46 protein-coding genes (1 of these 46 only partly in view) are annotated in these 57,671 nt (G+C 43.0%); 17 read left to right on the top strand and 29 right to left on the bottom strand.

Going from position 1 to position 57,671, the window contains the following annotated elements; all coding sequences use genetic code 11:
- The 5 genes in view from PROVALCAL_RS06380 to ltnD are tightly spaced (at most 10 nt apart) and all read right to left on the bottom strand, a layout consistent with a single transcriptional unit that may run on beyond the window.
- On the bottom strand, positions 1-566 hold the 5' portion of the coding sequence (locus PROVALCAL_RS06380; protein ID WP_006658331.1) for a DeoR/GlpR family DNA-binding transcription regulator. 202 nt of this gene lie to the left of the window's left edge; the window shows 566 of its 768 coding nt (coding positions 1-566); it begins with the start codon at positions 564-566; its stop codon lies beyond the left edge, outside the window.
- Positions 567-575: 9 nt separating this feature from the next.
- Positions 576-1,355 carry a 2-oxo-tetronate isomerase gene (gene otnI, locus PROVALCAL_RS06375; RefSeq protein ID WP_006658330.1) on the bottom strand — a complete coding sequence of 260 codons (780 nt, stop codon included), beginning with the start codon at positions 1,353-1,355 and terminating at the stop codon, positions 576-578.
- Positions 1,356-1,365: 10 nt separating this feature from the next.
- Entirely contained in the window at positions 1,366-2,007 is a 642-nt protein-coding gene (gene otnC, locus PROVALCAL_RS06370; protein WP_006658329.1) for a 3-oxo-tetronate 4-phosphate decarboxylase, read from the bottom strand.
- Complete coding sequence (otnK, locus tag PROVALCAL_RS06365; protein WP_006658328.1) at positions 2,000-3,277, bottom strand: 3-oxo-tetronate kinase; 1,278 nt, start codon at positions 3,275-3,277, stop codon at positions 2,000-2,002. Before otnK ends, otnC begins: the two co-directional genes overlap by 8 nt.
- Positions 3,274-4,182, bottom strand: a complete 909-nt coding sequence (gene ltnD, locus PROVALCAL_RS06360; protein WP_006658327.1) for an L-threonate dehydrogenase — start codon at positions 4,180-4,182, stop codon at positions 3,274-3,276. The genes otnK and ltnD overlap by 4 nt, the downstream gene beginning before the upstream one ends.
- A gap of 386 nt (positions 4,183-4,568) precedes the next feature.
- Between ltnD and PROVALCAL_RS06355 the strand changes: the two genes are divergently transcribed.
- Positions 4,569-4,958, top strand: coding sequence for a YidB family protein (locus PROVALCAL_RS06355; protein WP_006658325.1), 390 nt, complete (start codon positions 4,569-4,571; stop codon positions 4,956-4,958).
- Positions 4,959-5,020: 62 nt separating this feature from the next.
- On the opposite strand, the gene metE is transcribed toward PROVALCAL_RS06355, so the two are convergent.
- Positions 5,021-7,300 carry a 5-methyltetrahydropteroyltriglutamate--homocysteine S-methyltransferase gene (gene metE / locus PROVALCAL_RS06350; protein ID WP_006658324.1) on the bottom strand — a complete coding sequence of 760 codons (2,280 nt, stop codon included), beginning with the start codon at positions 7,298-7,300 and terminating at the stop codon, positions 5,021-5,023.
- 108 nt (positions 7,301-7,408) lie between these two features.
- Between metE and metR the strand changes: the two genes are divergently transcribed.
- Positions 7,409-8,365: an HTH-type transcriptional regulator MetR gene (gene metR / locus PROVALCAL_RS06345; protein WP_006658323.1), complete on the top strand. Its 957-nt coding sequence runs from the start codon at positions 7,409-7,411 to the stop codon at positions 8,363-8,365.
- Here metR and PROVALCAL_RS06340 read toward each other — a convergent pair.
- From PROVALCAL_RS06340 to PROVALCAL_RS06330, 3 genes are all read right to left on the bottom strand, one after another.
- On the bottom strand, positions 8,262-9,149 hold the full coding sequence (locus PROVALCAL_RS06340) for a carboxylate/amino acid/amine transporter (protein ID WP_006663293.1): 888 nt from the start codon (positions 9,147-9,149) through the stop codon (positions 8,262-8,264). The two genes, metR and PROVALCAL_RS06340, sit on opposite strands and share 104 nt — an antisense overlap.
- Positions 9,150-9,216: 67 nt before the next feature.
- Positions 9,217-10,866, bottom strand: a complete 1,650-nt coding sequence (locus PROVALCAL_RS06335; RefSeq protein ID WP_006658322.1) for a Na+/H+ antiporter — start codon at positions 10,864-10,866, stop codon at positions 9,217-9,219.
- Between the two features lie 292 nt (positions 10,867-11,158).
- Positions 11,159-12,505 (bottom strand): NCS2 family permease, encoded by a 1,347-nt coding sequence (locus PROVALCAL_RS06330; protein WP_006658320.1) that lies wholly within the window; start codon positions 12,503-12,505, stop codon positions 11,159-11,161.
- Between the two features lie 563 nt (positions 12,506-13,068).
- On the opposite strand from PROVALCAL_RS06330, the gene PROVALCAL_RS06325 reads away from it, so the two are divergent.
- Positions 13,069-14,748: an ArnT family glycosyltransferase gene (locus PROVALCAL_RS06325; protein WP_006658318.1), complete on the top strand. Its 1,680-nt coding sequence runs from the start codon at positions 13,069-13,071 to the stop codon at positions 14,746-14,748.
- A gap of 57 nt (positions 14,749-14,805) precedes the next feature.
- On the opposite strand, the gene PROVALCAL_RS06320 is transcribed toward PROVALCAL_RS06325, so the two are convergent.
- A complete protein-coding gene (locus PROVALCAL_RS06320; RefSeq protein WP_006658317.1) occupies positions 14,806-16,002 on the bottom strand; it encodes an MFS transporter in 1,197 nt (398 codons plus the stop codon).
- A gap of 326 nt (positions 16,003-16,328) precedes the next feature.
- Here PROVALCAL_RS06320 and PROVALCAL_RS06315 point away from each other — a divergent pair, with 326 nt between their 5' ends.
- Positions 16,329-16,886 carry a helix-turn-helix domain-containing protein gene (locus PROVALCAL_RS06315; protein WP_006658315.1) on the top strand — a complete coding sequence of 186 codons (558 nt, stop codon included), beginning with the start codon at positions 16,329-16,331 and terminating at the stop codon, positions 16,884-16,886.
- Between the two features lie 45 nt (positions 16,887-16,931).
- On the opposite strand, the gene ilvN is transcribed toward PROVALCAL_RS06315, so the two are convergent.
- From ilvN to PROVALCAL_RS06300, 4 genes are all read right to left on the bottom strand, one after another.
- Positions 16,932-17,216: an acetolactate synthase small subunit gene (ilvN, locus tag PROVALCAL_RS06310; protein WP_006658314.1), complete on the bottom strand. Its 285-nt coding sequence runs from the start codon at positions 17,214-17,216 to the stop codon at positions 16,932-16,934.
- Between the two features lie 2 nt (positions 17,217-17,218).
- On the bottom strand, positions 17,219-18,916 hold the full coding sequence (ilvB, locus tag PROVALCAL_RS06305; RefSeq protein WP_006658313.1) for an acetolactate synthase large subunit: 1,698 nt from the start codon (positions 18,914-18,916) through the stop codon (positions 17,219-17,221).
- A 104-nt stretch (positions 18,917-19,020) separates the two neighbouring features.
- A complete protein-coding gene (gene ivbL / locus PROVALCAL_RS19550; protein ID WP_108479355.1) occupies positions 19,021-19,110 on the bottom strand; it encodes an ilvB operon leader peptide IvbL in 90 nt (29 codons plus the stop codon).
- Between the two features lie 262 nt (positions 19,111-19,372).
- On the bottom strand, positions 19,373-19,891 hold the full coding sequence (locus PROVALCAL_RS06300) for a single-stranded DNA-binding protein (RefSeq protein ID WP_006658311.1): 519 nt from the start codon (positions 19,889-19,891) through the stop codon (positions 19,373-19,375).
- Between the two features lie 348 nt (positions 19,892-20,239).
- On the opposite strand from PROVALCAL_RS06300, the gene uvrA reads away from it, so the two are divergent.
- Positions 20,240-23,074 (top strand): excinuclease ABC subunit UvrA, encoded by a 2,835-nt coding sequence (uvrA, locus tag PROVALCAL_RS06295; RefSeq protein ID WP_006658310.1) that lies wholly within the window; start codon positions 20,240-20,242, stop codon positions 23,072-23,074.
- A gap of 67 nt (positions 23,075-23,141) precedes the next feature.
- Here uvrA and PROVALCAL_RS06290 read toward each other — a convergent pair whose 3' ends face one another.
- From PROVALCAL_RS06290 to dnaB, 3 genes are all read right to left on the bottom strand, one after another.
- On the bottom strand, positions 23,142-24,335 hold the full coding sequence (locus PROVALCAL_RS06290) for an amino acid aminotransferase (RefSeq protein ID WP_006663296.1): 1,194 nt from the start codon (positions 24,333-24,335) through the stop codon (positions 23,142-23,144).
- A gap of 64 nt (positions 24,336-24,399) precedes the next feature.
- Positions 24,400-25,482, bottom strand: coding sequence for an alanine racemase (alr, locus tag PROVALCAL_RS06285; RefSeq protein WP_006658308.1), 1,083 nt, complete (start codon positions 25,480-25,482; stop codon positions 24,400-24,402).
- A 191-nt stretch (positions 25,483-25,673) separates the two neighbouring features.
- Entirely contained in the window at positions 25,674-27,083 is a 1,410-nt protein-coding gene (gene dnaB / locus PROVALCAL_RS06280; protein WP_006658307.1) for a replicative DNA helicase, read from the bottom strand.
- Positions 27,084-27,295: 212 nt separating this feature from the next.
- On the opposite strand from dnaB, the gene PROVALCAL_RS06275 reads away from it, so the two are divergent.
- The gene (locus tag PROVALCAL_RS06275) at positions 27,296-28,279 is read left to right on the top strand and encodes a quinone oxidoreductase (protein WP_039861688.1); all 984 of its coding nucleotides are present in this window, start codon (positions 27,296-27,298) and stop codon (positions 28,277-28,279) included.
- A gap of 64 nt (positions 28,280-28,343) precedes the next feature.
- Here the strand turns inward: PROVALCAL_RS06275 and PROVALCAL_RS19735 are convergent, their stop codons facing one another.
- The 7 genes from PROVALCAL_RS19735 to PROVALCAL_RS06245 form a co-directional block, all read right to left on the bottom strand.
- Positions 28,344-28,517: a hypothetical protein gene (locus PROVALCAL_RS19735; RefSeq protein WP_006663299.1), complete on the bottom strand. Its 174-nt coding sequence runs from the start codon at positions 28,515-28,517 to the stop codon at positions 28,344-28,346.
- Between the two features lie 97 nt (positions 28,518-28,614).
- The gene (gene dusA, locus PROVALCAL_RS06270; RefSeq protein ID WP_006658304.1) at positions 28,615-29,640 is read right to left on the bottom strand and encodes a tRNA dihydrouridine(20/20a) synthase DusA; all 1,026 of its coding nucleotides are present in this window, start codon (positions 29,638-29,640) and stop codon (positions 28,615-28,617) included.
- A gap of 214 nt (positions 29,641-29,854) precedes the next feature.
- Positions 29,855-30,466: a hypothetical protein gene (locus PROVALCAL_RS06265; RefSeq protein WP_006658303.1), complete on the bottom strand. Its 612-nt coding sequence runs from the start codon at positions 30,464-30,466 to the stop codon at positions 29,855-29,857.
- 194 nt (positions 30,467-30,660) lie between these two features.
- On the bottom strand, positions 30,661-31,134 hold the full coding sequence (locus tag PROVALCAL_RS06260) for a DUF6882 domain-containing protein (protein WP_039861687.1): 474 nt from the start codon (positions 31,132-31,134) through the stop codon (positions 30,661-30,663).
- Between the two features lie 16 nt (positions 31,135-31,150).
- Positions 31,151-32,086 carry a uridine-preferring nucleoside hydrolase UriH gene (uriH, locus tag PROVALCAL_RS06255; RefSeq protein ID WP_006658301.1) on the bottom strand — a complete coding sequence of 312 codons (936 nt, stop codon included), beginning with the start codon at positions 32,084-32,086 and terminating at the stop codon, positions 31,151-31,153.
- Positions 32,087-32,184: 98 nt separating this feature from the next.
- Positions 32,185-34,344: an ornithine decarboxylase gene (locus PROVALCAL_RS06250; protein ID WP_006658300.1), complete on the bottom strand. Its 2,160-nt coding sequence runs from the start codon at positions 34,342-34,344 to the stop codon at positions 32,185-32,187.
- A 272-nt stretch (positions 34,345-34,616) separates the two neighbouring features.
- Positions 34,617-35,630: a mechanosensitive ion channel family protein gene (locus PROVALCAL_RS06245; RefSeq protein WP_006658299.1), complete on the bottom strand. Its 1,014-nt coding sequence runs from the start codon at positions 35,628-35,630 to the stop codon at positions 34,617-34,619.
- Between the two features lie 143 nt (positions 35,631-35,773).
- On the opposite strand from PROVALCAL_RS06245, the gene PROVALCAL_RS06240 reads away from it, so the two are divergent.
- The gene (locus PROVALCAL_RS06240) at positions 35,774-36,181 is read left to right on the top strand and encodes a DUF2750 domain-containing protein (RefSeq protein ID WP_006658298.1); all 408 of its coding nucleotides are present in this window, start codon (positions 35,774-35,776) and stop codon (positions 36,179-36,181) included.
- Positions 36,182-36,213: 32 nt separating this feature from the next.
- Here PROVALCAL_RS06240 and PROVALCAL_RS06235 read toward each other — a convergent pair whose 3' ends face one another.
- From PROVALCAL_RS06235 to rbsK, 3 genes are all read right to left on the bottom strand, one after another.
- On the bottom strand, positions 36,214-37,230 hold the full coding sequence (locus tag PROVALCAL_RS06235; protein ID WP_006663305.1) for an aldose 1-epimerase family protein: 1,017 nt from the start codon (positions 37,228-37,230) through the stop codon (positions 36,214-36,216).
- A 63-nt stretch (positions 37,231-37,293) separates the two neighbouring features.
- Positions 37,294-38,601 (bottom strand): L-fucose:H+ symporter permease, encoded by a 1,308-nt coding sequence (gene fucP / locus PROVALCAL_RS06230; RefSeq protein ID WP_006658295.1) that lies wholly within the window; start codon positions 38,599-38,601, stop codon positions 37,294-37,296.
- A 160-nt stretch (positions 38,602-38,761) separates the two neighbouring features.
- Complete coding sequence (gene rbsK / locus PROVALCAL_RS06225) at positions 38,762-39,682, bottom strand: ribokinase (protein ID WP_006663306.1); 921 nt, start codon at positions 39,680-39,682, stop codon at positions 38,762-38,764.
- A gap of 182 nt (positions 39,683-39,864) precedes the next feature.
- On the opposite strand from rbsK, the gene deoC reads away from it, so the two are divergent.
- Positions 39,865-40,533 carry a deoxyribose-phosphate aldolase gene (gene deoC, locus PROVALCAL_RS06220; RefSeq protein WP_006658293.1) on the top strand — a complete coding sequence of 223 codons (669 nt, stop codon included), beginning with the start codon at positions 39,865-39,867 and terminating at the stop codon, positions 40,531-40,533.
- Positions 40,534-40,579: 46 nt separating this feature from the next.
- Entirely contained in the window at positions 40,580-41,359 is a 780-nt protein-coding gene (locus PROVALCAL_RS06215) for a DeoR family transcriptional regulator (protein ID WP_006663307.1), read from the top strand.
- 58 nt (positions 41,360-41,417) lie between these two features.
- Here the strand turns inward: PROVALCAL_RS06215 and rnz are convergent, their stop codons facing one another.
- Entirely contained in the window at positions 41,418-42,335 is a 918-nt protein-coding gene (rnz, locus tag PROVALCAL_RS06210; protein WP_006658291.1) for a ribonuclease Z, read from the bottom strand.
- 257 nt (positions 42,336-42,592) lie between these two features.
- Here rnz and PROVALCAL_RS06205 point away from each other — a divergent pair, with 257 nt between their 5' ends.
- Together PROVALCAL_RS06205 and PROVALCAL_RS06200 are read left to right on the top strand one after the other, a co-directional pair.
- Entirely contained in the window at positions 42,593-50,158 is a 7,566-nt protein-coding gene (locus PROVALCAL_RS06205; RefSeq protein ID WP_006658290.1) for an inverse autotransporter beta-barrel domain-containing protein, read from the top strand.
- Between the two features lie 9 nt (positions 50,159-50,167).
- Complete coding sequence (locus PROVALCAL_RS06200; RefSeq protein WP_131657916.1) at positions 50,168-50,797, top strand: hypothetical protein; 630 nt, start codon at positions 50,168-50,170, stop codon at positions 50,795-50,797.
- Positions 50,798-50,891: 94 nt separating this feature from the next.
- Here PROVALCAL_RS06200 and PROVALCAL_RS06195 read toward each other — a convergent pair whose 3' ends face one another.
- The gene (locus tag PROVALCAL_RS06195) at positions 50,892-51,314 is read right to left on the bottom strand and encodes a DoxX family protein (RefSeq protein ID WP_036968544.1); all 423 of its coding nucleotides are present in this window, start codon (positions 51,312-51,314) and stop codon (positions 50,892-50,894) included.
- 647 nt (positions 51,315-51,961) lie between these two features.
- On the opposite strand from PROVALCAL_RS06195, the gene PROVALCAL_RS06190 reads away from it, so the two are divergent.
- From PROVALCAL_RS06190 to PROVALCAL_RS06170, 6 genes are read left to right on the top strand one after another with little or no spacing between them, the layout of a single operon-like run.
- Positions 51,962-52,555: a fimbrial protein gene (locus tag PROVALCAL_RS06190; protein WP_006663314.1), complete on the top strand. Its 594-nt coding sequence runs from the start codon at positions 51,962-51,964 to the stop codon at positions 52,553-52,555.
- A 52-nt stretch (positions 52,556-52,607) separates the two neighbouring features.
- Positions 52,608-52,928: a fimbria/pilus periplasmic chaperone gene (locus tag PROVALCAL_RS19990; protein ID WP_006658286.1), complete on the top strand. Its 321-nt coding sequence runs from the start codon at positions 52,608-52,610 to the stop codon at positions 52,926-52,928.
- Positions 52,916-53,299: a fimbrial biogenesis chaperone gene (locus tag PROVALCAL_RS19985; RefSeq protein ID WP_409371732.1), complete on the top strand. Its 384-nt coding sequence runs from the start codon at positions 52,916-52,918 to the stop codon at positions 53,297-53,299. Before PROVALCAL_RS19990 ends, PROVALCAL_RS19985 begins: the two co-directional genes overlap by 13 nt.
- Before the next feature lie 14 nt (positions 53,300-53,313).
- Entirely contained in the window at positions 53,314-55,821 is a 2,508-nt protein-coding gene (locus tag PROVALCAL_RS06180; RefSeq protein ID WP_006658284.1) for a fimbria/pilus outer membrane usher protein, read from the top strand.
- An 11-nt stretch (positions 55,822-55,832) separates the two neighbouring features.
- The gene (locus tag PROVALCAL_RS06175; RefSeq protein WP_006658283.1) at positions 55,833-56,909 is read left to right on the top strand and encodes a fimbrial protein; all 1,077 of its coding nucleotides are present in this window, start codon (positions 55,833-55,835) and stop codon (positions 56,907-56,909) included.
- Between the two features lie 12 nt (positions 56,910-56,921).
- On the top strand, positions 56,922-57,623 hold the full coding sequence (locus tag PROVALCAL_RS06170; protein WP_006658282.1) for a fimbrial biogenesis chaperone: 702 nt from the start codon (positions 56,922-56,924) through the stop codon (positions 57,621-57,623).
- The last annotated feature ends 48 nt before the right edge of the window (positions 57,624-57,671 follow it).

Raw genomic sequence — 57,671 nt, 5'->3', positions numbered from 1 at the left:
TTTTCCTCATGAGGCGTGGACACGCCATGTTGCAAGTCCCATGAGCTGGTGCTAATAAACGCGATATCCACATTCAGTGTTCGCAACATGGCTGCGGCTGTATTTCCCACACAAGAGTGATTGCGTTTATCAACCTGTCCACCTGTGTGATACAAATTCAGCTGCGATTTATTCATCAAATATTGCATGATAGAAAAATCATTGGTCACAATGGTGAGATTAAAACGCTCACCTAACACACGCGCGATTTCAAACGTGGTTGTTCCCGCATCGAGGTAAACCACCTGACCATCTTCAACCAGTGAGCTGGCAAATTGACCGATTTCGCGTTTGGTTTGATGATGCAGCCTCGCCTTCTCACTCCATGGTAGCTCTTGGCGTAACGCATCATTTAACCGAACTCCACCGCTAATTCCGACAACCTTCCCTTCCTCTTCCAACATGCGAATATCACGTCGAACCGTCATATGAGACACATTCATTAAGCCAACTAAGTCATTGATAGACACAGTTTGGTGCTCATAGACATAGCGATAAATAAAATCACGACGTTCGGAAGGGATCATGCGGTTCTCCTAGGAATTAGCTTGCTTGAGCCAGCCTAAACCGTCTTCGGTGCGTCCTGCTGGGTGGTATTCACATCCCAGCCAGCCTTCATATCCCATTTCATCGAGTTGATTAAAAATCCATGGGTAATTGACTTCACCGCTATCAGGTTCATGGCGAAAAGGTACTGATGCTATCTGAATATGACTAAATTTACCCCAAAGACGCTCAATTGTTTTCAATAAGTCACCTTCCATAATCTGGCAGTGATATAAATCCAATTGAATGAACACATTTTCGCGGTTAATTTCAGGTAAAAGCGCTTCAGCCTGCTTTTGGGTCGTTAAGAAATACCCCGGCATATCGCGGGTATTAATTGGCTCGATAAGCACACGAATGCCATGCTCCGCCATCACATCCGCAGCCTGTTGTATGTTCTTAATAAAACAGTTTTTTTGCTCTTCAAAAGTGAATTTTTCATCCACTTTACCTGCCATTGCATGCACTTGCTTACACCCAAGGGCTTTAGCGTATTTCAGCGCCGTTTGCACGCCTTGAGCAAATTCAGCTTCACGCCCAGGAAGAGATGCCATTCCTCGTTCGCCGGCACCCCAATTTCCTGCGGGCATATTAAATAGCGCTTGAGTAAGTTGATGTTTTTTCAATTCACCCGCAATAGCATCCGCATCTTCTTCGTAAGGAAAAAGATATTCAACCCCTTTAAACCCAGCTTGAGCAGCACGTTCAAAACGTTGAATAAATGGAACTTCGTTAAACATCATGCTGAGATTTGCTGCAAATTTAGCCATGTCTATCACCTCATTTCTGTGGGTAACGGCTTTCGAGCTCATGAACTTGCTCTGGCGTTAACGTTGTGAAGCCATGTGGACGTAATGTAATGTACAAGCGAGCGGTATCTTCTAATTCTTCCGCATTGAAAAATGCTTGTCTTAACGTTTTTCCACCGACAACCGGACCGTGGTTTGACAGTAAAATCGCATTATGATTTGGGGCTAATTTCGCGATTTCTTCACCGATTCGGTCATCACCTGGCGGTAAATATTCAATTAATGGTAATTTGCCCACGCGCATCACATAGTATGGTGTGATTGGGGGTAAGCAGTTCGCCGTATCTAAGTTCGGCAAACAAGATAATGCCGTTAACCAAGGTGAATGTAGATGAACAACCGCTTGGCAATCAGCACGTTGTAAATACATTGCCATATGCATAGAAACTTCTTTTGTGGGTTTATCACCATCAATCCAGTTTCCTTGTGCATCAAGCTTACTCAGACGCTCAGGGTCTAAATCGCCAAAACTTGAGTTAGTCGGGGTGACAATAATGCAGCCATCCGCTAAACGAGCGCTAATGTTGCCAGCGCCGCCGCTACTGTAGCCACGGTTAAACATCGATTTAGCCCAATCCACCAACTCTTGGCGTAGCGCCTTTTCATTACTCATTAAACATCTCCTGTGCTAACTGGAAGAAATTCTCTTGACCGAAATTGCCTGATTTCAGTGCTAACCAGTTACCGCTTGTTAAATCCTGTACCCACGGCACACCCGGTGCGATAGGTGAACCAATACTTAATTGTTCTGTTCCAAGGCTCTGAACCACTTTCCCCGAGGTTTCTCCCCCCGCGATAATGAACGTGTTAAAGCCTTGGTCCTCCAATAAGGTCACCAGTTGCCCAAACACATTTTCCACCGCCGTGCTCGATGATGCGGCGCCGTATTTTTCTTGTGTTTGTTTTAATAACTCCGGTGGCTGAGTGGCGTAAAGCAAAGGTGCCAAACCCGTCGTTTGCTGTGCTTGAACCCACGCAGCTAAGGCATTCGCATAGTCTGGATTATTGATACATTCACCGACATCTAACGCCTTACTTGGTGCCACTCGCTGGTAGTTCTGTACTTGTTTGTTGGTCATCTGTGAGCAACTACCTGATAAAATCACGGTTTTCCTGTCTTTTCCTGCCGGCTTAATCCCGCGACTTTCACTTTGCCCCCATGCCACTTGGCTATCTATATTTGCTAGTGCTGCACCCAACCCTGACCCACCTGTTAATAAAGGCAGTGATTGCGAAGCTTGGGCAATAGGCAACAGGTCATCCATGGTAAAACTATCGACGACGGCATAACTCACGCCTTGTTGACGCAACTGTGCTAACTGTTCAGCGACTGCCAAGCTCCCTTTCTGCACTGTTGCTAGATTAATCAACCCAGCCTTCCCTGTTGATTGTTTTTCCATGACTCGCAGCAAATTCGCATCAGTCATTGGCGTGACTGGATGGTGTTGCATGCCACTTTCATTCAGTAATTGACCGTTTACAAACAAGTGTCCATGAACCACAGTACGTCCATTGACTGGCAGTGCTGGGCAAACTAAGGATAAATCTGTACCCAACTGCTTCATCAACGCATCAGTGACAGGACCAATGTTGCCTTTTTCTGTTGAATCAAACGTTGAGCAATATTTAAAGAAAATTTGCTGGCATTGTGCTGATTCCTTCAACCAACGACATGCATTTAGCGAGGAGCTGACCGCTTCATCAACAGGGCAAGAGCGACTCTTTAAGCTCACCACAATGGCATCTACATCATGTGGAATTGGGGTATTTTCATTCGGCTCATGCAGTAATTGCACCACTTTCCAGCCGTTTTGTACCATAAAGCCTGCGATATCCGTCGCGCCGGTAAAATCATCAGCAATCACGCCTAATTTCACTGTCATACCTTTTTCTCCGGTAAGGTAATTCCTTTGAAGGTTTTAATCACCGCGCTATCATCCTGAGAGCCAAAACCTTCGTTGCTGGCTGAAATAAACATTTGGTGAGCGGTTGCGGCTAGTGGTAGTGGGAAATTCAGCGCTTTTCCGGTTTGCATCACCAAACCAAGATCTTTCACAAAAATATCCACTGACGATTTTGGTGTGTAGTCCCCCTCAAGAACATGCTGCATACGGTTTTCAAACATCCATGAATTTCCTGCGGCATGAGTCACAATGTCATACATCACATCCAAGTTGATTCCTGCTTTTGCCGCCAACGCCATACTTTCCGCAGCAACCGCGATATGAACACCCGCCAACAGCTGATGGATAGTTTTCACGGTAGACCCTAGTCCAACTTCATCTCCCACTCGATATAAGCGTTCAGAAATTGCGTCAAATACAGGAGCAAGTTGAGTAAATAGTTCAGAAGAACCCGATGCCATTACCGTTAGCTTGCCTTCCGCTGCTTTAATCGCACCGCCAGAAATCGGTGCATCCACCAATGGAAGTTGATACTCAACAAGACGCTTTTCAATCTGCTTCGTTTGCTCTGCCGCCAATGTGCTGTGTAACACAATGATGGTATTTGGGCGAAGCTGCTCTACCAGTGGTTTTTCGCCACCGAACAAAATCCCTTCAACTTGCATTCCATTGACGACGACCATCAACACTGCATCCAACTCGTGGGCGTACTGCGCTGCATTTTTCCCTGTTGCTTGCGCGCCATATTTAAGTAGCGCGTCACACGCTTGAGGATTTAAATCAAATCCATAGGTTGGGATCTTTTTTCTTATTAGTGATTGCGCGATCCCCATTCCCATCGAACCCAGACCAATAACGCCAACATGGTTAACGATATTTTTCATCTAGCCCCCTGATGTTGTCAGTTCTAACAATATTGTGAATTCTGGTGAATATTGTGAATTTTCACACAATCAAATTCACAAACACATGACTACCATCACACTAAAGAGAATATAAAATTTAACCAAATTTCATTTATTATGCTGAAATTTAACAAGATAATAATTTCACACCGCCTTCTACTCCTTCACAAGAAAGTGTGATAAAAATTGTGAGCATTCTGATGCATTTCTAGTCAGTGTATTTTGGTGAGTATTTAATTCCCACTATTCCTTCTAATTTTGATTGACCTGTTGAGTAAATTCCCCAAAATAGCCGCCTATTATTTTTTGTAAAATGTTCCATACTTGGTATTGAACACATTAATTACGTTATCGAGGAGTCAAAAATGGGTCTGTTTGATCAAATGTTAAGCATGGTTGCTGGTGATAAACTGCAACAATTTCAATCCGTTATTGATTGGGTTGAAAAGCAAGGCGGGCTCGCTGGTGTCGTCGATAAATTTAACACTGAAGGCTTAGGCGGGATTGTTTCATCTTGGATTTCAGAAGGTGAAAATTTGCCAGTAGATGCTAGCCAGTTAATGCAAGTCTTTGGTGACTCAGGGATCCAAGAACTCGCTCAACGTGTCGGCTTAGATCCACAACAAGCAACAGATATGGTTGCCAAGTACCTACCCACTTTAGTTGATAGTGCGACTCCGAACGGTGAATTACCTGAACATATTGATTTAGCGTCAATTGGTATGAATTTACTGAAACAAAAACTGTTTGGCTAAGTTCCGCTTGTGACAAGAAAGACTAATGAAAAAGCCCACTCATTCGTGGGCTTTTTACTCAGTTAGCGTTGATACTCATTACGCAGTTTTTTCGCGGCTTCCACCATATTAGCTAACGCTTGGCGAGTCTCCTCCCAACCTCGGGTTTTTAAACCACAATCTGGATTGACCCATAAACGCTCGGCAGGCACCCGCTGCGCAGCCTTGCGCAGCAACGCCACAATCCATTCAACATTCGGTACGTTCGGTGAGTGAATATCATAAACACCTGGACCAATCTCATTGGGGTAATCAAAATCTTCAAACGCATCGAGTAAATCCATATCTGAGCGCGATGTTTCAATAGTGATCACATCTGCATCCAATGCGGCAATAGAATCCATGATATCGTTAAACTCGCAGTAACACATATGGGTGTGGATCTGAGTCTCATCTTCCGCGATAGCAGCACTCAGTTTAAAGGCATCCACCGCCCACGTGAGATATGCTTTCCATTCATTACGGCGTAGCGGTAAGCCTTCACGCAATGCTGGCTCATCGATTTGAATGATGCCAATGCCCGCCTTTTGTAAGTCATCCACTTCATCACGCAGCGCTAACGCAATCTGCTTCGCGATAGTTTCACGGCTCACATCTTCACGCGGGAATGACCAACACAGTATTGTCACCGGACCTGTCAGCATTCCTTTCACCGGTTTATCCGTCAACGACTGTGCATACTTCGCCCACTCCACGGTAATAGCTTCTGGGCGGCTAATATCACCAATGATCACAGGTGGCTTCACGCAGCGAGAACCGTAACTCTGTACCCAACCATTTTGCGTAAAGATATAGCCATCAAAGTGTTCACCGAAGTATTCCACCATGTCATTTCGTTCAGCTTCACCATGCACGAGGACGTCAATATCCAGTAGTTCCTGCTCCTTGATAGCTTGTTTGATGTGCTCACTGATACTGGTACGGTAATTCAGTTGATCCACATTGCCTTTTTTGAAATCAAGACGCAAAGAACGAATTTCACTGGTTTGCGGGAAAGAGCCAATTGTCGTAGTTGGCCACAACGGTAGATTAAAACGTTGGCGCTGAAGCTCAGCACGCTCTACATAAGGACGAGTACGCTCGGTATCTTTCGCGTTAATTGCCGCTAAGCGCTGAGCGACCTGCGTATTATTGACTCGAGAAGAGGTCCGGCGAGCACGAATTGGCGAACTATAGGTTTCTAGCGCTGCGATGTTTTCTGCCGTTGGTTGATTGAGTGTTTTCGTCAATAGCGCCAGTTCTTCACATTTTTGCAGTGCAAACGCAAACCAGCTTTTCACTTCGGCATCCAAACGCGTTTCATCATTTAAATCAATTGGGCTATGCAGTAACGAGCAAGATGAACCGACCCAAAGAGTACGCTCCCCTAGCAGCGGTTTCACCCGTTGGAATTTCTCGCCTAAATCCCCTTTCCATACGTTACGCCCGTTAATTAACCCTAACGAAAGCACCCAGTCCTTAGGAAGTGCTTGATGCAGTGCCGCGATATCATCCTTGCCCGCAACGATATCGACATGCAAGCCTTGTACCGGTAGCTGCTTAATTAAATCGAGATGATGGCTGATCCCATCAAAATAGGTAGTTAATAGTAAATTCGTTTTCCCTGTGAGGGCTTGATAAGCCTCTTGGTAGGCTTGCTGCCATTTGATAGGTAAGTCTAATACCAGTGCAGGTTCATCAATTTGCACCCATTCCACGCCTTTTTCAGCGAGTCGAGAAAGTATCTCCTGGTATGCGGGGAGTAAATCCTTCAGTAAAGATAATCGGTCGAATGTCGGTCCTTTCACTTTCCCTAGCCATAGGTAGGTAATCGGTCCAATCACCACTGGCTTCACTTTATGCCCAAGCTTCAACGCTTCATCCACTTCATCAAACAGCTGATTCCACGACAATTTGAACTGTTGCCCTTGCTGGAATTCCGGCACGATATAGTGATAGTTAGTATTAAACCATTTTGTCATTTCCCCTGCGGCAGCAGACTTGCCCGTAGGGGCACGACCGCGAGCCACACGAAATAAAGTATCTAAATCAACAGTGCCATCTTCATTTTGATGACGCGGTGGAACGTTACCGAGTAATAAACTGGTCGTTAATACTTGGTCATACCATGCGAAGTCACCGACTGGCAGCAGGTCTATCCCTGCATTTTTTTGTTGTTCCCAATGGCGAACACGCAGTTGGTAGCCCGTATCAAGAAGTGCAGTTTGGTCAATCTTGCCTGCCCAATAATCTTCTTGTGCACGTTTTAGTTCTCTTTTCAGACCGACACGCGGAAACCCAAGTGTATGATTTATAACAGACATATTGACCCCTTAAAATATTTAGCCGTCTAGATGTTTACACATCTATAATCAACAGGTACTGTATAAAGCACAAGCGCAAATTATTCATCGTCAACTTGAAGGTTTCTCATGATCGAATTAAAACACTTAAAAACGTTGCAGGCGCTCAGCCAATACGGATCATTAGCTGCCACTGCGACGCACCTGCATCAGACTCAGTCTGCGCTATCTCACCAATTCAGTGATTTAGAGCATCGCTTAGGCTACAAACTGTTTGTACGTAAAACCCAACCTGTGCATTTTACGCCTCAGGGCGAAGTGTTGCTTCAACTCGCACAACGCATTTTACCGATGGTCAAAGATGCGATTCGCGTCTGTAATGAGCCAACCGTAAGCACTTTGCGTATTGCTATTGAATGCCACAGCTGTATCCAGTGGCTAACGCCGGCTTTACAACAGTTCAGACAGACATGGCCGCAAGTGACTGTTGATTTTAAATCTGGCGTGACGTTTGATCCGCAACCTGAATTGCTCTCACGAGAACTAGATATCGTCATGACTTCGGATATTCTTGCGGAGCAAAACTTACATTACACCCCTATGTTTGATTATGAGGTGAAGCTGGTGGTGGCAAATGACCATCCGTTAGCACAAAAGCCGTTGATTGAACCCCATGATCTCGCCAAAGAGACGCTGCTGATTTACCCAGTCCAACGCCAACGCTTTGATATCTGGCGTCATTTCTTGCAGCCTGCGGGAGTTTCACCCAACATTAAAACCGTCGACAATACATTAATTTTAATTCAGATGGTGGCGGCCAAAATGGGTATTGCGGCATTGCCTCACTGGGCAGTCGATTCCTTTGAAAAACAAGGTTTGATTAAGACAAAAACATTAGGGAATGGGCTATGGAGCCGACTGTACGCTGCATGTCGTGAAGGAGAACAGCGTCAGCCAGCCATTGAAACATTTACCAATACAGCTACTGATCACGCGGTAGAGAATTTGTCTTATGTGAAGCCGGTTCAAGGATCCAGCGCTTATGCACCCACAGAGAAGCAATTATCAGACTCGATCCCATGGTAAAGCTGATCCAATTAGGGTGTTGCTGCCAAATTGCAAAGTTAACCAACAACCCTGCTGGAACCATCATGTTATTCATAATAGCAAGGGTTCCGGCATCCACCTTCGTTGCCCCATAGTTCCACATAAAGTAACCAATACCCGACGCAACCATGCCTAACCACAATAAAACAATCCATTGGGCTTGGCTTGTCGGCACCATCGCCTTATTACCAAACAGCAGCCATCCCACCAACGAAATCAGGGTTGCACCAATATAAAACCACGAAAAAGCTTGGTGTTGAGGAATAGGATGCACTTCCATTAAACGCTTATAACCAACTTGCCCAAGGGCAAAGAAGATGTTGGCAAGCTGAACAAACATCAATCCAACCCAGAATGACTCACTTAAATGATCATAACGAATAATGGCAGCGCCAATCACAGCGAGAATAGAGCTAAATAAGTAGCCTATACGTAGACGCTGGCGCTCTAAAAAGTCGTAAATCAGTGTGACGTAGAGAGGAGTTAATACCGTAAATAGCAAAAACTCAGCCACGCTCAGGTATTTATAGGCTTGGAAAACAAAGTAATACATGATCCCCAGCTGGCAAGCACCCACCAGCATGTACAACAAGATCACTTTGGCACTGAAATTACGCCAGCGAAGGAAAGGAAGGAATACCAAGGCGGCCAAACTCACACGAATCAGAACAGATAACCAGCTATCCACCTGCCCTGCAAGGTATTCCCCCATTAAACTAAAAGACGCTGCCCACAGCAGCGTCGTAATCACGAGTAACCACATTGCTATCCACTCTTAAGCACGATTGTCTATCAAACAAGAATGCCCGTAGAATACTCGTTTTTTCGTTTTAATGCTCTTTTTCGATCAGCACGGCTTCCAATAAATCCAGATCCACCAGCAAGCTCTGCAAGGTTTCATTGCTAATTTTACGTGTAGCACGTAAATGATATAGCTCACCACGCTCTGCACGTAGTGCTGTCAACCGGAAACGTCGCTCGAGATTTTCAATCTGCAAGTTATGCTCCATTTCGTCTTGATCCGCCGTCCGGCGACGTAAATGACCAATGACCCTTGTCGCAACTTCATTGATATCTTCGGAATCTAATTGCTCCTCAACATCTGCAGACAAACGCTCCTGCATTTTATTCAAGCTAACAATTGCCACTTCAGCCATGGCCGCTTTCGCCATGCGAATCTCGTTAATATCCGCCTCTTTATCCCCGACTTGGAAATTACGCAGTAGAAGCGGTAGAGCCACCACCCCTGCAAAAATAGAGAATAAAATGACCCCTGCGGCAATAAAGACAAGCTGATACCTTGCTGGGAATGGCGAACCATCCGTTAAAAAGAGCGGCACAGAGAGCACACCCGCTAAAGTAATAGCTCCGCGAACCCCCGCGAAAGAAGCTAGCCACAGCTCACGCACAGTATAATTTGCAAATTGAAGCGGACGCTTTTTCAGGAAGAGGCGGCTAAATCTTTTCATCAGCCACAACCAACAGAAACGTAAAATCAGTAAGGCGAAATAGATGATAACGACTGCGGTAAATAGCATCCACGTTTCAACGCTTGGATCGAGTTCCGCTTGAACGACCGACGTTTCCCAGATGCCCGGTAGTTGCAGACCCAGCATAATGAACACTAAACCGTTAAAGACGAACTCTAACATCGACCAGACGCTGTCCGCACGCAGGCGCATTGCTAAAGGTGCATTGCGAATAACACCGGATTTAGTGATAGTCATACCCGCCGCCACCGCGGCTAAAATACCGGAGAAACCGATATGTTCTGCAATCATGTATGATGCAAATGGCAGCAACAACATAAATACGATCTGTGTTGCAGGATCATCACCACTCCAACGGCTCATCAAACGTAGAGATTTACTGTATAGCCAAGTGACGGCAACACCGGCTAACAAGCCGCCTACCGCCACTTTAATAAATTCAATGGTAACCTCAGAGACACTGAAGACCATGGTTCCCATCGCAATGGCGACGGCAAATTTTAACGCGACCAGACCTGAAGCATCATTCATCAATGCTTCACCCTCTAGAACGCTCATCATACGCTTAGGAATGCGCCCTTTACCCACAATAGAGGACAACGCCACCGCATCCGTTGGGGATAATACCGCCGCCAGAGCAAAGGCCGCAATAAGTGGAATACCGGGCATTAGCCAGTAAATCAGATACCCAATCCCGACGACTGTCACCAAGACGAGCACCAACACCAGAATAAAAATTTCTCTTCCATTCTGGAAAAATTCACGGGTTGGCGTTTTCCAGCCATCGACGAATAACAGAGGGGGGATCAACAGAACCATAAATAGTTCAGGATCAAAAGAGACATGCAATCCAAATTGAGGCCACGCCAACAATGCACCGATAGCTATCTGAATAAGAGGAAGGGGAATACGGATAGGGATGACTTTCGTCACCACTCCAGAAACTGAAACAGCCAAAATCAAAATAAGAATAGTAAAGAAAATTTCCATGTTGCCCTTACTTATTGACTAATGCATACCCTAAATATCGCAGCTTAAAGTATAACGGGATAACCCAAAATTTGCCTGCCGCCGCATAGTAAGAGATAGCACCGTCCAGACCATGAGATTTTCAGTCAAGGCAGTCACTCATTGAAAATAGGCATTTTCACTTCATTTTCCGCCTTACCACTATTCTATCCTTAACAGGCTATCTGACGGGAAAATAATTTTAACTTTAGAATTAATCGCAACAATCCGTTAAAGGGCGACAATGGATGCCGCCCTATCATGAGAATTACCTTTAGATAGCGAGGTCGGCAGCATAAAACGCTACCAGTAGAACCGCGATAACGACGCTACCTAGGTTTAGCTTACGCCACTCACCCGCACAGATACGCCCAATAACCAGTGATGCAAAACCTAACATAATACCGGTAACGATATTACAGGTTAATACGATGAACACCGCACACAGTAGACCTGACATCGAATCCACAAAATCATCGAAATCCAATTTCGAGACATTGCTCAGCATCAACAGACCCACATACATTAGCGCTGGCGCTGTTGCATACGCAGGAACCAGATAAGATAACGGTGATAAGAACAAGATAAATAAGAATAAAATACCGACAACCACCGCAGTTAAGCCTGTACGACCACCCGCAGCAGTTCCTGCTGCTGATTCAATATACACGGCAGCTGGGGATGCACCGATTGCCCCTGCAAAAATACTGCTCACTGAGTCAGCGGTTAATGCCTTTCCACCATCGATAATTTGGCCGTCTTTATCCAGCAAGTTAGCTTGTCCTGCCACAGCACGAATCGTACCTGTCGCATCGAAAACCGCTGTCATGACTAACGCCAGAACACTTGGTAGAACCGCAGCTTGCAGAGCCCCCATGATGTCCATGTTAAACATTAGAGCCAAACCATCTTCACCCAATGAAGGCAGCTTAAAGAAACCTTGATACTTCACCGCAGGATCGAAAATTAACCCAATAATTGAGATAGCGATAATCACCAGTAATACCCCACCCGGCACACGGCGTTTTTCTAAACCAAAAATTACCGCTAATCCAATCAGGGACATTAAAACTGGGAATGACGTAAATTCACCCAATGCCACAGGTAAGCCAGCATTTGGGTTTTTCACTACTAAGCCAACACCGGTAGCGGCAATAAGTAATAAAAATAGACCAATACCAATACCGGTCCCGTGCGCCACACCCATTGGCATATTACGTAAAATCCAACTGCGGATCCCAGTGATCGAGATAATGGTGAATAAACACCCCATTAGGAACACGGCCCCGAGTGCAACTGGGATACTGATATGTTGCCCTAATACTAAGCTAAATGCCGTAAATGCGGTGAGTGAGATGGCGCAGCCAATTGCCATCGGTAGATTCGCCCACAGCCCCATTAATAATGAACCGAAGCCAGCCACTAAACAGGTTGCGATAAACACAGCAGTAGGAGGAAACCCCGCCTGCCCTAGCATACCTGGCACCACGATGACAGAATAAACCATCGCTAAGAATGTGGTTAATCCCGCAATGATTTCGCGGCGTACTGATGAGCCACGCGCTGTGATCTTAAAATATGAATCCAATTTGCAATTGGATGAAGCCTGTTGGCCTGCCATGGTATACCTCTGCTATTAATTTTAGAAAATTCTATGTCACTATTTTTACTAAGCAATTTTTTAATTTTGCCCAAATGCTTAGCGAACATTGTCTCAGCTTTAAATCCACGTAAACGATTACTTTTTTGAAAACACTCACTGAACCGAGATATCTATCAAGGCAAAATTATTCTCTAGGAACAGTACGCAATCGTTTGGCTTTTAGAGCAAAGTGAGGCAAATTGTGAAGAGCGTAATTATCGTTCGAAAGGGGGGAATTGATCAAGTGTTTTATGCCTGCCTATTTTTCAACCTGACAAATGCAAAAAATATCAAAAATGAGCTGTATCTTTGCGATTATCCAGAATAGTTAAGTTTATTCACCTTTATATACCTTTCGTTTAAAGACAAATTTAAAAGTATTGATAAACTATTTAATAATAATTTTTTATTATTTATAAAAATCATCTTTTTATAAAAGCATTTATTTCCAACACTGATTAAATAATTAATTTACTCAGTGATTGTTTTTATAAAAATATTTTCAATATAACATTTAAATATTCTCTATAAATACCATGTCAATGACTGCACCATCCATTACAACACCAAAGAAAAGCGCCTTAATGCTTTTTTTTCTGTTTTTACTTATTTATCTTCTTCCTGGAATTTATGGCCATAGTCCATGGAAACAGGACGAAAACTACAGTTTTGGTATCATCCAAACCATGTATGAAACCGGAAATTGGCTTGTTCCGACCAATGCTGGTGAACCATTCATGGAAAAACCACCATTATATTATTGGACCGCTACCGTTTTTTCTCATCTGCTTTCAGGTGTTATGCCACTGTATGATGCAGCACGCAGTGCCAGCCTATTTTTTTCTATTATTAACTTTTCCTTTTTTGTTTTATTAGCACGTCGTTTTTTTAAATCTGAACATTTTGCAGATGCCCGTATTTGGACAGCATTTGCATTGTATGTTTGTGCTCCGGGGGTATTACGTCATACCCATGAAATGTTTACTGATGTTTCGTTAATGACGGGAGCGACAATTGGTTTATATGGCTTATTAGGGCTGATTCAACAGCAAAAAATTACCGCATCTGCCTGCTGGCTTGCCCTTGGGACAATCATCACTACGCTTTCTAAAGGGGTATTTATTCCTGGCGTTTTATGGATCAGCCTATTACTCGCGCCTGTATTTATCACACAATGCCGTATTAAACTATTTTGGCTGCCAACTCTATTGGCGGGGGTTGTTGCTCTCATCGCGATTTTACCTTGGCCAATCATGCTGTATGTACAGCATCCAGAACTGTTTGTTACTTGGTTTTGGGAAAATAATATTGGTCGTTTCCTTGGATTCTCCGTTGAAAAACTCGGCGCAAAAGCGAACTTTACGCGAATTCCTTCTGCCATTGTGTTCTTTGCCCTACCAGCAGGACTACTTGCAACCGCCTATTTCCTACGCCACCCACTGAAACGCCTTCGCGATCGTAATGAATATTTACTCGTCATTTTCCCTGTATTGGGTGTGACGTTCTTGCAAATGTCTGCCAGTGGTCGCGCACTCTATTTACTGCCTTTCATTGCTCCGATGGCGATTTTAGCAGTACATACTTTGGGCTGGTTTTCCGATAAAGCCTTAAACGTATTTGCACGTTTCTCGGCACTATTTTGGTCGGGACTCATTCTCTTTTTGTGGATCTGTTACGTGATTGTGCTTATGGGGCACCAAGCACAATGGTTACCTGTATTTGGGCGCTGGCTTCCTCTTGATTATCATCTGGAATTTTCAATTTTTTCATTGATTTCGGGTATGTTTATTACCTGTTTTTGGTTCTTTCGTCATCGCTTAATCTCTTCTTCCAATACAGCGTTCCTCGCCATGAGAAATTGGTCACTCGGTATGGTGAGTGTCTGGAGCATTATCCTGACGCTGTTTGTTGGTTGGATTGATTACTCGAAAGGCTACGAAGGTGTATTCGTGGATCTTCGTCACCACTTGGAAGGGCAATTCGCCCCCAATGACTGTATGGCATCTCAAGGTCTTGGGGAGTCGGAAACACCTATGCTCTATTATTACACGGGTATTTTGCACCAAAGGCAGATGCACTTTGAAAAACCGCAACACTGCCGCTGGCTTATTGTCTATTCCAAAGAAGTAAACCCTGCACCTGAAGGCATGGAATTCTTTTGGTCGAATCACCGCCCTGATGAATTCCACGAAAATTTAGTGGTTTACCGCGCGACCGAATAAAAAAATCCCCGAGCTAAAAACTCGGGGATTTTTTTCATCTGTTGAAATGAGTAGATTCTATTGCGCTTGCTGCTGAATTGCCTGTGCACCGTATTTTTCACGGGTAAACCATAAAAATAATCCGGCAATCCCAATCAGCAAAATAGGTAAACCAGAAGGTGAAATCGCAGTTGCAGCCCCCGCTAATAACGGACCTGAAAGATTACCAATTCCCCATAACATAGCTGCTGCGGCATTCGCAATAATGAGCTCATTACCCCTGAAATATTGTCCTATTTGTACCAATGCAATGGTATAAATTGCACCCGCCGTTGCGCCTAGCACAAACAGTAATACCCAAATAAAGTAAGTATGCGTAATCCAGAAGGGCAACAATATGCTCGCCCCTAGCGTGACAACACCACAAATGCGGTACAATTTTTCGCGATTCATATGGTCAGCAAGCCAGCCAAAAGGCAATTGCATGATGGCATCCCCTGCCAGAATCGCACTGATCATCATCGCAGCAACTGCTTCTGTATGCCCCATTCCCATGCCATAAATCGGGAACATAGATAGAATCGTACCATCAAAAAAAGCAAAAAATAAAATGCCAGCACAGATTCCGGGGGCGACTTTCACAAACTGCGTGATCGAAAAATGAGATTCAGAGGCTGTTTCGGTTAGCTTATCCCCGATTTTCTGATCCATCACTAGGAATAAAGCAACTGAAATTAAGTGAATTAGCGTACAAATGAATAGTGGCGATTTATCTTCCACGCCATAGTAAGCAATAAAAGAGGGACCTAATAGCTGGCTGACAGTAAACACGGTCGTGTAAATCGCTAATATACGCCCACGTTTGTTTTCCGGAGATAGCTCATTGATCCATGTCTCTCCTAAGCAAATCATCACTCCACTGGCTAACCCCGTAATCAACCGTAGCGGAAACAGTAACCATAACGGTAGTGAACTCAATAAAGGTAATAAACTGATAGCGGAAATAATCGTAGCGATAAGCATCGCTTTGCGCTTACCACTCCACCGCACAATACGCTGTACCACTGGCGCGATTAAAAACATTCCCAACGCGGGCGCGGCAGAAATAATGCCAATATACAATTCCCCGACACCAAAATTATTCAGTCTCAGCGCCACCATAGGGATACTGAGACCAATCACAATACCGATAACAGCAATGCTGGTTGTAATCGTAAAAATAGCAAAAGAGGCAGAACGTCGAAAATGTTGGAAACGCTGATTGTCAGGGCTCATTTTTGTATTAATCCGCTAAATTAGAATCACCCAGCGGATATAAACTCCAAAATATTATTATTTAATTGAAATAAAAAGCTGTTGTATGTTTATCTATCAGAATAATGCAAATAAATTATACCACGAATTTAATCAACAAAATAAGACACTCAAAAATAAGAAATATTATATTTACAACAATGCATTAAAAATTTATCTTTCCATTTATCATCTACCAGCAAAATATTATTTTCATAATATCGAATTTCTGACATTTCATATTTAAGATGTTAGAATTGGCAGCAGAAATTAGAGTTCATGGAAGCTAGATGTAGGAAAGTAATATCATGGAAAATAAAATAAATATAAAAATTGGTCAGAAAGTTCGTTTATTGCGCCAAGCGAGAAATTTGTCTCTCAGTGAGCTATCACACTTATCCGGTATTTCTAAAGCCGCCCTCTCTAAGCTTGAATCGGGAGATTCGAACCCGCGTATCGACACTTTAGAATCCATAGCTGCCGCACTACGTTTTCCTCTCAGTGATTTATTTACACGCCAAAATGAATCCTATCCCTATTTAGTAAAATCGACACCACTCGAAGGCGACTATTTAGAACAATTTAAATTCCGCATTAGCATGGGAAATGTGTCTGAGATCTGGCAGCTAAGTATGAAGAGAGGCGCGATTATTAACAGTCCCGCCCACATGGTGGGTACCCATGAGCATATTATGGTGCACTCAGGTTCCTTAATGCTGCGATTGGACGATGAACATAGTGTGGTACTTGACGCTGGGGATTTTTATGCCTTCAGCGGAGATTTCCCTCACGCTTATTTATGTATTGAAGGGGATGTCCATGCCACTGTCGTGATGACCTATGCTCATTTAAGTGATGGCGTTTAATTTATCAGCCTACCATCCCTGTAGGCCAATCATGCTCATTAAGAATTACTGCACATAATCCTGCATAATTTCAAATACGCGAAGGTCATCGCTAAAACGCACTTCACGGACATCTTCTAGCTTTTCAACTTGGTTAACCATCTGAGATAAGCGTTCATCTTTCTGAACTAATAACCAGATTCTACTTTCGTCCTTATCTTTAATTGGCATACACAAAATGCCATCCACGTTAAATGCTCGACGAGCAAACAACCCACAAATATGTGACATGACGCCCGGATGGTTACGAACAATTAATTCTAAGGCGATTGGATGATGTTCAAATACCATAATTACGCTCCGATCATATCAATATTAGCGGCACCAGGAGGAACCATTGGATATACCTTCTGATTCACATCAATCAAGGCATGAATTAAGCACGGTCCTTTAGTGTTCATAATCGCTTCCAGCGCCATTTCAGGATCGGTCTCATTATTCAAATCACACGTTTGGAAACCAAACCCAGAAGCAATCTTAATAAAATCCGTCTGATAAGGATAAGCTGCAGCAAATATCCGATTTTCAAAAAACAGATCTTGCTGCTGGTACACCATTCCCAATGCTTGGTTATTCATTAAAATAATTTTAATGTTTAACTGATGCTCGGCAGCAGTAGCTAATTCCTGAATATTCATCATCAAGCTACCATCGCCAGAAAAACACACGATAGTTTTATCTGGGTGAGCTAAGGCAGCACCAATGGCGGCAGGTAATCCAAAGCCCATCGTACCCAAACCACCTGACGTCAACCATTGGCGAGGACGCGATAATGGGTAAACTTGTGCAGCCCACATCTGATGCTGCCCCACATCTGTTGTTACAATCGCCTCTTCACCCGCAGCTCTTGCCGTCGCTAAGACTAAACCATAGTGATCTAACGGATCATCCGCATTCGCTAAATTCAGCGGATAATGAGTTTTCAGATCATTAACTTGCTGTACCCATTCTTGACGATCATTACGCTCAACTAATGGCAGCAGTAATTCTAAGATTTGCCCTGCATCCGCATGAATCGCAATATCAGGACGCTTAATTTTACTGATTTCAGCTTTATCGATATCCACATGAATAATTTTGGCATTTGGACAAAACTTTTCTGCTTTACCAATCGCACGATCGTCAAAACGTGCACCAATAACAATCAGTAAATCAGACTCTTCCATTACCATATTAGTACTACGCGCCGCATGCATACCCAACATACCCAAATACAGCGGATGGCGCATTGGAATGGTTCCTAAAGCCATCAACGTCATCGTGGTTGGTAACGAGGCTTTTTCTGCAAATGCGATAGCCGTCGCAGTCGAGTCTGAGCTAATCACCCCACCACCAAAATAAAGCACTGGCCGCTTAGCTCGGTTGATCATCTCCGCCGCTTGGATCACTTTCTCCATATCGAAGCTTGGTGTTTTATCCTTCGGTAAAACCTCTGGCAAGGTCTCTAATTCAATGGTTGCTGTTTGAACATCTTTCGGAATATCAATCCAAACAGGTCCCGGACGCCCTGATTCAGCGATGCGAAAGGCTTCGCAGATAACCCGAGGCAACTCTTCGATACTCCGCACCAAATAATTATGCTTAGTAATCGGAATTGAAATACCGTAAGTGTCCACTTCCTGAAATGCATCAGTACCAATCATAGAGGAAGGCACCTGCGCAGTGATGCAAACCAATGGAATAGAGTCCAGTTTGGCATCCGCAATGGCAGTGACTAAGTTCGTAGCACCGGGACCACTTGAAGAAATACAGACCGCGGCTTTACCTGTGCTACGTGCGATTCCTTGCGCAATGAAGCCAGCACCTTGCTCATGGCGCGCCAGTATGTGACGAATTTTTTTGCTCTGTCCCAGTGCATCGTAGAATGGCAATGCCGCCCCGCCCGGAATCCCAGAAACAAGAGTAATTCCATGTTCTTCCAACAAATGGACGATTAATTCTGCGCCTGTAAAACAGGTTTTTTGTGGTGATGTTGTGCCCGACTCGCTCATAATTTTTTATTCCTTCACTAGCCTGCGGATCCGAGTTTTAGGTCATAAAAAAACCCCGCTCGGTTTGCGCCGGCGGGGTTTCTAAATCGCGTGATTTGTTCCCGTTACGGCGCTAAGCCCACGACCACCACCACACGCACGACTACCGCGGCTAGTGGCGCGGTAAGTAGTAGGTTTGAACGGTTAGCAGTCATTTTCACGGGGTTTTCCTGTAATTTAATTCTGTCTAGTTAAAGTCTGTCTGATTTTTCGTTATTGTGTTTGCTGCATTTAAGAAACCATAAAATCCTAACCTTCACAACCCTTTTTTTCGTTTTTCTTGGTTGCGGATTTCAAATGAGAGACGCATCACAAAATATTGTTGTGTTGTGATAACTTGAATTAAGTTTTCCATAAAAAATAAAGCCCTTAAATTTAAGGGCTTTATTTAATGACTTTAATTTTCTAATAGAAAAATTAGAACGGGATATCGTCATCAAAATCCATTGGTGGTTCATTCGATTGTGGTGCTGGTGAACGCGCTGGTGCTGCGCCGCCGCCACTGAACTGTTGCGCTGCTTGTGGCTGTTGTGGTTGACCCCAACTGCCTTGTCCGCCGCTTTGACCTTGTGATGGTGCATCACCACCACGACCACCCAACATTTGCATTGAACCGCCGATATTCACCACAACTTCGGTGCTGTAACGATCTTGACCACTTTGGTCTTGCCATTTACGTGTTTGCAGTGAACCTTCAATATAAACTTGTGAACCTTTTTTCAGATATTCGCCGGCAACTTCCGCTAATTTGCCGAAAATAACAACACGGTGCCATTCTGTTTTTTCACGCATTTCACCGGTTTGCTTGTCACGCCAACTTTCAGAAGTTGCCAGAGTCAGGTTAGCGACAGCTCCGCCGTTAGGCATATAACGGATTTCTGGATCTTGTCCTAAGTTACCGATAAGAATTACTTTATTTACGCCTCTGCTGGCCATTTGTTACTCCTGATGCATTGAATTTTTAATCTCTGGACTGACCGTGAAGTTTAACACGACCTATCTGTATTGCACCATAAATTGAGATTGCTTGATGAGAAGTTGCGAAGCGCTTTCCAAATTTAAGTGAAATCTGCATTACTGGTTTTTAGTATAGACGCTAATTATTCACACTACAGATAAGTTGTCATCTTCACCCTCTGGAATGAAATATAAAGAGCACATATACTGTATATCCATTCAGCAAATTTTGTGCAATACTAACTTGTTCGTTAATACTTGCTCTTTCGTTTATTCGTACTGCCAAGTTTATTTTTGTTCACTATCAATTCATTCGGGAAGTGGTAAATGGAGAATATCGAAGTCCGCGGCGCTCGCACGCATAACCTAAAAAACATCAATCTCATCATCCCCCGAGACAAGCTGATAGTTATTACGGGGCTATCTGGCTCAGGGAAGTCATCCCTTGCCTTTGATACCCTCTATGCCGAAGGTCAGCGTCGTTATGTTGAGTCTCTATCCGCTTATGCTCGTCAGTTCTTATCCTTAATGGAAAAGCCAGATGTCGACCATATTGAAGGGCTATCCCCCGCTATCTCCATTGAACAAAAATCGACTTCTCATAACCCGCGTTCAACTGTCGGGACAATTACTGAAATTCATGATTATCTGCGTTTGCTGTTTGCCCGTGTTGGTGAACCTCGCTGCCCTGATCATAATATTCCGCTAGCCGCGCAAACTGTCAGCCAAATGGTGGATAACGTTCTCGCACAACCCACTGACAGTAGAATGATGCTGCTTGCCCCTGTGGTAAAAGAGCGTAAAGGTGAGCATGTTAAGTTACTCGATAACTTGGCGAGTCAAGGCTATATCCGCGCCCGTATTGATGGTGAAGTTTGTGACTTATCCGATCCACCAAAGCTTGAATTACAGAAAAAACATACCATTGAAGTAGTCGTTGACCGCTTCAAAGTGCGTGAGGATATTGCTCAGCGACTTGCTGAATCCTTTGAAACTGCACTAGAACTTTCGGGTGGTACTGCAGTTGTCGCCGATATGGACGACCCGAAAGCCGAAGAGCTCGTGTTCTCCGCCAATTTTGCATGCTCGGTGTGTGGCTATAGCATGATGGAGTTAGAGCCACGCCTGTTCTCTTTCAATAATCCGGCCGGGGCTTGCCCAAGTTGTGACGGTTTAGGGGTTCAGCAGTTCTTTGACCCTGAGCGTGTGCTTCAAAATACAGAAATCTCTCTCGCGGGCGGTGCAATTCGCGGTTGGGATCGTCGTAATTTCTATTATTTTCAAATGCTCATGTCATTAGGTGAGCACTACAAATTTGATGTTGAAGCGCCTTATGAGTCACTCAGCCCAGCCATTCAAAAAGTGATTTTATATGGCTCAGGTAAAGAAAGCATTGAGTTTAAATACCGTAACGATCGTGGCGATATCACCGTACGTCACCATCCATTCGAAGGCGTTCTTAACAATATGGAGCGCCGCTATAAAGAAACAGAATCTACTGCGGTGCGCGAGGAATTGGCTAAATACATTAGCAATCGCCCTTGTGTAACTTGTGGCGGAACCCGCCTACGTAAAGAAGCCCGTTTTGTGTTTGTAGAAAATACAACACTGCCAGAAATTGCTGACTACAGCATTGGTCATGCGATGGAATTTTTCCAAAACTTAAAACTCAGCGGGCAGCGAGCTCAAATCGCTGAAAAAGTACTGAAAGAAATCAGCGATCGTCTAAGGTTCTTAGTTAACGTGGGTCTGAATTATTTAACGCTTTCCCGTTCCGCAGAGACGTTATCCGGTGGCGAAGCTCAGCGTATTCGTTTGGCTAGCCAAATTGGTGCGGGTCTGGTTGGTGTCATGTATGTGTTAGATGAACCGTCAATCGGATTACATCAACGGGATAATGACCGCTTACTCGAAACGCTGGTTCACCTGCGTAATCTCGGCAATACCGTGATTGTAGTTGAGCATGACGAAGATGCGATTCGTGCCGCTGACCATGTGATTGATATTGGACCCGGTGCGGGGGTTCATGGTGGGCAAATCGTAGCACAAGGTACACTGGACGATATTGTTTCTAATCCAGAATCTCTAACAGGTAAATTCTTGAGTGGAGAACGCCGAATTGAGATCCCACAAGCTCGCGTTCCTTTTAATAAAGATAAAGTGCTCACCGTCGTTGGCGCAACGGGTAACAACCTGAAGAATGTCACCTTAACGATTCCCGTTGGCTTATTTACGTGTATTACAGGGGTTTCAGGCTCAGGAAAGTCAACGCTGATTAATGATACGTTATTCCCAATTGCGCAGCGCCAATTGAATGGTGCAACGGTGATTAACCCTGCACCTTATGCTCATGTCGAAGGTTTAGAGCATTTCGATAAAGTTATCGACATCGACCAGAGCCCTATTGGACGAACGCCTCGTTCAAACCCTGCAACTTACACAGGGATATTTACGCCGATCCGCGAGCTATTCGCTGGTGTACCAGAATCACGTACTCGTGGCTATAACCCAGGGCGTTTTAGCTTTAACGTGAAAGGTGGGCGCTGTGAGGCTTGTCAAGGCGATGGCGTGATTAAAGTTGAAATGCATTTCTTGCCGGATGTGTATGTGCCGTGTGACCAATGTAAAGGCAAACGCTATAACCGCGAAACCTTAGAAATTAAATATAAAGGTAAAAGTATCCATGAAGTGCTGGATATGACCATCGAAGAGTCTCGTGAGTTCTTTGATGCTGTTCCTGCTCTGGCTCGTAAGCTACAAACCCTGATGGATGTTGGCTTGTCATATATTCGTTTAGGTCAATCCGCCACCACATTATCTGGCGGTGAAGCTCAACGCGTGAAATTAGCTCGCGAGTTATCTAAACGAGGAACAGGGCAAACCATCTATATCTTGGATGAACCAACCACAGGACTGCATTTTGCCGATATTCAACAGCTGTTAGTCGTCCTGCATCAGTTACGAGACCAAGGTAATACCATCGTGGTTATCGAGCATAACTTAGATGTCATCAAAACGGCAGACTGGATTGTTGATTTAGGACCGGAAGGTGGTAGTGGAGGCGGTGAGATTTTAATTTCTGGAACCCCAGAGGAAGTTGCTGAATGTGAAAAATCCCATACAGCACGCTTTTTAAAACCGATCCTAGCTCGTGGATACTAAATAAGTCTGAATACAAAAAGGGGAACACACTGTTCCCCCTTTTTAATGCTTAAATAACAATTTGTTATTAGCTCACAGCCGCAAATGCTTCCACAATGCGTTTCACATTATGGCGATTCACACCAGCCATACACACACGACCAGTTCCAACCAAGTAAACCGCAAATTCGTCTTTCAAGCGATCAACTTGCTGTTGAGAGAACCCAGTGTAACTAAACATACCGCGCTGTTTTAATAAATGGTCGAAGTTTTTGTTTGGCAGAGCTTTTTTCAGCTCATCCACGAGTACAGTTCGCATCTCAAGAATACGCAGACGCATCTCTTCGACTTCTTCCAACCATTTCGCTTTTTGCTGGCTATCAGTGAGTACCGCAGCCACAATCTTTGCACCATTAGACGGTGGGCTTGAATACAGGCGACGAACACCCGCTTTCAGCTGACCTAACACACGGTCACGCTCATCTTTATCCTTACAGATAACGGATAAACCGCCCGCACGTTCTCCATAGATACCAAAGATTTTGGAGAATGAGTTGCTTACAAAGACAGGTAAGCCCGCTTTAACCATTGCGCGAATGGCGTAAGCATCTTCATTGATCCCTTCAGCAAAACCTTGATACGCGATGTCTAAGAATGGAATCAATTTGTGTTCAAGTGCCACTTTTGTCACTTCATCCCATTGAGCCGGTGTTAAATCGGAGCCCGTTGGGTTATGGCAGCATGGGTGCATTAAGATAATGCTGTTTTCTGGTAACTTTTTGAAAGTTTCCAGCATTTCATCAAACTTAACCCCTTTGGTCTTTTCATCAAAGTAAGGGTAGTAATGAACTTTTGTACCTGCACCAGAGAAAATAGAAGCGTGGTTTTCCCATGTCGGGTTACTGCACCAAACTTCAGAATTTGGGAAATAATGGTGTAAAAAATCTGCGCCAATTTTCAGGGCACCGGAGCCACCGATGGTTTGTACGGTTGCAATACGCTCTTGTGCAATCAGTGGGCAATCTGCACCAAATACTAATTTTTGTAATTCAGTACGGTAATCTTTCAAACCTTCCATTGGCAGATATAACGATGCACTTGCTGGAAGTTTGCTCAGAGCAGCTTTCGCTGTGCCGACGGTTTCCAGCTCAGGGGTTTTCCCTTCTGCATCATAATAAAGACCAATACTCAGGTTAATTTTGCCTTCACGAGTATCTTTATTAAATTCATCCATCAGCGATAAGATTGGATCGCCCGGATAAGCATCAACATGTTGGTACACAGGATATCTCCCACTTGTAGGTTTTCTTTATTGCTTTTGTCTAGTGAAAATAACCCTTTAAAACCTATTCGTCTACATATTCCATTGCGACTCTAGAGGTTAATTTCGTTAGAAGTTCATAGTTAATAATGCCTGTTTGTGTGGCAATTTCTTCTACTGGCAGAGCATTTCCCCAGAGAATGACATCATCCCCCACTTTATCGGTGGCATCTGGACCTAAATCCACGACAGTCATGTCCATGGAAATTCGCCCAATAATTGGCACTTTTCGTCCATTTACAAGAACTGGTGTCCCCGATGGTACGTTACGTGGATAACCATCTCCGTAGCCAATTGCTACCACGCCAAGGCGGGTATTACGTTCACTGCACCATGTTTCACCATAACCAACACACTGCCCTGCCGAATGTTCTCTGACTGCAATCAAAGTGGACTTTAGCGTCATCACTGGCAATAAACCGAAGCTAGCTGCACTTTTGCCTTCTTGCGGGGAGGCGCCATACATCATGATACCCGGACGAACCCAGTCATAATGAGCTTCAGGCCATAACAGAATCCCTGCGGAAGCAGCGATAGATTTCTCACCGGGCTTGTCAGAAACAAACTGTTGAAAACATTCGATTTGCTTCTGAGTTGTGGGAAGCTCAGGCGCATCAGCCTGACAGAAATGACTAACAATATTGATAGGTAAATCAACGTTGCTACAGCTTTGTAGACGCTGGTAAAAACTCTCTGCATGTTGAGGAAGAATACCAAGGCGGTGCATACCGGTATCGAGTTTCATCCAGACTTTAATTTTTTTAGCGAGCTGTGCACTTTCCAGCATTTCCAGTTGTTCAACGCAGTGGATCACCGTATCGATGTGATATTCCACCATCAACTGCAAATCAGATTGCTCAAAGAAACCCTCTAATAAAACAATCGGTTTTGTCACGCCTTGATGTCTAAGAAGCAAAGCTTCATTTAAACGTGCAACACCAAATCCGTCGACGCTCCCTTGAATTTCTGTGCCAACCCCAATTAATCCATGACCATAAGCGTTTGCTTTAACAACTGCAATCAGACGGCTATTCGGCGCCAATTCTCTAACCCGTTGCAAGTTGTGTCGCAGAGCGCGGCGGTTTATTAATGCTGTTGCCGCTTTCATTTCTTCCTCTTAATTATTCATTTTAAAATTTAACTTATTTAATCTTTAATCTTCTATACGTATAAGCTCTAAATAGTTTGAACTGTAGCAAGGCGGTAAACGAAGCTATCCCTAGGAGCATACACAAGTATGTGACTCAGGTTAGCGAACGCAGCCAACAACGCCACAGTGTAAAGTATGACGAGGTTAGGTTATTCGTCGTCGTAGGCCGGTCCCGCATAATTATCAAACCGCGACCACTGCCCATTAAACGTCAATCTTACCGTCCCGATAGGACCATTACGCTGTTTACCTAAAATAATTTCAGCAACCCCTTTGAGGTCGCTGTTGTCATGATAGACCTCGTCACGATAGATAAACATAATTAAGTCAGCATCTTGCTCGATGGAGCCTGATTCACGTAAGTCGGAGTTCACTGGGCGTTTATCCGCACGTTGCTCCAAACTACGGTTTAGCTGAGAAAGCGCGACAACAGGTACATTCAATTCTTTAGCTAATGCTTTGAGAGAGCGAGAAATTTCTGCAATTTCTAACGTTCGGTTATCCGACAAAGCAGGCACACGCATTAACTGTAGGTAATCGATCATGATCAGACTTAATCCACCATGTTCACGGTAGATTCGCCGTGCGCGAGAACGTACTTCCGTTGGTGTGAGTCCCGAAGAGTCATCGATATACATATTACGTTTTTCCATCAATATGCCCATGGTGCTCGAGATGCGTGCCCAATCTTCATCATCAAGCTGCCCTGTACGAATACGAGTTTGGTCGACACGGGAAAGTGACGCTAACATACGCATCATGATCTGGTTACCGGGCATCTCTAAGCTGAAGATAAGAACTGGCTTTTCTTCGGTCATTGCCGCATTTTCACATAAGTTCATCGCAAATGTGGTTTTACCCATTGATGGACGTGCAGCAACAATAATTAAGTCAGAACCTTGTAACCCTGCGGTTTTCTTGTCTAAATCTTGGTAACCAGTAGAAACCCCAGTCACCCCGTCGTGAGGTTGCTGATAGAGTTGTTCAATTTTTTCAACCGTTTCCGACAAGATTGCTTCAATCCCTTTTGGACCTTCATCTTTATTCGCTCGCGATTCCGCAATTTGGAAAACTTTGGACTCTGCGAAATCTAATAAATCTTCACTACTACGCCCTTGAGGATCATACCCCGCGTCCGCGATGTCATTAGCGACAGAAATCATATCGCGTACAATTGCACGTTCACGGACGATATCCGCATAAGCATTGATGTTCGCCGCACTTGGGGTGTTTTTTGATAATTCGGCTAAGTATGCAAAGCCCCCCACACTGTCCAATTCACCCTGTTGCTCAAGGGATTCTGACAATGTGATCAAGTCAATCGGCTTGCCCTGCTCCAGCAGGATTTGCATTTGCCCGAAGATAGTACGGTGAGGGCGGCTAAAAAAATCGGCTGAAGTGACACGCTCGGATACGGTGTCCCAACGTTCGTTGTCCAACATCAGTCCCCCCAATACAGACTGTTCCGCTTCGATAGAGTGCGGTGGAAGTTTTAATCCTTCCATTTGCTGATCGCGCGGTGGGTTTGTCTTGTAATCTGAGGAGGGTTTTTTAGCCATACTTGAAATATCCACGTCTATAATTAACCAACAGTTAGTATACGCCAATCTGAGGTGTCATGTGGCGTCTTTCTTGTTATCTATACAAGATATTATTACAGCCGCTATCTTAACGCAGCGCACAAACCGATAATTCTTCTTATTAAAGCATCGCGTTATGATGGCGCTATTGATACTGTTAATAAAAACAAACTCACCCATTGGAGATGATCATGGCAAAACGTATTGAATTTTCGCAACATGGTGGTCCTGAAGTTCTCAATTTTGTTGACTATTCCCCGAACGCTCCTGCGGAAAACGAAATTCAAATTGAAAACCGCGCAATTGGCATCAACTTTATTGATACTTACGTTCGTAGTGGGTTATACCCAGTTGCAAGCTTGCCATGTGGGCTTGGCACTGAAGCTGCTGGCATCGTCGTTAAAACCGGCTCTCAAGTAACCGGTTTCAAACCGGGTGACCGCGTCGTTTATGCTCAAGGTCCATTAGGGGCTTATAGCGAAGTGCATAATGTTCCCGAAAGTGCGGTTGCACATCTCCCAGATGGCATTACGTTTGAGCAAGCCGCAGCTTGTTCATTGAAAGGAATGACTGTTTATTACCTGCTAAACCAAACCTATCAAGTTCAAAAAGATGAAATTTTCTTATTCCATGCAGCCGCTGGCGGCGTGGGCTTAATTGCCTGCCAATGGGCAAAAGCGTTAGGTGCAAAAATGATTGGTACGGTAGGCTCAGACGAGAAAGCGCAGCGTGCGAAAGCCGCAGGCGCATGGGAAGTCATTAATTACCAAACCGAAAATATTGCTGAGCGTGTGAAAGAAATTACGAAGGGTGAAAAAGTCAATGTGGTGTATGACTCAGTAGGTCAGGCAACTTGGCTAGCCTCTTTAGACTCACTGAAACGTCGGGGCTTAATGGTAAGCTTTGGTAATGCCTCAGGTGCCGTGACGGGTGTTAATTTAGGGATCTTAAATCAAAAAGGTTCCCTGTATGTAACCCGCCCATCACTTGGCGGTTATGTCACTAACAGAGAAGAGTTAAACCAAGCAAGTAAAGCTCTGTTTGATATGATTTTAAGTGGCAAACTCAATGTGGATGTTCCTTCATCACAAATTTTTGCGCTGAAAGATGTGCAAAAAGCACACCAAACACTGGAACAACGCAAAACCCAAGGCTCTAGTCTGCTAATTCCTTAATCAATAAAAAAGCGCCAGTCTGCAATAACTGGCGCTTTTAAATGCCTGATAATTTCAATTTTAACTAATAGTGTCCTTTATGAGCCTGCTGATCTTTATAGATTTGCTGGTTCTCTTTAATGGTGTTGTACACTGTTCCCTCATAAGGATCCTGCTTTGGTGGTTCCCGCATTTGTCCACCTGAACTTGAGCACCCAGCAACCAGCAGTAGCAACGAAGCTGTCATTAATCTTTTCATCCGCATCTTCCTATTGATTAAATGAATTTAATCATAACATGCAGATAATATTATTCGGTCAGCATCAATAAAAATCAAAATTCCATTTAAGTAATATTTACTCGCCACGAGTCACAAATGCGAGGGCTTGTTCAACCACAGAGAGATCTGCGCCTTGTTTATGAGCATTTTCACTTAAATGACGACGCCACTGGCGAGCCCCTGGAATACCTTGGAAAATCCCTAACATATGGCGAGTCATGTGCCCTAAATAAGCGCCTTTAGAGAGCTCATTTTCGATATACGGATACATACTGCGCACCGCCGCAACGCTATCAACAATAGGCATATTTTCATCAAACAATTGATTATCTACTGCGGTTAAAATAGACGGATTTTGATACGCTTCGCGCCCAACCATTACACCATCCAAATATTTTAAATGCTCTTTAGCTTCTTCAAGGGTCTTAATTCCGCCATTTATCGCCATCGTTAAATGAGGAAAATCACGCTTTAATTGATATACCCGCGGGTAATCCAATGGTGGAATTTCACGGTTTTCTTTCGGGCTTAAACCTGATAACCACGCTTTACGTGCATGGATAATAAACATCTCACAGTCACCTTTTGTAGAGACTGTATCGATAAATTCACATAAGAATTCGTAACTATCTTGCTCATCAATCCCAATACGCGTTTTCACCGTAACAGGGATAGAAACCACATCACGCATCGCTTTTACACAGTCTGCCACCAGCTGAGCATCCGCCATCAAGCACGCGCCAAAACGACCATTCTGTACGCGATCTGATGGGCAACCGACGTTTAGGTTAATTTCATCGTAACCGCGTTCTTCGGCAAGTTTGGCACATTGAGCGAGTGCGACGGGGTCACTGCCCCCTAATTGTAAAGAGACAGGATGCTCTTCTTCACTGTAAGCTAGGTAATCACCTTTGCCATAAATAATCGCACCTGTTGTCACCATTTCCGTATACAACAACGTATTTTTCGTTAATAAGCGATGGAAGTAACGGCAATGACGGTCGGTCCAATCGAGCATTGGCGCAACCGAAAAGCGGTTAAGGTTTTTGTAACCACCAATTGTTGATGGTGTATTTTGTTCTATCGTTTGATTTTGTTGCATGTTGGTCTTTTGGCGTTGATATCGAATTTAAGGCTTATGCTGTTGTGAAATAGCAAAAGAAAGCCGCATTTTAACAGCTGGCTTTCTTTTGTCATAATAAACTGTGCGGATCATTTTCGAGGAATTAAGCAACTTTCTGGGATTTTTGTTTTAATAATGATCTATCGATATTCAACTAATTAAAAAGCAAGAAGAAGTTGGCTGGATTTCAACCTCATGGGCTCATGGTAAATACTTTATAAAATGCAATACCTGTGCCAACAATAATCCCAATAAACCATTTTAAATTAGCGGATTGCATATCCTTAATCTGGTTAAGAACTGATTGTTCTGATCTCAAAATAGACTGAACTAATATATTATATTTATCATCTATCTTTTCTTGCAAAGCATCGCATCGAATATCCATTCTTGCTTGCAAAGCACTACACCGTTCATCCATTTTTTCTTGCAAAGTACTACATCTCTCATCCATCCTTGTTTGCAAAGCATCACATCGTTCATCCATTTTTGTTTGTAAGGCATTACACCGTTCATCCATCTTCTCTTGCAAAGTGTTGCATCGCTCATCCATTTTTATTTGTAAAGCATCTATTTTTTCTTGCAACACACCACAACTATCATCCATTCTTGCCAAAGCAGAATCATGCTTATCATCCAGTTTTTCCTTCAGAATTTCATGATTGCTATCTACTTTATTCGTGATATTCGTTATGTGATTTTCTAGTGTGACTTTGAGGGTATTGTAAACCCCCATCCCTTGGATAACCCATTGCAGTTGTGCGCTCTCAGGTAATGCCTTTTCCGGTTTTTGACCTTCGTACATGTAAGGTTCCTTATGCGTTTCATGAAAAAATAGAAAATATGTACGTTCCAATACTTTCTTATTTTCTGAATATAACGCATATAGAAAAACACTTTTTCTGAATAAAAATTAGCAAGCTAATCATTTAGCTGGCAAGAATAAACAGACTGAAACCTGACGCCCTTTTTATCAACAATAAAAAAGGCGCTTCTGGTTTATATTTTTTGGAGGGAAACTTGACCGAAAGTCATAAAAATAAGTGTGCTGCCTGCAACGCCGCGATAAACACCTTGCTGCTCATTCAACTCACATGCCAATGCCGCCAACTGCCATGCATCATACTCTTCGATATCGCTCACACGGGAAGTCAGCAAGCTATTATCTTGCCGTTCACCGTAAGCTTTAACCGCAATTGCATCTCGCATTAATGGCTCTTCAATGGAGCTATTAGCCCAGCCCCACATCCAACTACCCACATGTTGGTCATATGTCCCAATAATTTGCACTGGTGCAGTGACCATCACATTATCTGGCGCATGAAAAATAATGGTGCCTTCATCTTGATCCACCGACCAACTGGCTTCGTCCAGTTTCCAATTATCACAATGGAACTGGTTTTTCAGTTGCAGGGAATTCATGCTGCGTTCGATTAATGCCTCGTAAGGCATCTGTTCTAATTCACTATTCATGTTAAATACAATCCCATTAACCAATATTCTTCAGTGCGTCGATGACCATTTGCCAAAACTTGTCGCGGTCTAATTTTACCGCTACCTGCGTGTGGCAATCCGCTGGGGCTGGATGGCGAAAATCTGCCACAGTCATTCCAAGCGTGAGTGTTCCCGTCAATTCAATATCCACAGGGACTTTCTGCGTGGTCATGACGGAAGGGTCAATAATATAGGCAACCGCGCAAGGATCATGCACTGGCGGCGCATCAAAACCTTGTGCCTGTTTGTACATTTTCCCAAAGAAATCCAATAATTCGACAACAAACTGCGAACATTGCGTATCAATTTGAGCGATTTTTGCGACCACATCTTCAGTTGCCAATGCTTGATGAGTTAAATCTAATCCAACCATCGTCAGAGGCCATTTCTCATTGAAAACAATGTGTGCTGCCTCAGGGTCAATCTTGATATTGAACTCAGCTACTGGGCTCCAGTTTCCTACATGGTAACCGCCCCCCATCAGCACGACCTCTTTCACTCGTTCAACTATCCGTGGCTCCAATCTTGCTGCTAAAGCGATATTGGTTAACGCACCGGTAGGAACCAGCGTAATGGTTTTTGGCGGGTGGGACATAATGGTATCAATGATCAGATTCACTCCGTGACGCCCATCTAATGACAGCGTTGGCGTCGGTAACTCTGGACCATCTAATCCAGAGTCTCCGTGAATATCCGGTGCAACTTCCACTTCTCGCACTAAGGGACGTGCGGAGCCTGCCGCAAAAGGAATGCCGCGAATATTCGCCATTTCAGCGATTGCGAGTGCGTTGCGGGTGACTTTTTCAAGGGTTTGGTTGCCTGCAACCGTGGTGACGGCGAGTAAATCGATGTCTGGATTACCGTAAGCCAGTAGCATAGCGATAGCATCGTCATGCCCAGGGTCACAGTCGAGAATAATCTTTTTCGTCATAGGGTTGCCTTATCGTCAATCGGGATCCACATTTGCGGATCCCAATTTAACTATCTCATTCGGCAAAATCTATGCGTGATGTCTGAATACGAATAAATTTATTTCAAAACATGTGCATACACGCGTTTTGGTCCATCTTCATTTTTCGAGATATAGACACCTTGTAACTCTGGCGCAAAACCGGGTAACGCATTAATTCCGGCCTCTAACGCCTTAAAGTATTGCAAGACTGGACCTGCCCACACTTCCCCCGGCACAACACACAGTACTCCTGGTGGATAAGGTAATGCCCCTTCTGCGGCAATACGCCCTTCTAACTCATCCAGCGGCAATAGTTCCACATTGCCACGAATAAACTCAACATGAGCCTGTTGTGGGTTCATTTTGACTTGTGGAAAATGCGCCTTACGGAACATCTCTTTTTGTAGCTGCTTAATATTGAAATCTACGCTCAATTGATGCATTTCTTGGCATAATCGACGTAAAGTGTAACCTTGATACTGATCTTGATAACGCTGATACACTGAAGGTAAAACGTCTTCCAATAACGCATCTTCATCCAAAAGTTGTTCAAATCGTACTAGGTGGGACACCAACAACTCGAGCTTTTCACGAGATTCAGCAGGTGTTAGCAGGAATAGAATCGAGTTTAAATCACATTTTTCAGGGATCACACCATGTTCACGCAGAAAATGCGCCAAAATCGTGGCAGGCACCCCGAAAGATTCATACTCCCCACTTTCGACATCAATCCCCGGTGTCGTCAGCATCAGCTTGCAAGGATCAACGAAATATTGATCTTGCGCGTAGCCATCAAAGGCATGCCAACGCTCTTTCGGTATAAAATTAAAAAAGCGCTGCTCCGACGCAATTTGTTCGGTTGGATATTCATGCCACGGCTTGCCATCCACGAGCTCAGGCACAAACGGCCTAAAGTGACGGCAGTGTTGAATAATGGATTTGCGTACCTCAATTCCTTGCCTCACACACACCATCCACATCATTTCTCCCGCCGCACCTTGGTGCATACGTGCGTTCACATCGAGTGAGGCAAATAGCGGATAAAACGGGCTAGTAGAGGCATGCATCATAAATGCGTTATTCAGCTTTTTATGGGAGACAAAGCGATCCTGTCCTTTGATATGATTATCTTTTTTATGGATCTGTGAAGCTTGCGAAAAACCAGCTAACTGCTTGTGAACAGATTGCGTCACCATGATGCCGGGATCATTTTCATTCAATTCCAGCAATAAAGGCGAGCATTGGCGCATCATCGGAATAAACTGTTCATAACCCACCCATGCAGAGTCAAATAGAATGTATTCGCAAAGGTGCCCAATTTTATCCACCACTTGCCTTGCGTTGTACACCGTGCCGTCATAGGTGCCAAGCTGGATCACGGCAAGGCGAAACGGTTTTTCAAGCTGCGCTTTTTCTGGCATCACGTCGTTTACCGCATTACGCAGATAGCTTTCGGTAAAACAATGAGCATCAATCCCGCCAATAAAACCAAATGGGTTACGTGCCGTTTCTAGGTAAACGGGTGTTGCCCCCGCTTGGATCAGGGCGCCATGATGGTTAGATTTATGGTTATTGCGGTCAAACAGCACTAAATCACCTGGTGTTAATAAGGCATTCAGCACCACTTTATTGGATGATGAAGTGCCATTCAGTACAAAGTACGTTTTATCCGCATTAAAGACTTTCGCGGCAAATTTCTGGGCTTCTTTTGCAGCACCTTCGTGGATCAGCAAATCCCCCATCGCCACATCGGCGTTACACAAATCAGTACGAAAGAGGTTTTCACCGTAGAATTGATAAAACTGCTCGCCAGTTGGGTGGCGACGGAAAAATTGTCCGCCTTGGTGCCCTGGGCATGCAAATGTCACATTATGACCCGCGGCGTAGTCCATCATGCGTGCAAAAAATGGCGGTAATAACTGCTCAAGATATTGGTTTGCAGCATCACGTAACTGGCGGCTATTTTCTTCACGCGCAGCAGGTGCTGGCGGTAAGAGCGCGGTTAAATAATCAGGTATTGAGGCATTGTCCGGTAGCTGTTTATCACTAATGACAAACAGCGGAATACTGAGTTTACTGTCAGCAACTCTCTTCCACAGTCCTTGGTTGGCATCTTGTTCAGAAAGCACAACCGCAGCAATATTATTTAACTGTGCATCGCGAATATCTACCCACTGGAAATGACCGGTAAAATAGATAGCGACCCCCTGGCTACATGCCACATTGATTTTCTTCATAGCAGTCTGGCTCTTGGTTAGCTGAGGTAAAGAGGGGCTCAATATACTTGATAGATACTGAGATTGAAATAGTCAGAATTAATGCAAAATTATTCAGTTTTGCCTAGGTTAAATATTTTTTATAACTCACTGGTTAATCGCATAAAAATTTAAGCGCAGACAGGCTGGCTTTTTAAGCATAAACCATAAAAAATAAATTATTTGCAGATTAACCGACCGAAACAAACACTCTCAGTAGTGAATCAGTCGGTTAACTGTCGAGGATAACGAGGTTACTTGTTTCTTTCCACATACAGCGTTTGAGATGGATACGCAAAGTCCGCATTGTGGCTTTTTACTATCTCAATAATTTTCAAGTAAACCGCTTGCTGAGCATCTAACCATTCCGCCCAAACCGTCGTTTTGGTGAAACAATACACCATAATATTCAGGGAAGAATCGGCAAACGCATCGAAATAAACCAATATTGTTTGCCCAGTATCGATGTTCTCATCTTGCTTCAGCATTGTACGGATATCGTCCACAATCGCACTGATCTTGTCGGCATCCTCATAACGTAAACCGATTTCCGTTTTTATTCGTCGATTGGTCATTCGTCCTGGGTTTTCAACACTAATAGAGGAAAACAGTGAGTTGGGAATATACAGCGGGCGATGGTCAAAAGTGACAATCTTAGTGATGCGCCAGCCAATCTCCACCACCGTACCTTCGATATTTCTATCCGGTGAACTGACCCAATCTCCTATATTGAACGGACGATCAAAGTACAGCATGATCCCAGAGAAAAAGTTACTCAGGATATCTTTACCCGCCATACCGATAGCGATACCGCCAATGCCGCCAAATGCCATTAATCCTGATAGGCTCATGCCAAAATGTTCGCCAAATAACAGTATAATAATGACAATGACGGCGGTCTTAAACACTCGAGCAATGATACGTGCGGAGGTAGGGTCACTCCCTTTTTTAATCTGTTTCTTTTCAAGGCGGTTAACCAACTGAAAGAATTTTCGCGTGATAATTAATGCAATCACCGATATGGCAATTAAGTTAATTAGTGATGTCGAGATAAAGGTTAAATCAAAATCACTGGTTGCCATATCGATAGATTGTGCTGCCACTAGCACCATTACACATAGAACCATGGTCTGAATGCCATGCACCAAAATGCTTTTTCGCTTATGTTTATGTCGCTTATGTAAAACCTCGAAAAACAAATACAAGGCTAAACAAACGGCAATGATGGTCATGCCAATGGCATATTTTTCGAGTAGTGCTTCTATCATGTCTTATTGCCCTAAACTGACATTGAAAACTAATTTGCTGTGTAAAATATAACACTCTAAATAGTGAGTGAATAACTGCTAAGATAACAATTATTCACCTAGTTATCTCAATAATTATCAATTACTTTTTAGGTAATCCAATAATGAATAGCGCCTATTTTTCGCCTAAAAAGCAAGAGATCAACAATGTTCTATTGCTCTCCCCTCATCGCCGATATCTCTATTTTGTTGGCAAAGTTGCTGATTGGGAACAGGTTTGGACATTAGCTAACCATGATGGATTAGTGACCGCGCAGAATGATGACCACCGCTTATTTTTACCGCTATGGGCTGCGAAAGAGTACGTAGAACTGTGTTTGACGGATGAATGGGCAGAATGTTATCCGCTACCGATGACACTAGAACATTTGATGACAGAAATCTTACCGGATATGGCAAGTGCCAATATTCAAACGGCAATCATGATGCTACCGAATGGGAAAAGCACTCCTATATTTGATGCGCAAAGCTTACTTGATGACTTACAAGAAGAGTGTCAACAATATGAATAAAAGGCTGCTCAACGGCAGCCTTAGTAAAAAAGTTACTGCTCTACACCCGTTGTCACCGTAAATTGACGGTTTTCTCCGGCTTCTAGCCAAATCAGCGTCTGGTTATTTTTAGCGGCAATAAACCCTTCAGGGCGGCAGGTTGCAGGTAACACAAAGGCCCCTACTTTTTGATCACCATTATATAAAATCCAGCGTGTCGCATAATTTAGCTCATTCGATTTAAAACGAGTTACAAAGGTATTGCCTGCTGGTGACCGCATTTTAAATTCAGGACTGGCAGTGTATTGGCTCAAATTATCCATAAAGAAGACAATCTCAGGGTCACACATCTGCGGCTGATTTAATTGATTTAGCGTCACCTCTCCAGACTTGAGCGCTTGGTTAAAATCGAGCCATTTTTGAGTTGGGTGTACATGCCCTGGAATAGACTCCCGCAACTTAATTGCCTGCTCAGGAATATTTTGCGTCAAGGTGGCATCATCCACATAGGCGTAGTTCATATGGCACATATATTGAAGCGGCATTGGTACAGACGCTAAGTTAGTCACTGACATGTGAATATCAAACAGTGCACTATCCGCATTTAATTGTACGGATGGCGCGGCACGATAATGGTGACCAAAGCCCATCACATACTCATATTCACCGCACACTTTAAGGCTGGTTTCAGTCAATTCAAGCCATGCGCTATCCATTGGTGCACAGGGCATTTCCCCGTGTAATGGGTGATTATCTTCTGGCGATGGGCAACCATTACTGATTAATCCAGAATGGAAAGCGAAGCAGCCATAGGTTTCAATTACGGTTGGAACAGGCTTGGGTTCTGAAAACATATTTTCCATTTTCAGATTTTGCCCGCAAAATTCAGCATCCCAAATCATCTGCCCTAAAAATGGCAAAATGGTTAAGTGCCCCTGCGAGTTTTCAACCCGCAGCCCTTGCACGCCAGATTGGTAAACAAAGGCGGAAACGGAAAACTGGCTATTTTTCAAAACTAAGGTCGGTTTTTCCGTAAATAAGCGTTTATGTAACGGGATAATTGTGTTCATTGTCATACTCACGGTTTGAAGTAAAGATGGGTAGGCACAGCGCCTACCCTGAGCAATAGCGAATTATTTGGCTTGTTGTTTCGCTTTAAAGCGACGTTCGCCGACGAAATAGATGCCCACGTAGACGAAGCACAGCATTGAGACTAAGAAAGAGAGTTGCAGAGAGTGAGTGATATCCGCGACATAGCCTTGGATTGCAGGTACAACTGCCGCGCCGACAATCGCCATCACAATCACCGCACCCGCCATTTCGGTATGTTCATTATCGACCGTTTCCAGCGTACCAGCATAGATAGTTGCCCAGCATGGTCCAAACAGAATGCTCACTAATACCGCCGCATACACTGCAGTGAAGCTCGGCATAAAGGCCACATACACCAGGAACAGCACACCAATAATCGAATAAATAATCAGTACTTTATCAGCGTTAAAGCGAGTCATTAAGATGTTGGCAATGAATTTACCAATAAAGAAACAGGCGAAGCTGTACACCATAAAGTTAGAGGCATCTCGCTCGTTGATATCCCCCATTTCTAGCGCTAAACGGATGGTGAACGACCAAACAGCAACTTGCATTCCCACATATAGGAACTGGGCGATGATCCCTTTTCTAAAGCGACTGTTTTTAGCTAAATATTTTAAGGTATCCAGTGCAGAAGGACGTTTATGTTCCGCAGTTTCTGCCACTTTACATTTCGGGAATTTCGTCAGTAAAAACAGGATCATCACCACAACCAATACCATGATCATATAACGGTATGGTTCAAGGGTGTTTTCCAGCATGGCTAAACGGAATTCATGGATTTGAGTCGCATCCATTCCTGCCATTTGGCTTTGTAGGCTTTCCCCTTCTGAGAAAACTAAATATTTGCCCAGTAAAATCCCACCTGCGGCACCAATTGGGTAGAAGGTTTGGCTGATATTCAGACGCAGTGTCGCGTACTGTTTTGGACCAATCATCGAACTGTAGGTATTCGCTGCGGTTTCAAGGAAGCTTAAACCAATCGCGATAGCAAAAATCGCCGCTAAGAACATAGTGTAAGTTGCCATGTGTGATGCTGGGAAAAACATGGAACAACCCGCAATATACAAGATCAATCCGATCATAATCGCGTATTTATAACTGGTTTTTTTGATCACTAATGACGCAGGGATCGCAATCAAAAAGTAACCACCATAGAACGCGCTTTGCACTAATGCAGAAGCAAAGTTACTGAGTTCAAAGACGCTTTTAAACTGTGTGATTAAAATATCGTTCAATGCTGCTGCGCATCCCCAAAGCGGAAATAAGCAGGAAAGCAGGATAAATTGGAATATAGGTGTCTTATTCAGGTACCCATCAGGTAACTGAGTGATGTTCTTAATGTTCATAGTAACCCTTAATCGTTTTTATAATATTTTTAACCGGTTAAACGGGCTTTTTGCTCTAATGGCAACCTTCATTTCAACCGGTCATGCTCAACATCATTCAAATTCAGAGCAAATATTGTGGGTACAGGTAATGCTTCTGGCGCTTGAAAGATGGTTAGAACTAATTATTCAACTGCACAAACTCACTGAACTGCTCGATACTTGGATAAGAAGATTGCGTGCCTTTTCCTGTTACGCTGAAGGCTGAAAATAGAACCGCTTTTTTCATCGCTTCTTCGATGTTTCCGGTGTGAACATAGTAATGAGAGAAACAACCGATAAACGCATCGCCAGCACCACTAGTGTCAATTGCATTGACTTTGATAGCCGGAATAAATAACTCACTGTCGCGAGTCATCCATAGCGCACCTTTGTCGCCTAAAGTGACAATCAGGTTTTTCAGACCTTTGTCTAACAGGGATTGTGCGGCACGACGCACGTTATCCATGGTATCCACAGGCATGTTGGTCAGAATTTCTAACTCGGTTTCATTCGGTACAAAGAAATCACAACGACATGCGTAATCTAAATCCAGTGCGCGTTGTGCGGGTGCTGGGTTAAGTAATACAGGAATATTGTGCTTATTACCGAAGGCAATCGCGTGGTAAACCGTTTCCAGCTGCACTTCCAGCTGCAATACGATCAGTTTGCACTTTTTCAGATCTTCCGCGGCGCGGTCGATATCTTCTGGGGATAAAAACTTATTCGCCCCTTTAACAATCAAAATACTGTTAGACGAATTTTGGTTAACAAAAATCGGTGCCACACCGCTTGAGGTGCATGGTACTTTTTCTACATAGCGAGTATTGATGCCATAAGACTCAAGATTACGGATGGTGTTATCCGCAAAAATATCGTCTCCAACTTTAGTTAGCATAATCACTTTAGAGTTTAACTTTGCTGCGGCAACAGCTTGGTTTGCCCCTTTACCGCCACAACCGATTTTGAAGGCTGGGGCTTCGAGGGTTTCCCCTTCTTTTGGCATTTGATCAATGTAGGTGATCAAATCGACCATGTTTGAACCGATAACTGCTATATCCATGATGTCCCTCGTGTTAAATAAATCACATAATGATATAATCCTAACATTATCATGTTGCAAAAATATCATTTGTGATTAGGATCTCGAATAACGAATGATCAAGTGTTATATCTGCCACATTTCCTCATTCTTTGTTACCTATTCCACATCTATTCTGAAAACGTCATATAGGAAGGTTTAAAATGCAAGATTTAGCGAAATATATCGATCATACTTTATTGGCTGCTAACGCAACGGTTAATGATATCAAAACGTTATGTGCAGAAGCCGCACAATATCATTTTGCCTCTGTGTGTGTTAACACCGGCTATGTACCTTTAGCAAGTGAATGTTTAAAAGATAGCGATGTGATGGTGTGCTGTGTCGTAGGCTTCCCATTAGGTGCATGTTTAACAGAAGCTAAAGCATTTGAAGCCGCTGAAGCTGTTCGCCGTGGTGCCGATGAAGTGGATATGGTCATCAACGTTGGTATGCTAAAAAGTGGTGATTTAGACTTTGTTCGTCAAGATATTGAAGCCGTTTTTGCGGCTTGTGGTAAGGCAACACTGAAAGTGATCCTCGAAACTTGCCTGTTAACTGATGAAGAAATCACACAGGTTTGTGAAATTTGCCGCACAATTAACGTTGGATTTGTGAAAACTTCAACAGGATTCAGTACAATGGGTGCCACTGAGCATCACGTCGCTTTAATGCGTAAAGTGGTTGGCAATGAAATTGGCGTCAAAGCATCCGGTGGTGTACGTACGCGTGAAACCGCAATTAAGATGATTGAAGCTGGTGCTAACCGCGTTGGTGCAAGCGCGAGTGTCGCTATTGTGACTGGAGAAAATACCACTCCAAGTGACTACTAAACAACGGGGCGCGGTTCGTCCGCGCCATCATAAAAAGGATTGCAGGGTGATAGAAACTAAACAAAAAGAACGCCTTCGCCGATTAAGTGAATGTATTAAACGTTCAGGACGCATTCACCTTAAAGAGGCAGCGAGAATACTCGAAGTTTCTGAAATGACCATTCGTCGAGATCTCAATGCCGATACTGAAGGTCCCATTCCAATGTCACTGCTTGGTGGCTATATTGTTTCTGTCACTCAACCTGCCGCTTTAACTCCTCATGAGCCTCATGCCGATATTTTCACACCAGACCAAACTGAAGATCTGTATATTCCAAATCTAGCCGCCAGTATGGTCAGCGAAGACGATGTGATCTTTTTCGATAATGGCATTGAAATGGCCACCTTGATAGCCTTGATCCCTGAAGAGATAAGCTTTACCGGAATTTGTTACTCCCATAACGTTTTTCTTGCTTTAAGCCAGAAAAAGAATGCTACCGCTCTGCTCTGTGGTGGGGAATATCGCCCCAAAAGTGACTCTTTTTACAGCCCAACATTGCCTTCTTTATTGGATTCCATCAACCCCAAAAAAGCGTTTATGTCCGCAACTGGCGTTCACAGTGCCTATGGGGTGACTTGCTATAATCTCGATGATTTACCGATGAAAAAGAAAGGCATGGAAAAATCTATTCGTAAGATTTTATTAGCGCCTTACAATCTGTTTGATGAAGTGGCGACGGCGAATATGGGAGAGTTATCTCAATTTGATGTGATTGTCACGAACCGGCAACTCAGTGATGAATACGAAACATACTGCCGTAATGGGTTTGTTAAAGTTATTTATTAGGCTGAGGTATTTCATCAAAACAAAATCGACACGTTTGAACCCGTGTCGATTTGTTTTTTCACTCAATTTTTACCGTCAAGTAATCTTTAGCTATCTGAGTTTCTGGAAATTCTGCTTGGCATTCCGCCAGTAAGCGAGGAAGGTCAGCGGGTCCATAACGCCCGCTTAAGTGTGTGGCGATAAACCGTTTCACATTTGCTTGCTTAGCCAATTGCGCGGCTTGGCGAGTTGAAGAGTGCCCATGCTCATTGGCTTTCACCTCCAGCGCCACTTCTAGCGTGGTTTCATGCACCATCACATTAGCATTTTTAGCCAATAGCAACGCTTCTGGTGTTGGGGTGGTATCCCCAAAAATCGCGACCACCTTCCCTGCAACCGGCTCACCAAGGTAGTCAGCCCCATTCACGCTGCGGCCATCTTCTAGCTCAATAACTTCGCCCTTCTTCAGCGCCTGCATCCAAGGTCCGCGAGGGATCCCATCTTGCTCCAGTTTTTGCACATTTAGCGCCCCCGGTTTTGGATGTTCTTCAATACGATAGCCATAACATTCTACGCGGTGATCCAACCGATACGCTGTGACAACTAGCTCCCCATCATCAAATAACTCACCTGCTTCAATTTCTACAATTTCAAGAGGATACGTCATGAAGGAGTCGCTCACTGATAAAACGATTTCCACATACTGCTTCAGACCTTTTGGTCCATATAGCGTCAAAGGATCCGTCGTTCCTCCCATAGACCGGCTACAGAGTAATCCAGGTAAGCCAAAAATATGATCGCCGTGTAAATGTGTAATAAAAATCTTCTCGATTTTTGGGGTTTTAAAGGGGCTATTTAAGATTCGATGTTGTGTTCCTTCGCCACAGTCAAACAGCCAGTAACCTTTACGAATACCGACTAAATTTAATATTATGCTGGTGACATTGCGCTCTTTTGTTGGCACACCTGCGCTAGTACCTAAGAAAGTCAGTTCCATCGTTCCTCTATCTATCTCTTTGTTTTTGTTTTATTAAAATACAATTCCAAACTTTTCCAAAGTGGCTAGAGCTGTCTTTCTCAGCATCTTTTTACTGTTATCATTTTCGTCGTGACCACGTTTAGAAAATTTATAGAATTCATTGTTTTTCCAACTCACAAATTCAATTTCTTTTTAAGTCAAATCAATTCACAAGCCTATATCGAATACCCACCTCAGAATAGCCGCGTAAATTTTCGCCACTAGGAATAAATTGAATGAGCTCCTCTGTTTCAGCCGTTAAGCAAAAATTGGCTAACGGTTTTGTTATATTTACGGCTATTTGGTCATCTGCCATTATGCCTGTTATCCCAGCTTATGCAAAAATGTTGGATAACAAAGAGTTACCATCATTAGGTAGCGACCAAATCATCGATGAAAATAATACCGAACACTTAGCCGCTGAATACACTAAAACAGTTGGAACCTTCCTTTCACAAAAGAAAACGATGAAGGATCTGTCTCAGATAGCGCAAGACTACGCACGAAATAAAGTTTCCAGTGAAGCGACAAAAGAGATTGAACATTGGTTATCCAAAGCAGGCAATGTCAAACTCAATATCGATTTTGATAAAAAATTCTCCATCAAAAATTCACAGTTTGACTGGTTGATCCCTTGGTATGACCAAGAAGATATCCTGCTATTCACCCAGCACACTCTTCATCGCTATGATGAGCGTTTTCATACCAATAATGGAATTGGCTTACGTTATTTTCATGAAAAAAGCACTATCGGTATGAACGCGTTTATCGATCACGATTTGTCTCACGCCCATACTCGCGTAGGATTAGGAGTGGAATACTGGCAAGACTATTTAAAATTAAATGCCAATAGTTATTTCGGTTTAACATCATGGAAAAGTGCCTCAGAATTAAATCACGATTTTAATGCTAAACCCGCTCATGGCTGGGATATACAAGTAGAAGGTTGGCTGCCAAATTACCCACACCTAGGTGGAAACCTAAGATATGAGCAATATTATGGCGATAGCGTTGCATTATTCGGAAAAACAAAACGTCAAAAAAACCCAAATGCCGCAACCATCGGTGCTAACTGGACGCCATTCCCATTATTCACATTAAATGCCAGTCATAAACTTGGTAGTGAAAAACAAGTAGAGACCCAAGCCAAACTTCAATTTACGTGGACCTTTGGTAAAAACTTAGCTCACCATTTAGATCCAACTAAAGTTGCCGAGACCCGTCGTCTTTCCGGCAATCGTTATGATTTTGTAGAGCGCAATAATAATATTATTCTCAACTACCAAAAGAAAACCGTACTACACCTGTCATTACCGAGTAAAATTCAAGGGATAACAGGGCAGTCCGTGCCGCTAGTCAAATCTTTCACAAGTAAATACCCCCTCAAACATATTGAGTGGCAAGCACCTGAATTTTTGGCTGTAGGCGGTTCTATTAGTTCGGATGATCAAACGGCAACCTTAACTTTGCCATCTTATCAAACATCCAATGCAGCAAAAGATGTACAAAGGATAAATCGCTACCGTTTACGTGCAATTGCCTATGATATTAAAGGTAATGTCTCGCCTGTCGCTGAAACATTAATTGAAATTACCCACTCTGGCTCAATCAGTATCAGTCCTCGTGATATGAAATTTCATGGGAAAGGCTTAGCGAATGGAAATGATATTAATGGTCTTACTGCTATTGCCAGAGACTCTCTTGGTCATGCAATCCCTAACACAAAAGTGGTCTTTGTTTTACCAAATGCGCTCACACTCGCCTCCCGGAAAACAAAAACGACCACTAACTCCAGCGTTCAAAATAGCCTACGTAAAAAAATGCAAACAATGAAAGTCGCTAAACCCTGGGAGTACATAACAACAACCAATGATAAAGGCGAAGCACTGGTACAATTTACCTCAGAAATTGCAGGGTCATACGAAATTAGCGCTTACACAGGTAATCATCAACCGGCGAAAGCCCAAGTCGTTTTCAAACCAGACTCGGCTCAAGCCAGTATCCACAGCTTTACAATCACCCGATCTGGTGTTCTTGCCGATGGTATTTCAACAAATTCAGTAAAAGCTCACATTACTGATAAAAATAAAAATCCGCTCGCCAATCAGGAAGTCACTTTTTCGGCAACGCATGCAAAGATCGTCGATAAAGCAACAACCAATGAAAATGGCATTGTTGAAGTTACACTCACTAGTTTAAAAGCGGGTTCAAGCGAAGTGACCATCTCCATCAATGGCCAGAGTGAAACCAAATCTGTTCAATTCCTTAGCGGTAAATTACATCAAGTGACTATCCTAGATGTCCCTGAAGTGTATGCAGGCAGAGAAAGCCAAGTATCATTTCAATTACTGGATAGTCACGGCAACCCAATTATTGATGCCCAAAATGACATTACGACCATCATTGACAAGAAAACGGAGTCAACAGCAATTTGGGATACTGATATCGACAAAGGCATCTACGCCGCTAAAATTTCCGGGCAACAACCTGGTACGCATACCATCCAAGTTGTTATGGGCAAAACAGTTTCACAAGAACAAAAGTTTAATACGCTTGGAACAAATGCCGTCGCATCTGTCGCCGCTGACGGCAGCGGTCCACTAGGAACATTAGGCGTCATCGCTGATATTGAAATCGATATCAATCCTAACCGTACAGATTTTAAATCTGGTGACAATCCACTTGTGATGGTCACGCTGAAAGATAGTTTTGGCAATGAGATTGAAAATATCGACCCTAGCAATATTCATCTTGGTGATTTTAAAGGAAACGATATTGCTTGGCGCCAAGATGGAAAATATGACTATATTGTCAATTTACCATTAACCAAAACCGGGGATATTGATATCACTGCCCATGTGAATGGTATATTCAGCCCCAAAACTGTTTTGACGGTCAGCCATAATGTTGATATTTCAAAAATTCAAGATGTGGTGCTCCCCCCGATCAACAACACCCCGCAAGCCGGTGAGATACCGTCGATCAGCGTGGTATTAACCGATAGCCACGGCAACCCAGTCAACGGCGTGAAGCAACTTGAAGTGACCATTGCAGGAACACCGCATACGCTTCCTGCAACTCAAAATCCGGATGGCAGCTACACTGTCACCCTGCCGGCGCAGCACAGTGGCAAACAAGACATTCAGGTGAGCGTCAACGGTAAGGATTCCAACAAAGAGACTTTAACTGTACAAGCCCCAACACCAATCCCCTCCAAGGTACAGGGGAACACGGGTGAGCAAGGTGTCCTAGAGACCGTTACCTTAAGCAGCGCCGCCCTCACGGGGCTACAATCCGGTGATACCCTTGATTTAACTGTGACGGCGAAAGATGCTTTTAAAAATCCGTTAACGGGTCTCGCTTCGGCAATCGCGTTAACCCATGGTCAAACTGGCTCCGTCACTTGGACAGATAACCAAGATGGTACCTATACGGCTTCACTGACCTTAAGCAAGCTGGGCAAAGATAGCCTGACGGCGACCGCCAATAAGGTGGACAGTAATACCCTCAAGGTCAACGTCACTAACCGCACCGGTCACACCGGTGTGCAAAATGTGGTGATCACCCCGACCAATAAAGCCCCACAAGCTGGTGAGACACCAACGCTGACCGTGACCTTAACCGATAGTAACGGCAACCCAGTCAACGACATTCAGCAACTAGAGGTGACCATTGCTGGCACCACCCACACGCTCCCAGCGACGCAAGATCCAGATGGCAGCTACACTGTCACCCTGCCGGCGCAGCACAGTGGCAAACAAGACATTCAGGTGAGCGTCAACGGTAAGGATTCCAACAAAGAGACTTTAACTGTACAAGCCCCAACACCAATCCCTTCCAAGGTACAGGGGAACATGGGTGAGCAAGGTGTCCTAGAGACCGTTACCTTAAGCAGTGCCGCCCTCACGGGACTACAATCCGGTGATACCCTTGATTTAACCGTGATGGCGAAAGATGCCTTTAAAAACCCGTTAACGGGCCTCGCTTCGGCAATCGTGTTAACCCATGGTCAAACTGGCTCCGTCGTCTGGAAAGATCATCACGATGGTATTTATACAACTTCACTCCCCTTGACCAAGCTGGGCAGTGATAGCTTGACTGCGACCATAAACACTATCGCTAGCCAACCTATTTCGATTACGGTTGAAACTCAACAAACTAAAACATCAGTGTTCGACATTGAATTGCACGCCCAACATCCACTGATTTCTGCGGGGCAGAGCACAACACTCACTCTCACTTTGCGTGATAAATACAATAATAATGTTGAGAAAATTCCTTCTAGTGACATCAAATTAGAAGATAACAAACTGACGCTATCCAATATTCAATGGAAAGAGCAAGGTAATGGCGTATACACCACCGAAATCTCATTCAAACAATTAGGAAATCATAAGCTTGTTAGTACAGTCGGTTTCACCAATAGCCCCTCTATTGATATCGATGTTATCGCGTTAAAAGGAGCTATTCACGTTCATCACGTTAACCTTGATGCTACACCGAAACAATTTGTCGTTGGCGAAAAAATTCAACTCAAACTCACGCTGCTCGATCAGTTTAATAATGGCGTAACCGATGTACTGGATAATAGTATAAATATCAATGATGATAATACGCGCAGTGCACTAAACGGGTTGCAATGGCACCATCAGCAAAAAGGTGTCTATACAGCGGAAACAACTGTGACTAAAGGTGGCATTCATTCATTAAAAGCCACCGTTAACAGTAAGCAAGATAATGTACTCATTCATGCCATTTCTTCTGTAGGTCAGAAGCAAGTCAGTGATGTTCAGCTATCAACTAGTACGGCAAGCATCGTTGCAGGTACTCCCGCTACGCTGATATTGAAACTCAACGACCAACACAGCAATCCAGTTTCTCAAGTCAACAGTGCTGATATTTCCTTAGAAAATAGCGCTGGCACGCCCCTTCCAACGACTTGGCTTGAGATGAACAACTTAGGAATTTATACCGCACAGATCTCATTAAATAGCGTTGGAAAGCAAACTGTCACAGTGAAAGTCAATAATATCTCACACAATGCCACTCTTCAGGTCACACCTCCTCAAGGTGCATCTTCAGTTGCGACATTGGAGATATCCCCAATAACCACCGTTGATGCCGGTCATACCTCCTCCATTACCTTGATCATGAAAGATAAATATGGAAACCCTGTTAACAACGTTCTCAACCGTGATATGACCCTTGAAATTGATGGCGTTATTCAGTCGATTCAACTGACTGAATTAGGCGATACAGGTCAATACTCAGGGGAACTTCCTGCACAGCAGAAAGGTCAACATGCCGTTAAAGTGACCGTTAATGGTCAGCTAGCAAGCGTAAATTGGACTATCAATAACCCAATGCCAATCCCATTAAGCACCGTTGATAGGACGGGGCAACGTGGTGCACTTGATACAATAATGCTTAGCGGCAGTAAAAAAATGGTTGATTCTGGCGATAAAATCACCGTTACACTTAATTTAATGGATAAATTTAATAATCCTTTAACCGGAGCGAATTCTCATTTAAAGCTATTAACAAATTTAAGTGAGATATCTCAATGGCAGGATCACAGCGATGGAAGCTATTCGATTGACTTACTGATGAATAGATTAGGCTCGCAAGATGTGCAGGCGATTGTCAAAAATATTCTCAGTAATAAAGTAACGCTTGAAATTAAGGCTCTAAGTGGTGCTAGCAATGTCAATACAACGGCGCTGACGATTAAAGATGCGACAATAGAAGCGGGAGATACCACTGAATTAACCCTACGACTTAAAGATTTGGTAGACAATGGTGTCACCAATATTCAAAACCGAGATATTCACCTTACACAGAAAAACGCCAAAATTGATAAGAAATGGTTATCTGCCATGGATGGTATTTACACTACCCAAGTACAAATCAAGCAGGTCGGTGTTTACCCACTTCGAGCGACGGTTAATCAGCAAAATAGCCGAATTGAAACCATTGAAGTCACTGCACCTGTTGGAAGTACTAAAGTGGCAAAAGCCAAGTTAGCATCCAGTATTGTGAATTTGGATGCAGGTAACAATGTGGAGTTAACGCTAGAGCTGAAAGACCAATACGATAATCTCATAATTGGTGTCAATGGTTCGGATATTATGCTGGAAAATAGCTATACAGCTGAAACTATCGATAACAGTCGATTAGCTTGGCGTATGGATTCCGCAGGTATTTATAAAGCATCACTTCCGTTAACACTCGTTGGAAAACATAAGTTAAGCGCAGTGATTAATAAACAACGCACTTCAACCGCAGATATTACTGTCAATGCACTCAAAGGCGCGGCCAATGTCAGCCAAGTTATAATAACAACTGGAAAAAATACAATTTCCGTTGGCGAGAAAACAGAGCTTGCACTAAAAGTTCAGGATCGTTTTGGTAACGAAGTCGATGATGTTTTAGCTTCAGATATTGACTTAACCAATACCGACTCACAAATCAAAACCTCAGTAAAATGGGTAAAATCACCTTTAACATTAGGCACGTACATCACAGATGTGCAGTTTGATAAAGTGAAGTCACACACTTTGATTGCCAGCGTCAATGGGCAAACAAAAATGCTTCAAATCCATGTACAACCACTGAAAGGGTATAGCAATGTTGCAGCCATTGCCCTACAAACCCCAGCAAAAATTGAGGTAGCAGAAAAAACCAAACTCACACTAACCTTAATGGATAAGTTCAATAATGGTGTGGTTGGCGTTGAAGCTCAGCATATTGAACTCCTTATTGGGTCAACCCTTCAGACCGCAACCTGGGTAGACAACCAAGATGGGTCTTATCATACAGAGTTTGCTTTAAACCAAGCCGGTGATACCCCACTGATAGTAACAGTGAATAAATTCACGGAGATGAACTCTATTCACGTTAATTCACCAAGTGGTAAAGATAAAGTAGCTTCAATACAACTTGCCGCGACCGTTACTCAGGTCTTACCAAATACATCAACGGTGCTCACCTTAACGTTGAAAGATCAATATGGAAACGGAGTGAATAACGTACTGAGTAAAGATATTTCATTATCTAATAGCTATACACCTGAAAACTTAACATCACCGAATTGGGCTGAAGATGGCAAGCAATCGGGTATATATACGGTTTCTGTAAACTTGCAGAAAGTCACAGAGCACACGTTAACGGCTAAGGTGAATAATCTCGATAACATCCTAAAAATTACCGTTCAACCCTTTACGGAAATACAACATGTCAATAGCCTTGAGTTAGCCATAGATAACAACAACATTACGCTTGGTGAAAACGTCATGTTCACATTAAGCACGAAAGATATCTATGGAAACAACGTCATGATAAAACCGGCTGATATCCATTTAAACAATGCAAATGGAACCGTAAACCAGCCAACATGGAAAGAGCAAAATGGTGAATATAAAGGAGAAATGATCCTCTCTATTAGTGGAAATTATGTCATTACTGCAAATGTGGGTACCCAAATCAGTGCCCCAATTAACCTAACAGTACAAGCGGGCACACCTGTATTTGCCACTGGTAAGAGTCAATTATCTGTAAATAGAGATGACCTTGATGAAAACAGTAGTACCAATGCCATTGTGACATTAGAGTTAAAAGATGCAAATGGCGTCGCAATTAAAGGGAAAAAACCCCATATACAAGCTACTGCTGGAAAGATTGACCGTATCATGATTGAAACCACTGATGGCGTATATACCGCTAACTTTAATAATCCTGTGGTGGGTGAATCGACAATTTATCTTGATAACGCTTCCATTGATTACTCAGGGTCAACACCGTAGCTCACCGTGGTGACCTACGGTAAATTAAAAATTAAAGCGCTTGGAAAAGAACATATCTTCTCTGAGAATGATGAATTCCCTCACACTGGATTTGCTGGGGCGCAATTTCAAATTATCGCTCCGATTGGTAAACAAACTGATTATGACTGGAGTGTTGATATCGATTGGTTATCTATTGATAAAGAAGGGATTGTCACCCTATTACGCAAACCAACGCCAATAAAGGGTATCAATGCAATGCTCCCTATCTTTACAGGGAAGCCTAAAGCACACACCAATTATAAACGCAATGTAGCGTATCGTTTTACGTTGAAAAAATGGTATGAGAATAAGGGGAACTTTTCGGTGCAAAAAGCAATAAATGTTTGCCAAACCCCTAGCCGTGTAATTCAGCGTGATGATCTTTTAGTAAGCGGAACAACATGGGTAATGCAACGTAACGCTGGGGAACGAGTTTTCCATGAATGGGACAACCAGCATTTTTTAAAGCAACTTGTCCTTAACACACAACCGATTCTCTTGCTTGCTGATATGCAAACCTCAACAACGCTAACTCATGCATTGAATCCATATGGCTATGAGCTTATGAAAGCAAATAATGAAGGAGTAGTCATTTGCGTTGACGACCTTCAACCTTAAATAAATCTTAGAGCCCCTTATGGAGACTAAATTTTAGTTAATTAAAAACAAAAGGGCATCGAATATCGATGCCCTTTTCACTATTCAACACTATTTATCGCCAATTTTCGCTCTTCACCACGGAGTACTTACCCGCCCCCAGAAAAGCAATCGCCAGCGCACTCACAAAGAAATAAACGATACTCTCAATCGCCCATGCCCCTGTTTTATCCAATAAAAAGGTTTTGTCTAGCCCTACCATTAACCACGCGACAACCATGGTAAAAGCAACTAAAAGCGCTGAAGGGCGAGTCAAAATACCCAACACAATGAAGATAGGAGCAACCACTTCCCCTAAAATCGTGCCGTAAGCAATAAATTCAGGTAAGCCATAAGACGCCAGCAATCCTTTGATGCCACTCGCACCTGTTAGCAACTTGCTCATTCCGTGAAATAGCATTAACCCACCTACAGCTAAGCGCAACAGCAATTTTCCTGCGTCTTCATGTGACAAACAACGATTGAAAAGTCCGACCATTTTGCACCCCATCTCTCTACGTTATGTTACTTATCATTATGGTTCAAAAATCAGAAATGAGAATTGTTTTAATTTTCATTTTATTCATCTATATCAAGGTAATTCTAGTTATTTTTAATCCACTATTTCTTATTCAAAAATAGCGTTTATGCTCTCTTTTTTTGAACTAATTTTTTGAACCCAACGATTCAATGTGCAGTTCAATTGAAAAATATCCCATCAACAAATTAACCACATAAATAGCAAGATTAATCACTCAATAAATTTTTAATTAATTAAACAAAAATATTAAAAAAGCATAATACTCTTTTTACTTGTTTAAATATTAAAGATAAATAAAAACAAAAAATGCCAGAATAAAAATAAAATAAAAAAAATAAGAAATAAAATCTTCCTTATATTATCTATACTTAACTAAGCAACATCACTCATCATAAGCAAAAAAACAGTATATAAGATAATTAAAAATAAAAAATTCAGTTTTTTAATCTAAAAATTTAAAATCATTGGCTTTATAAACCCAAGAATTCCACTTTACATATCTTGAAGATCTTTAAACCTTGTCTAAGCTTAAAAAGCCAGTCAATTCTGACTCGCGAAAAAAAATCACTTATTTTAATTAATCGAGAACCTCGATGGGGTTAATTATGCCTAGACATATACTTTCTCTATCAATACTGTCCTTATCCGTGTTATCTGGCTCAGTAATTGCTGCCACAAATAGCCCTGGAGGTATTATTTCTTTCTCCGGTGCAATTAGTGATACTACCTGTACGATTAATGGTAATAACAGCGCTGATATGTCGATTGCTTTAGATCCGATTATATCTTCTGATGCAGGAACAACGGCAAGTACAGTTATTACAAAAAACCAAAAAGCCTTTGGGCTTACCTTTTCAAACTGTGCAATTGTTGGTGGAGGTACGCCAGCAGGGACATTAAAACTTCACTTCTCTTCAAGTAATATTTCGCCTTCAGGCCTGTATTTAATGAATACAACAGTGAACGAAAATGATCCGGCCGTTGCTCGTAACGTGGGCTTTAGCTTGTCACAGACTGGATCACCAACCGTTGCTATTCCATTAAATACGACCTTTGATACTCAGTTAACCGCAGCCAATACCACTTCAGCTGCGGGTGCAACATTGAACTTAATTGCTAGCTACTACAAAACAAATGCGACTGCCGCATCTGTCGGTGCGCTGCAATCAAACGTTGTTTATACCGTTTCATATCTATAACAATAAACTCAAGCTAGGTTCCTCTGAACCTAGCTTTTAGTGAGAATTTATTATGAAAATAAAATTATTATTCTTACTTCTTTTATTATTTTCTAAAGAAACATTTTCAAACGTTATTATTACAGGAACAAGAATTATATATCCTGAAGATGCACAAAGCATGTCCGTGCAATTAACTAATAACAGTAAAACACCGTCATTAGTTCAATCTTGGATTGATAATGGCAATATAAACTCAACACCTGAAAATTCAGATGCACCGTTTTATCTTTATCCTCCTATTATCAAAATAGAGGGTTTGCAAGGTCAACAATTAAAAATTAAAAAACAGATAGAAAACTTCCAGATAATGTTGAAAGTATTTTTTATTTAAATGTCCTAGATATTCCTAAAGCGCCAGATTCAATGAAAGGGAAAAATGTCATTCAATTAGCGGCGCGTTCAAGAATAAAATTATTTTATCGACCTAAGGGATTAACTGAATCACCTGAAAATATCACGGACAATATTAATTACCAGCTAAATAATAACGGTATTGTCGTGAATAATAATTCCCAATACCACTTTACAATTGCTGCTATTACAACGCCTGAAGATAAAAAAACAACGCTTGTTGATTCAGAGATGGTTCCACCCCACACATCCAAAACACTGCCGTTAAAAAAGCAGTTAAAAGGTAACAATCTTATTCTGACTTATGTTGATGACTATGGTGTTTTCAAATCTAAAAAACTTCAGCTTTAACAGAAGAAACCATCATGAAAAAAGAAAATTATCTCTACATCCTTATTTTAATAGGGCTACAGACTTATCTAAAAAATGCATTTGCAGATGAATTCGATACCTCCCTTTTGGTAGGTGAATCTGCAAAAGGAGATATTTCTCGTTTCTATTCGGATGGACAAATTCCAGCGGGCAAACAGCTTGCGGACATCTATGTTAATCAGGTTTGGAAAGGACAGTTTGACATCAATGTTGAAGATAATGGTAAGCAAATCAGCATTGCGCAAAGTGATGTCCCTAAGCTCGGTTTAAAAAACACACCTAACCAAACAGATCAGACTGAAGATAACGCATATGTTCAACTCAGCTCACTGGCACCCAATTTACATTACCAATTTAAAATCAGCGAATTACGACTAAACATTACAGTTCCACAAGTGTCGATTAAACAATCTGAATCTGGTTATGTCGATCCCAGCTTGTGGCAACATGGCGTGCCAGCCATTATTTTTGCTTATAATACAAACTATTACACTTATAAAGAGAAGAAACACGAAAAGAGAAATAATGAGAATTTCTATGCCACCCTCAACTCGGGTGTCAATTTAGGTGCATGGCAATTTCGTGATGAATCCAGTTATCGCTATTCATCCCATGGCTCGCAAAAATGGCGCAATAACACCCGCTATGTATACCGCCCAATCAGCCAGATTAACTCAGGGCTGAAGGCTGGCGATTTTTATACACCAACGGCGCTATTTAATAGCATCCGTATGCGAGGAATAATGCTCGCAACGGAAGTGGGTATGTTGCCAAACTCAAGCCAAAACTTTGTGCCGATTATTCGGGGCGTCGCACAAACCAACGCCTTAGTCAGCGTTTATCAAAATGGGTATTTGGTCTATCAAGAAAACGTGCCGCCAGGTGAATTCGCATTTAACGATATTCAGCCTAGCGCGGGAAGCGGTGATTTATTGGTGGTAATACAAGAAGCGGATGGTCGAAAAGAATCATTCTCTGTTCCCTACTCCGCCGTACCCGACATGCTTAAAGAGGGTGTTTCCAACTATAACATTCTTGCTGGGCAAGCAAAAATCGACAATACCTCATACCAACCTAAATTTATTCAAGGTGAATATCATTACGGCTTGAATAACTTAGTGACGCTCTATTCCGGCGCTCTACTCAGTGAGAAATATTATTCCGCCGTCATTGGAAGTGGTTGGAACTTTCGCTTTGGTGCTATCTCCGCAGACGTCACTCATGCCAAAACTAAATTGGATAGTGGAGATAAGAGTGGTCAAAGCTATCGTTTAACCTACAGTAAATTTATTGATGCCACTTCGACCAGTTTAACGCTCGCCACATACCGCTATTCCACTAGCGGCTACTATAGCTTTGTCGATTCAATTTATTCTCATGATAACTATAAAGCCTGGCAGCGATATCAAGACGAAAATGCCAACCAAATTGGCAATAATAATAACAATTCCGATCTCTCGCTAAGTAACTTCGATGCCTTACGAGGCTCACGGGCGAAAAATACCTTCACCGTTAACTTGAATCAGCAACTTGGCGACAATTATGGCTCTGTTTTTGTTTCTGGAACCCATCGTGATTACTGGAATACTCACGGCAGTAGCCGAGAATATCAAGTTGGTTATGCCAACAACTACAACGACATTTCCTACAACGTATCTGTATCACGGGTGCGTAATTATGATAATAAAGAAGAAACCCGCGTTTATATGAATATCAGCGTTCCCATTAGCCTATTCGAAAAACGCGCTAACGTGAGCTTAGGCAGCTATTTTACTGATTCTCACTATGAACAAACTGCCATGAGTGTCAGTGGCATCGCGGGGAAAGATAACCAAGTTAATTACACCGTGACAGGCACGAATCAGTCTGGGGGTAACAATGTCCTCGGTGGAAATATTACCTATAAACACCCTTACACCACATTATCCGGTTCTTATACCGAAGCGAATGATTATCGTCAGGCAGGGTTAGGTGCCAGAGGTACCTTGGTTGCTATCCCTAGCCATATCGCCTTATCGGGTGATACCGGGGATACCTATACTATCATTGATGCCCCAATGGCCGATAATATGATGGTTAATGACGATAAAACCACGCTAACCAATCAGCGCGGTGTGGTGCTCGTGACCAACAGCACCCCTTATCGCGCTAACTCATATACCCTTTCTGATACCGAAAACACGGCTGGCGCTGAAGTGCTCGGAAATATGGCGAACATCAGCCCGTATCAAGGCGCAGTGAACTATATCAAGTTAGAAACAGACACTCGACAAACCTTTATTTTACGTGGTGAAAAAACGGATGGTCATAGCCTGCCATTCGGTACAGAAGTTGTGGATCCACAACAGCAAAGTATTGGATATGTAGGGCAATCTGGCGTGTTGTACCTCAAGAGTGATCAACTACCTTCAGCCTTACACGTCAAGCTGAAAGGGGAAAAAGAGTGCGTCATTCATCAACCAATTAACACGATGGATAAAGGTAAAAACCGCTGTCAATAAAGGAACATCCAATGAAAAAAACCACATTGGCATTATTATTTTCCAGTTTACTTGCCGTCAGCCAGTATGCCTCTGCGAACTGTCGACAAGCGACAACAGTCACGGCGTCCCCGATTACGTTTGATATATCAAACGATTTAAGCAACTCATCGACTGTCGTGGCCAAAGACTCTCGAACCATATTTTCCGGGACATTTACTTGTACCAATAATGGACTACTCCCTAATGTCGTTGGTATTGCCTCACCATTTCAAGGTCGCAAAGCAACGGTGGGATTTAATGGAGGTAAACAATTAGTAGAAGTGACCGTCACCAAATTAGAAAAAAACAATGTGTCAAACCTATCTGTCGGTTCTCACAATGCCAATGAACTCAATGTAAATTTCACCATACAATTTACCCTTGTGACCGTCAAACCGAGCTCAAATTATGTTGAAATTGCAGGAAGCAGTATAACCATTAACCCCGTTGTTTTTGCTTCGGATGCATCCACTTTAGGTCTTGTACAATGGCTTATTGATGTGGTTACCAGACTCCTCGCGTTTTTGCTTGGACTCAATTGGACCACTCAACCTGATGATATTTACTTACAACCCGTTCAAGTCACCTATAACCCAATCACCACCACGTGTAACTTTGCTAACCAAGGGTTAGTGGTGACTCTGCCCCCCGTCAGTATCAGTACCGTCAAATCAGCAACACGCGCGGGTTATACGCCCTTTAATCTCAATTTTACCTGTCAAGATTTTCTGGCAGGAGGTAATGCATCAAGGGACATCAAGATTTTCTTATCCAGCAGCAGCTTACTCGCAACAGATAAAACCACCATGAATAATACTGCCAGCCAAGGCGCCGCAGGTGTAGGTTTCCGATTGGTCACTGCAAGTAATCCCACCAACCCAATTACCCTCTCCGATAGCGTGGCTGCACAAAATACCGCAACCTCTATTTTCAGTGTCGCAAAAGGGAGTCCGATTTCCCCATCATTTACCCTCAATATGGGGGCTTATTATTACCCTTATACCCCAGCCATCGTGACGCAAGGTCCTGTATCCAGCACCGCAACAGTGGTCATGTCTTATAATTAGAAGGATGAAAAAATGCGGCATATTCAAGGGATTATTTACAGTTTAATGTTGCTCCTTCTCAGCTCACAGACGCACGCGAGCTTAATACTCAAAAAAACGCGTTTGATTTACTTAAGCGACCAAAAATCAGCCAATATTCAAACCATTAATGACAGTGAACAAGCAAGCTTAGTACAGAGTTGGGTTGATGAGGGCAATATCCATTCCACCCCTGAAACAACAGAGGCGCCGTTTATTGTGACGCCGCCTGTGACCAAAATCGCCGCTCATGAAGGCGCGCAATTACGGATTCGATTTATTGGTGGGGATTTACCGCAAGATAGAGAGTCTGTTTTTTACCTGAATGTACTTGATATCTCGCCAAAACCTCAAAATAAAGAAGGGATGAATATTATTCAGTTAGCGCTACAAATTCGTATCAAAATTTTTTATCGACCCACAGCGCTTGCCAGTGGCGTAGAGTCATTTATCAATAACGTGAGTGCCTCACATTCCGAGAATCAGCTTTCGATTAAAAACCCTACCCCTTATTTTTTGAATATTTCACAGCTCTATTATGAAAATAGCCAAAATACCCCCATCGCGAAAAGCGTTATGATCCCACCGTATTCAACCGAAAAGCTAGAAGGGAGTCATCGGCAAAATGGTAAACTTATTGCGGTGTATATCAATGATCAAGGTAGCCTCGTAAACCATACAATGAGCATCAATTAGGTACCAAGCCGAGTTAGGGTAAACATTTCCTACTGAGCCAACTTTTGA

Source organism: Providencia alcalifaciens DSM 30120 (assembly GCF_000173415.1).
Classification (GTDB): domain Bacteria; phylum Pseudomonadota; class Gammaproteobacteria; order Enterobacterales; family Enterobacteriaceae; genus Providencia; species Providencia alcalifaciens.
The sequence above is the reverse complement of the archived record's forward strand: the minus strand, read 5'-3'. Positions and strand labels throughout refer to the sequence as shown.

Excerpts from the sequence above, each read along its gene's own strand:
- otnI (WP_006658330.1), bottom strand. The coding sequence starts at position 1,355 with ATGGCTAAATTTGCAGCAAATCTCAGCATGATGTTTAACGAAGTTCCA.
- otnC (WP_006658329.1), bottom strand. The coding sequence starts at position 2,007 with ATGAGTAATGAAAAGGCGCTACGCCAAGAGTTGGTGGATTGGGCTAAA.
- otnK (WP_006658328.1), bottom strand. The coding sequence starts at position 3,277 with ATGACAGTGAAATTAGGCGTGATTGCTGATGATTTTACCGGCGCGACG.
- ltnD (WP_006658327.1), bottom strand. The coding sequence starts at position 4,182 with ATGAAAAATATCGTTAACCATGTTGGCGTTATTGGTCTGGGTTCGATG.
- PROVALCAL_RS06355 (WP_006658325.1), top strand. The coding sequence starts at position 4,569 with ATGGGTCTGTTTGATCAAATGTTAAGCATGGTTGCTGGTGATAAACTG.
- metE (WP_006658324.1), bottom strand. The coding sequence starts at position 7,300 with ATGTCTGTTATAAATCATACACTTGGGTTTCCGCGTGTCGGTCTGAAA.
- metR (WP_006658323.1), top strand. The coding sequence starts at position 7,409 with ATGATCGAATTAAAACACTTAAAAACGTTGCAGGCGCTCAGCCAATAC.
- PROVALCAL_RS06340 (WP_006663293.1), bottom strand. The coding sequence starts at position 9,149 with ATGTGGTTACTCGTGATTACGACGCTGCTGTGGGCAGCGTCTTTTAGT.
- PROVALCAL_RS06335 (WP_006658322.1), bottom strand. The coding sequence starts at position 10,866 with ATGGAAATTTTCTTTACTATTCTTATTTTGATTTTGGCTGTTTCAGTT.
- PROVALCAL_RS06330 (WP_006658320.1), bottom strand. The coding sequence starts at position 12,505 with ATGGCAGGCCAACAGGCTTCATCCAATTGCAAATTGGATTCATATTTT.
- PROVALCAL_RS06325 (WP_006658318.1), top strand. The coding sequence starts at position 13,069 with ATGACTGCACCATCCATTACAACACCAAAGAAAAGCGCCTTAATGCTT.
- PROVALCAL_RS06320 (WP_006658317.1), bottom strand. The coding sequence starts at position 16,002 with ATGAGCCCTGACAATCAGCGTTTCCAACATTTTCGACGTTCTGCCTCT.
- PROVALCAL_RS06315 (WP_006658315.1), top strand. The coding sequence starts at position 16,329 with ATGGAAAATAAAATAAATATAAAAATTGGTCAGAAAGTTCGTTTATTG.
- ilvN (WP_006658314.1), bottom strand. The coding sequence starts at position 17,216 with ATGGTATTTGAACATCATCCAATCGCCTTAGAATTAATTGTTCGTAAC.
- ilvB (WP_006658313.1), bottom strand. The coding sequence starts at position 18,916 with ATGAGCGAGTCGGGCACAACATCACCACAAAAAACCTGTTTTACAGGC.
- ivbL (WP_108479355.1), bottom strand. The coding sequence starts at position 19,110 with ATGACTGCTAACCGTTCAAACCTACTACTTACCGCGCCACTAGCCGCG.
- PROVALCAL_RS06300 (WP_006658311.1), bottom strand. The coding sequence starts at position 19,891 with ATGGCCAGCAGAGGCGTAAATAAAGTAATTCTTATCGGTAACTTAGGA.
- uvrA (WP_006658310.1), top strand. The coding sequence starts at position 20,240 with ATGGAGAATATCGAAGTCCGCGGCGCTCGCACGCATAACCTAAAAAAC.
- alr (WP_006658308.1), bottom strand. The coding sequence starts at position 25,482 with ATGAAAGCGGCAACAGCATTAATAAACCGCCGCGCTCTGCGACACAAC.
- dnaB (WP_006658307.1), bottom strand. The coding sequence starts at position 27,083 with ATGGCTAAAAAACCCTCCTCAGATTACAAGACAAACCCACCGCGCGAT.
- PROVALCAL_RS06275 (WP_039861688.1), top strand. The coding sequence starts at position 27,296 with ATGGCAAAACGTATTGAATTTTCGCAACATGGTGGTCCTGAAGTTCTC.
- PROVALCAL_RS19735 (WP_006663299.1), bottom strand. The coding sequence starts at position 28,517 with ATGAAAAGATTAATGACAGCTTCGTTGCTACTGCTGGTTGCTGGGTGC.
- dusA (WP_006658304.1), bottom strand. The coding sequence starts at position 29,640 with ATGCAACAAAATCAAACGATAGAACAAAATACACCATCAACAATTGGT.
- PROVALCAL_RS06265 (WP_006658303.1), bottom strand. The coding sequence starts at position 30,466 with ATGTACGAAGGTCAAAAACCGGAAAAGGCATTACCTGAGAGCGCACAA.
- PROVALCAL_RS06260 (WP_039861687.1), bottom strand. The coding sequence starts at position 31,134 with ATGAATAGTGAATTAGAACAGATGCCTTACGAGGCATTAATCGAACGC.
- uriH (WP_006658301.1), bottom strand. The coding sequence starts at position 32,086 with ATGACGAAAAAGATTATTCTCGACTGTGACCCTGGGCATGACGATGCT.
- PROVALCAL_RS06250 (WP_006658300.1), bottom strand. The coding sequence starts at position 34,344 with ATGAAGAAAATCAATGTGGCATGTAGCCAGGGGGTCGCTATCTATTTT.
- PROVALCAL_RS06245 (WP_006658299.1), bottom strand. The coding sequence starts at position 35,630 with ATGATAGAAGCACTACTCGAAAAATATGCCATTGGCATGACCATCATT.
- PROVALCAL_RS06240 (WP_006658298.1), top strand. The coding sequence starts at position 35,774 with ATGAATAGCGCCTATTTTTCGCCTAAAAAGCAAGAGATCAACAATGTT.
- PROVALCAL_RS06235 (WP_006663305.1), bottom strand. The coding sequence starts at position 37,230 with ATGAACACAATTATCCCGTTACATAAACGCTTATTTACGGAAAAACCG.
- fucP (WP_006658295.1), bottom strand. The coding sequence starts at position 38,601 with ATGAACATTAAGAACATCACTCAGTTACCTGATGGGTACCTGAATAAG.
- rbsK (WP_006663306.1), bottom strand. The coding sequence starts at position 39,682 with ATGGATATAGCAGTTATCGGTTCAAACATGGTCGATTTGATCACCTAC.
- deoC (WP_006658293.1), top strand. The coding sequence starts at position 39,865 with ATGCAAGATTTAGCGAAATATATCGATCATACTTTATTGGCTGCTAAC.
- rnz (WP_006658291.1), bottom strand. The coding sequence starts at position 42,335 with ATGGAACTGACTTTCTTAGGTACTAGCGCAGGTGTGCCAACAAAAGAG.
- PROVALCAL_RS06205 (WP_006658290.1), top strand. The coding sequence starts at position 42,593 with ATGAGCTCCTCTGTTTCAGCCGTTAAGCAAAAATTGGCTAACGGTTTT.
- PROVALCAL_RS06195 (WP_036968544.1), bottom strand. The coding sequence starts at position 51,314 with ATGGTCGGACTTTTCAATCGTTGTTTGTCACATGAAGACGCAGGAAAA.
- PROVALCAL_RS06190 (WP_006663314.1), top strand. The coding sequence starts at position 51,962 with ATGCCTAGACATATACTTTCTCTATCAATACTGTCCTTATCCGTGTTA.
- PROVALCAL_RS19990 (WP_006658286.1), top strand. The coding sequence starts at position 52,608 with ATGAAAATAAAATTATTATTCTTACTTCTTTTATTATTTTCTAAAGAA.
- PROVALCAL_RS06180 (WP_006658284.1), top strand. The coding sequence starts at position 53,314 with ATGAAAAAAGAAAATTATCTCTACATCCTTATTTTAATAGGGCTACAG.
- PROVALCAL_RS06175 (WP_006658283.1), top strand. The coding sequence starts at position 55,833 with ATGAAAAAAACCACATTGGCATTATTATTTTCCAGTTTACTTGCCGTC.
- PROVALCAL_RS06170 (WP_006658282.1), top strand. The coding sequence starts at position 56,922 with ATGCGGCATATTCAAGGGATTATTTACAGTTTAATGTTGCTCCTTCTC.